Origin of the sequence: Dyadobacter sp. SG02 (genome assembly GCF_900109045.1) — a bacterium.
Taxonomy (GTDB): domain Bacteria; phylum Bacteroidota; class Bacteroidia; order Cytophagales; family Spirosomataceae; genus Dyadobacter.
This window is the reverse complement of record NZ_FNYL01000015.1, coordinates 1-57,671: the sequence shown is the minus strand read 5'-3', so window position 1 is coordinate 57,671 and position 57,671 is coordinate 1. Positions and strand designations below refer to the sequence as shown.

46 protein-coding genes (1 of these 46 running past the window's edge) are annotated in these 57,671 nt (G+C 52.9%); 33 read left to right on the top strand and 13 right to left on the bottom strand.

Going from position 1 to position 57,671, the window contains the following annotated elements:
* The 4 genes from BMW93_RS28385 to BMW93_RS28370 all read left to right on the top strand — a co-directional run.
* Nucleotides 1-170: the end of a phage tail protein gene (locus tag BMW93_RS28385; protein WP_090384501.1), read on the top strand. Its footprint begins 850 nt before the window's first position; only the last 170 of its 1,020 coding nucleotides appear in the window; the start codon falls outside the window, past its left edge; it ends in the stop codon at nucleotides 168-170.
* Nucleotides 171-237: 67 nt separating this feature from the next.
* A complete protein-coding gene (locus BMW93_RS28380; RefSeq protein WP_090384498.1) occupies nucleotides 238-759 on the top strand; it encodes a phage tail protein in 522 nt (173 codons plus the stop codon).
* 24 nt (nucleotides 760-783) lie between these two features.
* Complete coding sequence (locus tag BMW93_RS28375; protein WP_090384496.1) at nucleotides 784-1,803, top strand: phage tail protein; 1,020 nt, start codon at nucleotides 784-786, stop codon at nucleotides 1,801-1,803.
* 84 nt (nucleotides 1,804-1,887) lie between these two features.
* Nucleotides 1,888-5,694: a right-handed parallel beta-helix repeat-containing protein gene (locus BMW93_RS28370; protein WP_177194229.1), complete on the top strand. Its 3,807-nt coding sequence runs from the start codon at nucleotides 1,888-1,890 to the stop codon at nucleotides 5,692-5,694.
* 1 nt (nucleotide 5,695) lies between these two features.
* Here BMW93_RS28370 and BMW93_RS28365 read toward each other — a convergent pair whose 3' ends face one another.
* The gene (locus BMW93_RS28365) at nucleotides 5,696-7,408 is read right to left on the bottom strand and encodes a tetratricopeptide repeat protein (RefSeq protein WP_090384490.1); all 1,713 of its coding nucleotides are present in this window, start codon (nucleotides 7,406-7,408) and stop codon (nucleotides 5,696-5,698) included.
* 249 nt (nucleotides 7,409-7,657) lie between these two features.
* On the opposite strand from BMW93_RS28365, the gene BMW93_RS28360 reads away from it, so the two are divergent.
* The 6 genes from BMW93_RS28360 to BMW93_RS28335 all read left to right on the top strand — a co-directional run bounded on the left by BMW93_RS28360 (nucleotide 7,658) and on the right by BMW93_RS28335 (nucleotide 12,486).
* Entirely contained in the window at nucleotides 7,658-8,062 is a 405-nt protein-coding gene (locus tag BMW93_RS28360) for a hypothetical protein (RefSeq protein ID WP_090384486.1), read from the top strand.
* An 87-nt stretch (nucleotides 8,063-8,149) separates the two neighbouring features.
* Entirely contained in the window at nucleotides 8,150-9,211 is a 1,062-nt protein-coding gene (locus BMW93_RS28355) for a cobalamin-independent methionine synthase II family protein (protein WP_090384483.1), read from the top strand.
* A gap of 168 nt (nucleotides 9,212-9,379) precedes the next feature.
* Nucleotides 9,380-9,931 (top strand): carboxymuconolactone decarboxylase family protein, encoded by a 552-nt coding sequence (locus BMW93_RS28350; protein ID WP_090384480.1) that lies wholly within the window; start codon nucleotides 9,380-9,382, stop codon nucleotides 9,929-9,931.
* Nucleotides 9,932-10,001: 70 nt separating this feature from the next.
* Entirely contained in the window at nucleotides 10,002-10,907 is a 906-nt protein-coding gene (locus tag BMW93_RS28345) for an AraC family transcriptional regulator (RefSeq protein ID WP_090384477.1), read from the top strand.
* Nucleotides 10,908-10,986: 79 nt separating this feature from the next.
* Nucleotides 10,987-11,943, top strand: a complete 957-nt coding sequence (locus BMW93_RS28340; protein ID WP_090384474.1) for an oxidoreductase — start codon at nucleotides 10,987-10,989, stop codon at nucleotides 11,941-11,943.
* Between the two features lie 75 nt (nucleotides 11,944-12,018).
* Nucleotides 12,019-12,486, top strand: a complete 468-nt coding sequence (locus tag BMW93_RS28335) for a hypothetical protein (RefSeq protein WP_090384471.1) — start codon at nucleotides 12,019-12,021, stop codon at nucleotides 12,484-12,486.
* A gap of 68 nt (nucleotides 12,487-12,554) precedes the next feature.
* On the opposite strand, the gene BMW93_RS28330 is transcribed toward BMW93_RS28335, so the two are convergent.
* Nucleotides 12,555-12,926, bottom strand: coding sequence for a hypothetical protein (locus BMW93_RS28330; RefSeq protein WP_090384468.1), 372 nt, complete (start codon nucleotides 12,924-12,926; stop codon nucleotides 12,555-12,557).
* A gap of 214 nt (nucleotides 12,927-13,140) precedes the next feature.
* Here BMW93_RS28330 and BMW93_RS28325 point away from each other — a divergent pair, with 214 nt between their 5' ends.
* The 3 genes from BMW93_RS28325 (at nucleotide 13,141) to BMW93_RS28315 (ending at nucleotide 19,148) form a co-directional block, all read left to right on the top strand.
* Nucleotides 13,141-13,485 (top strand): DUF6660 family protein, encoded by a 345-nt coding sequence (locus tag BMW93_RS28325; protein WP_090384465.1) that lies wholly within the window; start codon nucleotides 13,141-13,143, stop codon nucleotides 13,483-13,485.
* 82 nt (nucleotides 13,486-13,567) lie between these two features.
* A complete protein-coding gene (locus BMW93_RS28320; protein ID WP_090384463.1) occupies nucleotides 13,568-17,977 on the top strand; it encodes a CusA/CzcA family heavy metal efflux RND transporter in 4,410 nt (1,469 codons plus the stop codon).
* A gap of 13 nt (nucleotides 17,978-17,990) precedes the next feature.
* A complete protein-coding gene (locus tag BMW93_RS28315; protein ID WP_229240909.1) occupies nucleotides 17,991-19,148 on the top strand; it encodes an efflux RND transporter periplasmic adaptor subunit in 1,158 nt (385 codons plus the stop codon).
* A 41-nt stretch (nucleotides 19,149-19,189) separates the two neighbouring features.
* On the opposite strand, the gene BMW93_RS28310 is transcribed toward BMW93_RS28315, so the two are convergent.
* The 5 genes from BMW93_RS28310 to BMW93_RS28290 form a co-directional block, all read right to left on the bottom strand.
* Nucleotides 19,190-19,792, bottom strand: coding sequence for a TetR/AcrR family transcriptional regulator (locus BMW93_RS28310; RefSeq protein WP_090384458.1), 603 nt, complete (start codon nucleotides 19,790-19,792; stop codon nucleotides 19,190-19,192).
* A gap of 74 nt (nucleotides 19,793-19,866) precedes the next feature.
* Nucleotides 19,867-21,102 (bottom strand): fumarylacetoacetase, encoded by a 1,236-nt coding sequence (fahA, locus tag BMW93_RS28305; RefSeq protein ID WP_090384456.1) that lies wholly within the window; start codon nucleotides 21,100-21,102, stop codon nucleotides 19,867-19,869.
* Nucleotides 21,103-21,117: 15 nt separating this feature from the next.
* A complete protein-coding gene (locus BMW93_RS28300; protein WP_090384454.1) occupies nucleotides 21,118-21,846 on the bottom strand; it encodes a phenylalanine 4-monooxygenase in 729 nt (242 codons plus the stop codon).
* Between the two features lie 18 nt (nucleotides 21,847-21,864).
* Nucleotides 21,865-22,992 carry a 4-hydroxyphenylpyruvate dioxygenase gene (gene hppD, locus BMW93_RS28295; protein WP_090384451.1) on the bottom strand — a complete coding sequence of 376 codons (1,128 nt, stop codon included), beginning with the start codon at nucleotides 22,990-22,992 and terminating at the stop codon, nucleotides 21,865-21,867.
* A 40-nt stretch (nucleotides 22,993-23,032) separates the two neighbouring features.
* On the bottom strand, nucleotides 23,033-24,193 hold the full coding sequence (locus BMW93_RS28290) for a homogentisate 1,2-dioxygenase (RefSeq protein ID WP_090384449.1): 1,161 nt from the start codon (nucleotides 24,191-24,193) through the stop codon (nucleotides 23,033-23,035).
* A 298-nt stretch (nucleotides 24,194-24,491) separates the two neighbouring features.
* Here BMW93_RS28290 and BMW93_RS28285 point away from each other — a divergent pair, with 298 nt between their 5' ends.
* Nucleotides 24,492-26,903, top strand: a complete 2,412-nt coding sequence (locus BMW93_RS28285; protein ID WP_090384446.1) for a glycoside hydrolase family 9 protein — start codon at nucleotides 24,492-24,494, stop codon at nucleotides 26,901-26,903.
* 53 nt (nucleotides 26,904-26,956) lie between these two features.
* On the opposite strand, the gene BMW93_RS28280 is transcribed toward BMW93_RS28285, so the two are convergent.
* Nucleotides 26,957-27,469 carry a heme-binding domain-containing protein gene (locus tag BMW93_RS28280; protein WP_090384444.1) on the bottom strand — a complete coding sequence of 171 codons (513 nt, stop codon included), beginning with the start codon at nucleotides 27,467-27,469 and terminating at the stop codon, nucleotides 26,957-26,959.
* Between the two features lie 58 nt (nucleotides 27,470-27,527).
* Nucleotides 27,528-28,424 (bottom strand): AraC family transcriptional regulator, encoded by an 897-nt coding sequence (locus tag BMW93_RS28275; RefSeq protein ID WP_090384441.1) that lies wholly within the window; start codon nucleotides 28,422-28,424, stop codon nucleotides 27,528-27,530.
* A gap of 137 nt (nucleotides 28,425-28,561) precedes the next feature.
* Here BMW93_RS28275 and BMW93_RS28270 point away from each other — a divergent pair, with 137 nt between their 5' ends.
* The 14 genes from BMW93_RS28270 (at nucleotide 28,562) to BMW93_RS28205 (ending at nucleotide 46,870) form a co-directional block, all read left to right on the top strand.
* Nucleotides 28,562-29,413, top strand: coding sequence for a phytanoyl-CoA dioxygenase family protein (locus BMW93_RS28270; protein WP_090384438.1), 852 nt, complete (start codon nucleotides 28,562-28,564; stop codon nucleotides 29,411-29,413).
* 8 nt (nucleotides 29,414-29,421) lie between these two features.
* On the top strand, nucleotides 29,422-30,813 hold the full coding sequence (locus tag BMW93_RS28265; RefSeq protein WP_090384436.1) for a sugar porter family MFS transporter: 1,392 nt from the start codon (nucleotides 29,422-29,424) through the stop codon (nucleotides 30,811-30,813).
* An 11-nt stretch (nucleotides 30,814-30,824) separates the two neighbouring features.
* Nucleotides 30,825-31,637: a sugar phosphate isomerase/epimerase gene (locus tag BMW93_RS28260; RefSeq protein WP_090384433.1), complete on the top strand. Its 813-nt coding sequence runs from the start codon at nucleotides 30,825-30,827 to the stop codon at nucleotides 31,635-31,637.
* A gap of 224 nt (nucleotides 31,638-31,861) precedes the next feature.
* Entirely contained in the window at nucleotides 31,862-32,215 is a 354-nt protein-coding gene (locus BMW93_RS28255; protein ID WP_090384431.1) for a response regulator, read from the top strand.
* A gap of 427 nt (nucleotides 32,216-32,642) precedes the next feature.
* Nucleotides 32,643-34,286: a TldD/PmbA family protein gene (locus BMW93_RS28250; RefSeq protein WP_090384429.1), complete on the top strand. Its 1,644-nt coding sequence runs from the start codon at nucleotides 32,643-32,645 to the stop codon at nucleotides 34,284-34,286.
* Nucleotides 34,287-34,391: 105 nt separating this feature from the next.
* Nucleotides 34,392-35,708, top strand: a complete 1,317-nt coding sequence (locus tag BMW93_RS28245) for a TldD/PmbA family protein (protein WP_090384426.1) — start codon at nucleotides 34,392-34,394, stop codon at nucleotides 35,706-35,708.
* A gap of 136 nt (nucleotides 35,709-35,844) precedes the next feature.
* Nucleotides 35,845-37,482, top strand: coding sequence for a TldD/PmbA family protein (locus BMW93_RS28240; protein ID WP_090384424.1), 1,638 nt, complete (start codon nucleotides 35,845-35,847; stop codon nucleotides 37,480-37,482).
* A 199-nt stretch (nucleotides 37,483-37,681) separates the two neighbouring features.
* Nucleotides 37,682-39,019 carry a TldD/PmbA family protein gene (locus BMW93_RS28235; protein ID WP_090384422.1) on the top strand — a complete coding sequence of 446 codons (1,338 nt, stop codon included), beginning with the start codon at nucleotides 37,682-37,684 and terminating at the stop codon, nucleotides 39,017-39,019.
* A gap of 2 nt (nucleotides 39,020-39,021) precedes the next feature.
* Nucleotides 39,022-39,639, top strand: a complete 618-nt coding sequence (locus BMW93_RS28230) for a DUF4159 domain-containing protein (RefSeq protein ID WP_090384419.1) — start codon at nucleotides 39,022-39,024, stop codon at nucleotides 39,637-39,639.
* A gap of 75 nt (nucleotides 39,640-39,714) precedes the next feature.
* Nucleotides 39,715-40,692: a MoxR family ATPase gene (locus BMW93_RS28225; RefSeq protein WP_090384416.1), complete on the top strand. Its 978-nt coding sequence runs from the start codon at nucleotides 39,715-39,717 to the stop codon at nucleotides 40,690-40,692.
* A 216-nt stretch (nucleotides 40,693-40,908) separates the two neighbouring features.
* Nucleotides 40,909-41,802 (top strand): DUF58 domain-containing protein, encoded by an 894-nt coding sequence (locus BMW93_RS28220; RefSeq protein ID WP_090384414.1) that lies wholly within the window; start codon nucleotides 40,909-40,911, stop codon nucleotides 41,800-41,802.
* Nucleotides 41,802-42,920, top strand: a complete 1,119-nt coding sequence (locus tag BMW93_RS28215; protein WP_090384411.1) for a BatA domain-containing protein — start codon at nucleotides 41,802-41,804, stop codon at nucleotides 42,918-42,920. Before BMW93_RS28220 ends, BMW93_RS28215 begins: the two co-directional genes overlap by 1 nt.
* Complete coding sequence (locus BMW93_RS28210) at nucleotides 42,913-45,129, top strand: hypothetical protein (protein WP_090384410.1); 2,217 nt, start codon at nucleotides 42,913-42,915, stop codon at nucleotides 45,127-45,129. The genes BMW93_RS28215 and BMW93_RS28210 overlap by 8 nt, the downstream gene beginning before the upstream one ends.
* Before the next feature lie 25 nt (nucleotides 45,130-45,154).
* On the top strand, nucleotides 45,155-46,870 hold the full coding sequence (locus tag BMW93_RS28205; protein WP_090384407.1) for a hypothetical protein: 1,716 nt from the start codon (nucleotides 45,155-45,157) through the stop codon (nucleotides 46,868-46,870).
* Between the two features lie 14 nt (nucleotides 46,871-46,884).
* On the opposite strand, the gene BMW93_RS28200 is transcribed toward BMW93_RS28205, so the two are convergent.
* Genes BMW93_RS28200 through BMW93_RS28185 form a run of 4 tightly spaced genes read right to left on the bottom strand, consistent with a single transcriptional unit; the run spans nucleotide 46,885 to nucleotide 53,377 of the window.
* Nucleotides 46,885-47,694: a tetratricopeptide repeat protein gene (locus BMW93_RS28200; RefSeq protein WP_090384405.1), complete on the bottom strand. Its 810-nt coding sequence runs from the start codon at nucleotides 47,692-47,694 to the stop codon at nucleotides 46,885-46,887.
* Between the two features lie 27 nt (nucleotides 47,695-47,721).
* Nucleotides 47,722-50,352, bottom strand: a complete 2,631-nt coding sequence (locus BMW93_RS28195) for an ABC transporter permease (RefSeq protein ID WP_090384401.1) — start codon at nucleotides 50,350-50,352, stop codon at nucleotides 47,722-47,724.
* Between the two features lie 45 nt (nucleotides 50,353-50,397).
* Complete coding sequence (locus tag BMW93_RS28190; RefSeq protein WP_090384399.1) at nucleotides 50,398-53,031, bottom strand: ABC transporter permease; 2,634 nt, start codon at nucleotides 53,029-53,031, stop codon at nucleotides 50,398-50,400.
* Nucleotide 53,032: 1 nt separating this feature from the next.
* Complete coding sequence (locus BMW93_RS28185; RefSeq protein WP_090384396.1) at nucleotides 53,033-53,377, bottom strand: PadR family transcriptional regulator; 345 nt, start codon at nucleotides 53,375-53,377, stop codon at nucleotides 53,033-53,035.
* Nucleotides 53,378-53,579: 202 nt separating this feature from the next.
* Between BMW93_RS28185 and BMW93_RS28180 the strand changes: the two genes are divergently transcribed.
* From BMW93_RS28180 to BMW93_RS28160, 5 genes are all read left to right on the top strand, one after another.
* On the top strand, nucleotides 53,580-54,098 hold the full coding sequence (locus tag BMW93_RS28180) for an RNA polymerase sigma factor (protein WP_090384799.1): 519 nt from the start codon (nucleotides 53,580-53,582) through the stop codon (nucleotides 54,096-54,098).
* Entirely contained in the window at nucleotides 54,082-54,858 is a 777-nt protein-coding gene (locus BMW93_RS28175) for a HEAT repeat domain-containing protein (RefSeq protein WP_090384394.1), read from the top strand. The genes BMW93_RS28180 and BMW93_RS28175 overlap by 17 nt, the downstream gene beginning before the upstream one ends.
* A 185-nt stretch (nucleotides 54,859-55,043) precedes the next feature.
* On the top strand, nucleotides 55,044-55,832 hold the full coding sequence (locus BMW93_RS28170; RefSeq protein ID WP_090384391.1) for a DUF4097 family beta strand repeat-containing protein: 789 nt from the start codon (nucleotides 55,044-55,046) through the stop codon (nucleotides 55,830-55,832).
* Between the two features lie 23 nt (nucleotides 55,833-55,855).
* Nucleotides 55,856-56,554, top strand: coding sequence for a hypothetical protein (locus BMW93_RS28165; RefSeq protein ID WP_090384389.1), 699 nt, complete (start codon nucleotides 55,856-55,858; stop codon nucleotides 56,552-56,554).
* Nucleotides 56,555-56,814: 260 nt separating this feature from the next.
* Nucleotides 56,815-57,405, top strand: coding sequence for an RNA polymerase sigma factor (locus tag BMW93_RS28160; RefSeq protein ID WP_090384386.1), 591 nt, complete (start codon nucleotides 56,815-56,817; stop codon nucleotides 57,403-57,405).
* Nucleotides 57,406-57,671 lie beyond the last annotated feature (266 nt).

Sequence of the window (57,671 nt, the reverse complement as noted above, 5' to 3'; positions counted from 1 at the left end):
ACGGCCGTCCGCCTGTCAACTGTTTTGCCAGCCAGAAAGGCCAAGGCGCGATAATGAACCCGTTGGCTATTGGCGAATCGGGCGGGGACGAGCCGCACAATAATATGATGCCTTACCAAACAATGGAATACAGGATCTCCGCTGGCGGGGAAATGCCCTTGAAGAGCTGAACCGCAATTTCTGCCGCTTTGATGACAATACCTTTTATACTAAACACCACATTCAATAGCAAGCATTATGTATGAAGATCAATTTATAGGTGAAATCAGGCTGTTTGGCGGCACTTATGTGCCGCCAGGGGACTGGGCGTTTTGTGATGGTTCGCTTCTGCGATGCGAGGATTATGTCCCGTTATTTCATTTGATAGGCACCCGCTACGGTGGCGACGGTGTTACGAATTTTGCATTGCCGGATCTACGGTCGCGTGTTCCGCTGGGACAAAGCCAGCGCAATCCGGTAGGGCATAAAGGAGGCTCCGAGTTTGTGGAGTTACCATTGGACGGCCTGCCAGCGCACAGGCACATCCCGGCTTGCAGCACTGCGGACAAAACCAATACTCAAGGCGCGGGCAATGCATTTTGGTCGGCTGCTGCAGAGGGGGGCCGCCGGTATGCTCCGAACGACGTTATCATTTCTCAAATGGGGATAGATAGTATTCGGGCCGAAGGGGAAGGTCAGCCGCATGAGAATCGCATACCGGTCCTTGCTGTTAGCTACTTCATCTGTACTATGGCTGTGTTTCCTGATTTAGAGAAATAATATTCAACCCTTAACCGATATTTTATGGCCAGCCTTATTTCCGAAATCAAAATGTTTGCTTTTCCCGATACCATGCGGAAATGGATTCCATGTGATGGCAGAACACTGAATGCAAGCAAGTATCCTGGTTTATTTCAAATGATTGGTGTGACATTCGGTGGTGATGCCAACAATTTTAAAGTGCCTGACCTGCGTGACCGGGTGCTGATCGGCAATGGCCCGGCACGTCCCGAATTTGCCAGTGGCGGTGAAGAGAAGCACGGACTTACGCTGGATGAAATGCCCGGGCACCGCCATCAGGCCGTTGCGAGTACGAATGTTGCAAATAGTCCCACACCAGCAGGTCACTATTGGCCTGCCAACGCCGGATATGTCACGCAAAGCAACGACTCCATGGGCGATCAGGCGGTTCAAAGTGTGGGCTTTGGTATTCCACACGATAATATGTCGCCATACCTGGCAGTCAACTATGCCATTTGCGCGGAGGGTGTACTGAGGGGCGCTGAAGCATATATAGGAGACATCAAGGCCTTTGCGAGCAATAAGGGCATAGATCCGGGAGATTGGTTTCCCTGCGACGGGCGCCTGTTAGATATCAATCAATACGCCCTGTTGTATAATGTAATCGGCACGATTTACGGCGGCGATGGCACCACGCATTTCGCGATACCTGATTTGCGCGGACGAGCGCCTGTCTGTTGGGTCGGCAACCGGGAGCCTGCTCAAGGTCTTCATAGTTATAAGCCCGGTGAAACGGCGGGAGAAGAAAATGTAAAACTGACCACTGCACAGATGCCCAGACATTACCATCCGGCTCAGGCCAGTCTCAGAGGCAATTCGCTGCGTCCGGATAAAAATGTCTGGGCTAATGAAGACGGCCGGCCGGCTGTTAACGGTTTTGCGAGTGAATTGGGGACGGGTGTGAATATGAACCCCGCCGCCCTCGGAGAATCAGGCAAGGGGAAGCCGCATAATAACATGATGCCATTCCAGGCAATCGGATACTGGATCTGTTCCCACGGCCTCTATCCCACAAGGACCTAAACGTGACACCGGGCTATATCTGTTCCCTCCGGACAGGAGCAGCCCCGGTGCTTTCGATGGCTTTAAATACAAAAAATGTATGCTATGACTAAAATATCTACCGGCTTTTTCACAAGTAAGCTTCTGGCGTTTTCAATGCTGTTCGCCAGCCTGATGACGGATGCTTTTGCGAATACTTTTAATGTAACCCAGACCTCCGATGGCAGCGCTCCCTCGCAGCTTCGCGGGGCTATACTGGCCGCCAACGCACTTGGCGGTGGGCCGCACACGATCAATGTGCCCGCCGGAACGTACAACCTTACACTCGGGACGATTGAGTTTGGTACGCAGGCGGTCAACATCTCGATCGTAGGCGCAGGGGCCGGTCTGACGGTGATCAACATGACGAACACGCTGCGGGACCGCATATTCCTTATCAATCCGCCTGGGACGGTGCCGGACGTTACGGTTTCGATAGCAGGGATCAAATTTACGAACGGAAAGGATTCAGACGATAACTACGGAGGCGGCGCCATCCTTTGCGGAGGGCCCAATAACGTTATTTCCATTACCAACTCGGCATTCGAGGGCAACGTAGCCCAAGCCACGGGCGGCGGCGCGGTGGCGGTGGGCGGAGGCGGGACGTTTACGGTAGATAACTGCACATTTACGAACAACCAGGCTGCTTCATTGGTTGACAATAGCAGCGGCGGGGCGATCCAGATCGCCTATCTTAACGGAAGCATTCAGGTAACGGGGAGCGCAACGATCACCAATTCCACATTTACGGGCAACTCGGTCACATCGACGCTTTTTACTTCGGGTGGCGCTATTGGCCTGAGGATCATTCAGTCCGCTTCAAGTCCTTCTTTTTACACCAAAATTGAAAAGAACAAATTCGTCAACAACAACACCGGGGCGGTTGCGAGCAGTGAAGGCGGCGCTATTTCCGTCATCAGCGACTTTGCGGTCGATATCAATTACAATGCCTTCTCAGGGAACACGCTGGGCGGCACGGTGAAGGAGGCCCTATCGATACGAAAATCGGTAGACGGCGCTATTAATGCCACCAACAACTGGTGGGGATGCAATACCGATCCGCAGGCTGCCGGTACGTGCAGCGAGGGCGCGAGGGTCATCGGTGAGTTAGGCACGGGTACACTCACGACCGTTCCCTTCCTGGTATTGAAACCGACTGTAAGCAATGCTGCGCTTTGTTTCCCGTCGACGAGCCAGGCTACCGTGACTGCGAGCTTCCTGAATAATTCTGCGGGCACGGCCATGTCATTAAGCAATCTCAGCCAGGTGATCGGCTTGCCTGTGAGTTTCAGCGCTGAGAACGGGAATATTTCGGGCGCGCAAAGCGCCATACAAGCCGACGGCAAGGCCACTGCAACCTACACCGCAACCGGTTTTGGGCCGGGAAGCGTCAATGTGATGGCGGGGTATCTGACAAACTCCGATCCGACGGCGCGTGCTGTCCTCGCAACAGGTGTGAGTCCAACGATCGGCACACATCCGGGCAAGGTCACAACGTGTGCCGGTGCTTCTTCGGCTGTGTTTTCGGTTACGGGTGACAATCCCGCCACATTGGCGTATCAATGGTACCTGGGGAACACGCCATTGGCAAATGACGGTAAATATAGTGGCGTCAACACGGCCATGCTGACGGTCCACAACATCGGTGCCGGTGATAGCGGCGGTCAATTCAAGGTCAAAATCAGCAACAGTTGTGGCGACGCTTTCTCGAACAGCGCGCTGTTGACTGTCGTTGCAAACCGTTTGTACGTCGCGGAAGGGGCGTCCGGAGGAGGTTCGGGTTGGGAAGATGCCCTGGGCGACCTGAGTACCGCGCTGAATGTGGCCTACGGGTGCACGGGTATCACCGAAATATGGGTGAGAGCAGGTACCTACAAGCCTTCCGGATTTCCCTATAATGCAAGTCTGACGGGCTCGCGGAACAATGCTTTTTACTTAATCGACAACGTTGCCATCTACGGAGGTTTCAAAGGGGACGAGATAACGCTCGGTCAGCGGGATGCGGGTGCGAACCAGACGATCCTTTCCGGCGATATCGGTGCACCTTCCAATGCCTCGGATAACACCTATCATACCGTTGTTTCGGTACTCAATAACACTACGGCCCGGCTCGACGGCTTCATCGTCCGGGGTGGTAACTCGGACGGGGCAGGTATTGAGCAAAATATCCTGGGCTCAAATGTGATTGCTTTCGGAGGAGGGGGGCTTGTGTTGTATACCGCATCGCCGGTAGTTGCGAACTGCGTTTTTACAGGAAATGCCGGTTTCGACGGAGCGGGCATTTATGTTTTCGGAGTATCGGCTAACCCGTTGATCACCAATTGTATCATTGCCGGTAATTCTGCTGCGAACGGCGGTGGAGGTATTTTCAATGGCTATAATAGCGGTGCTACCATTCAGAACTGTACCATTGCGGGGAATTCGGGCGCTATCCAGGGCGCGGGAATGCATAATTACCTGCTGGCGCACCCGACTGTTTCCAACACGCTGATCTGGGGAAATAGTGGCCCGGCACCGGCCGGCATTTACGACAACTCGGCCACACCCAATGTATTGTTTTCTCTTGTGCAGGACGGTCATGCCGGAACTTCTATTCTGACCCAGGACCCATTTTTTGCAAACCAGCCGACTCCCGCCGGTGCCGACGGGAAATGGATGACAGCCGACGACGGACTAAAACCGCTTCCCTGCAGCCCGGCCATCAATAAGGGAGTGAATGTTTTTGTGACCGCCCCGTCGGATATTCTCCGGCAGGTGAGAATTTTTGATACAATGGTCGATATCGGTGCTTTCGAGCTTCAATCTTACCGTGACGGGACGAGTTTGTCGCAGGACGGCGATGTGGCGACAAACAATGTCATTGGTGGTACAACCTCTGGTTTTATAGCCACCGGATGCCGTGTTTTGGCACAGGTAACGCCTATGGGCGCGGCGCCCGTCATCGGGAGCGTGCAGGCGAAGACGTTCGTGGAGGGAGGTATCATTAATGGAGCGGTGAATTTTGTACAAAGACATTACGAAATCCTCCCGGCGGCTAATGCGGAAAATGCGACCGCCCGGATCAAACTCTTTTTTCTTCAATCCGAATTCGATGCATTCAATGTCGCCGCAGGTGCCGCAAAACTTCCGGCATCTCCTTCGGATGGCACGGGTAAGACCCATCTGCTTGTGGTTCAATATCACGGCACATCGGCCACAGGGCAGCCTGGCTCGTACAGCGGCGATACAACCACTATTGATCCCGATGATACCGATATCGTCTGGAACGGCGACCTCAACCGGTGGGAAATCAGTTTTAATGTGACCGGTTTCAGCGGGTTCTTTGTCAGCAATGCCGATCCGCTGCCTTTGAAACTCGTCAGTTTTACAGCCAAAGCGGTTGAAAAAAACACATTACTCGAATGGCTCACAGCCGAGGAGGTTAATACCAGCCATTTTGAAATACACCGCAGCGCCGACGCACGGCATTGGGAGGTGTTGCCCGAACAACCTGCGGCTTTGGGTAGCGGGGGGCATCGTTACTCGGCGCGCGACGCCGAGCCTCTGGCCGGATTGAATTATTACCGCTTGAAAATGATAGATATAGACGGATCATTTGCATATAGTCAGATTGTCACGGCAGAGCACCGTCATACATTTCAAATGCAGGTATTCCCTAACCCGGCAACGACATTGCTGCAATTGGAATTGACGGCGGGAGGTACGGTTTCGGGGAACGTCGAGCTGCTCGATACGAAAGGTGTAGCGGTGATGCGTAACGAACTGAAAAACGGGAAAGTGACATTCTCCGTAGACCATTTGCCCAAAGGCATTTACCTCCTGCGCGTACGAACGGGCGCGGTGGTACAGACGCGGAAAGTGGCGATCGAATAAGTCAGATTTGCATCACGACTTCTTCCAGGCTCTGGTCGTCGGGCACATCGATTTTTTTCAGCAACCGGTATTTGGTCGTACGCACGGCATGGCTGCTGATGCCTAATGTGACCGACATTTCCTGGTAGCCCAGGCCCAGTTTGGCGAGGGCAATAAACCGGATTTCCGCCTGTGTGAGATCGGGGAATTTCTCGCGGAGGCGATGGAGATAGTCGCCATGCGCCTTGCCGAAGAGCTTTTTAAAATAATCCCAATCCTCCTGCGTGAGGATGGTACTTTGACGCAATTGCATCAGGGCCTCGGCATCGGGGCTCTGTTTGCTTTCCAATGCTTCGATCTGCTTGGTTTTTTCGGAAATATTGCGGGCAAACTCGTTCAATTGCAAGGTCGCGTTTTCCAGTTCCTGTTCCTTTTGCCCGATTTTGAGCTCCTTTAAAAGCTGGGCCTGCTTGTGCCGTTTGCGTTGGGTTCGATAAACGTAGACGGCCACGGCGGCCACAAGCAGCACGAGGATTAATGAGAGATTGCGCTCAGTTATTTTCAGTTTCTGGTCGGATTCTGCCTTTTCCATCTTGCCCCTGAGCTCCTGTAATTCCATTTTCTGATGTGCCCGCAGCATCAGTTTTTCATTGTATTTGCGGTTCATGCTGTCTTTGGCGAACATAGCGGAGTCCAGATATGCCTCCGCCAGTTTCGGGTTGCCCCGCGCGGCAGATAACTTTACCAGAACGGTGTACACGTCCTGGAAATGCCTGTATCGTTCGGGATGCGTAACATCCAGATAATGCCTTGCCGTATGGATAAGCTGCCCGGCCTTGTCGAAAGCATTGTTTTTTAAATATATATCCGACTGAGAGATCAGCGACTGGGCAGCCAAACCATAATCTTTTTGTAGAATGGCTTCATCGATATTGGCTTGCAGCAAAGGCATCGCTTCGGCATAATTTCCCCGCAAATAAGCATTTTCGCCAAGTCCGCCCTTCGCAATGGCCGCCCAAACCTTGTAGTTCCCCGGAGATTCTTTGCGAAGTACCCTTCGGAAATAATGATCGGACGAATCAAGATTGCCGAGCTTACGGTAAATCACGGCAGTCGAAACGAGCGACGAGTTGTGTCCCGCGTACATGTCCGGGTTGAATTTTAAAGTCAGGATTTGCTGAAACAGGGATAATGCCTTTTTGTAATCCGAAAAATTGTAGTAGGCGTGGGCGATGTTGCTCAGCGCATAGCTTTTGTCGGGAAATTCGTCTGTACCTATTTCATTCAGAATGCTTTCCATCTGAATGAAGGTTTCAAATGCCAATTCGTAATTTCTGCCATCGGACCAATAATAATCCCCCAGCACTTTAAGTGACCGCGCGATGAGTTGTTTGTAGTGCTGGTCGGTCGCTTTTACGACGAGTTCATGGAGCATCGAGGCGATGCGGGAAGTCTGGTTTTTGTACCGTATGGTTAGGTAATAGGCTTTCAACAGGTCCGATTCCAGTTCGAGTTCGTTGTCCTGGTGCGTTTTTGCCCAACTTTTCAAGGAGGCGATCTCACGGAATACCGATGTAGAATCAAAGTTGTCGATCAGCCGGAGGTAGATTTTACCTAAATCCTTATAGCGCTGCGGATAGTTTTTGTGTAGTAAATGGTCCCATTGTGCCGGCGCGCTGCCAGCGTTCGACGCGAAGAGTAGGGTAACAAGAAAAGCAACGAAGGAGCGGTTCATGGGTCAGCGCGGTCATACCGCGGATTATCAATAACAGAGACTAAGGGTTTGGGGAGGCCAATTTAATGCCAACGATCGGTGATCAGGCGGCAATTGCAAACCGAATTACTTTGCGGTTTTTGAGGTAACCAGCTGGAAAGTTGACCCGGAATCTGTAAAAGAACACTTTTTAATGATTTGTTTGAATAAAATGAATAATTACTACAAAAAATGGAGCCGCATTCTTTGTAGATTTAGGAAACTCTAAGCATGAAAAGTGTTGTAAGCCTTGGTTTGCTGGTACTGCTGCTTTCCCACACGCTGGGATTGTCGCTGGCGAAGTTATGCCTGGGGAACACGCTCAGGCACACCAGTGAAGCAATGCAGAAAAGTGAGATGCCCCGGGCAGGCGCTTCCGCATGGCATACGTTTGCAGAACTGTCGGAACGGATGTTGGAAACCGATTTGGCGAAAACACCGCCCACGCCTTTGGGAACAGTCCTCAAAATGATGAACGACTTTGCGAAATGCTATCTGCCTGTCTGCCGCATGACCAGGGAATGGGTAAAAGAGGACGAATTGCTGACTACGATAGCCTGTTTCGCCGAAGCGTTCTACATGCCTGGTAAAGGGATATTGAACCGGACCACACCACCCCCGGAAATGATTGGATGACTTTCCCAAGTACGCGAATGCCGGAGTAAACTTCGGATAGTATTTCGCGTGCCGTTCATTCTCAATCATTTATAATTCCCAAAGAACATGCCACTTATACCTACCGAACCAATAGGGAGCATTCCGCGGCCCGCTTATTTGCAGCAGGCGATGCATGCATATACCCAAGCTGAAATTTCTTCCGATGACCTCGCCCGGCTGTTTTCGCAGGCCACCCGGGAAACCATCATATCACTCGAAGGTACCGGCTCGCCCGTGATCTCCGACGGCGAGCAGAGCAAACCCAGTTTTGCCACATACCCGATTCACGGCGCATTGAACCTCGACGGCGGCGGCGTGGTGATCCCGTTCGAGGATGGACATACGCGCCAATTGCCGGTATTGACGTCCGGGCCGTTCCGTTACCGCAATTTCGCCGTGGATTATCTCCGGGAAGCGCGCAAGCATACCGCATTGCCCGTAAAACAAGCCGTTATTTCGGCGTCGGCGATGAGTTTGCTGTATCCGGCGGCTGGTATCGACGGTTACCCGCAAAGCCAGTTTATCGCCGACCTCCTCGACCAGGCGGAGGCCGATATACGCAAATGCCTGAACGATCACGCGTACAACGTCCAGATCGACTTCACCGAAGCCCGGCTGGCCCTGAAACTCGACCCCAGCCGGGGGCTTTTGCAGCAATTCATTTCGCTCAACAACCAGGTACTCGATCGTTTCACGGCCGAAGAGCGCAGCCGCATCGGCATTCACACCTGCCCCGGTGGCGATCATGACTCCACCCACAGTGCCGATGTGCCGTATCCTGACCTGTTGCCCCTGTTTTTCCAATTGAATGCAGGTAATTTTTATTTGGAATATGCAGGAGAAAAAGACAAGGTATCCGTCCTGCAATCGATCAGGGAGAACATCCGGCCCGGGCAACGCGTCTTTCTCGGCGTAACAGACGTCCTGAACCCAAGAATCGAATCGCCACAGGAAATCCGCGACCTGCTCGTGCAAGCCGCCGAATACATCCCGCTCAACCAGCTCGGCTCGACCGACGACTGCGGCTTCTCGCCATTCGCCGACGACGTTTCAACCGCCCGCGAAATCGCATTCGAAAAAATCCGAGCCCGCGTGGAAGGCACGAAGCTGGCCAGTGCTGTGCTTTAATTTTGAATGATCCGCCGTGGAAAGGGGAATGATCCGCCGTTTCAAGGCAGTACATTCCCCGTTCCACGGCGGATCATTCACTCATTCACTCATTCACTCATTCACTCATTCACTCATTCACTCATTCACTCATTCAATCATTCAATCATTCAATCATTAAAACTCCCAATGCCACATATAGAATTTGAAAAAGGTTTCCCGGGCATACTTGGCCCGATGCGGTTCAGCCCTCACACCGCCGCGCCCATGAATGCATTGGCCAATGCGCTGATGTGTTCCGACGAAGGCCTGACCCGCGGAGAACGCGAGTTGATAGGCACGTACGTTTCTTCGCAGAACGACTGCTTTTTCTGCCAGACGATCCACGGCGCCATTGCCAGCGCCTACCTGGAAGATGAAGACTGGTCGTTTGTGAAAAGTGTGAAAGAAAACTTCACGGAAACAGAACTGTCCGACCGGATGAAAGCGCTGCTGTCGATCGCCGGCAGCGTAGCGCGGGGCGGCAAGCACGTCACGCCCGAGCAAATCGCCCGCGCCCGCGAACACGGCGCCGACGACCGCCAGATCCACGATACCGTCCTCATCGCCGCCGCGTTCTGCATGTTCAACCGGTACGTAGATGGTCTCGCAACGACTGCGCCGACCGACCCGGATGTGTACCGGGCCAGGGCGGTGAATGTGATTGCGAACGGGTATTCGGCGGTTAAGGGGTATGAATAGTCGCTAAGTTGCGTACGGAACGTGACTCAATGTGACGTTTCGTATGCTTTGATTTTCGTACCTTTACCCCATGTCCTCATTCCTCGAACTTAAATCATTCTACAAACACATCAATCGCGCGCCGGAAAGCGGGGAGAGCGGGGTGGGGCATTTCAATATTTTTAAGGTCGAGGACCTGATTATTTCGCGGGACAAGCCTGTGACGTACAGCAGACGGAATTTTTTCAAAGTGAGCCTGGTGAATGGGCATAGCAAGATCCATTATGCCGATCAATGCATCGAGGTGACAGGTTCGGCACTGGTTTTTACGAATCCGATGATTCCTTACCATTGGGAAAGATGCGATGAGCAGCAGAGCGGGTATGTTTGTATTTTTACCGAGGCGTTTTTCAGCCGGTTCGGGGGGATCAGGGATTATCCGGTTTTCCAATCGGCGGGGGCGGCGGTGATTAACCTGGCGGCGGAGGATGTCGGGTTTTGTAAGGGGCTGTTTGAGAAGATGTTGGATGAGTTGGACGGAGATTATACATTTAAATACGATTTCCTGCGGACGATGCTCCTGGAACTCGTGCATAACGCACAGAAACTCGTACCTGCCGCCGGTCAGCCGCAAACCGGATCCAATGCGGCTGAACGCATTACCGGATTCTTCGCGGAGTTGCTGGAAAGGCAGTTTCCGATCGAGCTCAGCAACCAGGTGATCCAGTTGAATTCCCCTTCGGCATTTGCGAAGCAACTCAATATTCATGTAAATCACCTCAATAAGGCCTTAAAGGAAGTCACCGGGCAAACTACTTCACAGCTTATCAGCGAGCGCATTGCACAGGAGGCCAGAATCCTCCTGAAAAGTACCAACTGGACGATCAACGAGATCGCCTGGGGGCTTGGTTTCGAGGAGCCCAACCATTTTTCCAGCTTTTTCAGGAACGCCGCCGGAATGACACCCCGCCAGTTCAGGCAAGCTGATATGGATTGATTTTTGTAGTTTTTAACTTCGAATCGGTATAGGCCAGGGCGCCGTTTTCCGGAATTTTGTCCCATTAACATTTTAGCTTATGTGGACAAAAAAGAATATCGGCGATCAGACCGGCAAGACGGTGATCGTTACCGGAGCAAATACCGGCATTGGTTATGAAACAGCATTGGCACTTTTCGAAGCGGGCGCACACGTGGTGCTCGCGTGCAGGAGCGAGCGTAATGCGCAGGACGCGGAAGCACGCCTGCGTACACAGGGTGGCAAAGGCACACTCGAAACTGCCATCCTGAATCTCGCTAATCTCAGCGCGGTAAGCGAATTTGCCCATGCATTTATCCAAAAACACGACAAACTCGACATCCTGATCAACAATGCTGGCGTGATGACGCCGCCAGCTTCCAAAACCGACGATGGCTACGAGCTGCAATTCGGGGTGAATTTCCTGGGGCATTACGCATTGACGGGCCATTTGTACCCGCTTCTGAACTCGACGCCCGGCGCGGCGACGCCCGGCGCGGCGACGCCCGGCGTGGCGACGCCCGGTTCGCGGATCGTGACGGTGAGCAGCATGGCCTATTTGCGGGGCGCGATCGATTTTGATAACCTGCGATCGGAGCATTCGTACGACGCATTCCGCGAGTATGCACAAAGTAAGCTGGCCGATGTCCTGTTTTCGGTGGAGCTGCAACGCCGTATCGAAGCGGCCGGCGATCAGGTAATTTCGGTCGCCGCGCAGCCCGGAGCTAACAAGACGGACCTTTCCCGCTTTATGAGCGAAGCCGAATACAATGCGGCGATCGACCGTATCGGCGAACTGATGGACCCGTGGCAGGGCGCTTTGCCGTCGCTGTACGCAGCCGTAGCCGAGGATGTGCAAGGCGGCGACTTTTACAGTCCCGACGAGCCGGGCGGCTACCGGGGGTACCCGGCCAAACTGGCAATAGAGCCGCACGGGTTGGATGAAGCTGTGGCAAGCCGGTTGTGGGAATGGGCAGAGAAGGTGACCAGGGTTGCTTATCCGCGGGCCGATTCATGAATGTTATGAAAATAGCGGGTTTTTGTACATTTTGGCTGACCATTAATTCAAAAACCCAGCCATTTCAAATATTTTATGAAAACACATTTTCCCGCAATGCTGCTCGCCGTATCGATGGTAACAGCCTGTGGCCGCCCCGAAACGGCACAAACTCCCGCAAAAGCATCCAACGAGCTCGAAGGCACCTGGAAACTCCTGAACGGCACCTTGATCGAGAAAGGCGATACCACCGTGACGGACTACACGCAGAAAGTTTCCTTTATTAAAGTCATCAACGGCAGTCATTTCGCTTTTTTACAGCATGATCTGACCAAAGGCAAGGATTCCACGGCAAGCTTTTCTGCCGGTGGCGGTGGCTACATATTGAAAGACAGCGCTTATACCGAAAAGCTGGAATATTGCACGGCCCGCGATTGGGAGGGAAATGAGTTCCATTTCACGATCTCCATCCGGAACGACACGCTCGTTCAGCGCGGCGTGGAGAAGGTGGAAGCGGCAGGCGTGGAGCGGTTGAATATCGAAAAGTATGTGCGGGTGAAGTGATATTTCAGCATTCAAATAAAAAGCCGGAAGCATTAATGCCTCCGGCTTTTGCATTTTTTAACAACTCCCTATTTCGCGGGCTCTTTGGTAGCCGTGATCGGGAACTCGCCGTCCTGCGAAACGATCGTTCCGGTGAGTTTGTCGCCATCCTTTGTCATGGTAACGGTGAGGATGCCGCCCTGGAAATCCAGTTTGAAAGTTACTTTACCCTGGTCGATGGTCAGCTCCTTCATTTCCATGCGCTCCTGTTGGCCGAGGTAACCCGAGGTTTTGTCGTCCTTCTGCTCGAATGTCATGAAGCCGGTTTCATACTCGGGCGGCACGTTGGAAACGGTGTATTTCCAGGTTCCGACAAGGTCGTTGGCTATGTTGATGTTTTTGGCGGTTACCGCGAAGATCGTAACGGCCAGGATCATGGTAAGTAAGTACTTTACTTTCATTGTGTTACTGGTTTTTGCTTGAAAGATTGATTATGGATAGTATTAGACCCACAATTTAGAAAAAAGCACAAAGGTTGTGATCCCGGCAATGTTATATTTTCGGTAACTAAATTACCATCGGTGTTAACGGCTGATTAACGGCAATGCGTTAGTTGTCCGCCGCGAATTTGTTTTTGCCTACCTGTTGCATCCGCATTTCCCCTACTTTTGAGACATGAAGATCTTCGTTGCATATCTTTTGGCGTTTTACGTGCTCGCGCTCTCCTGCATTCCATGCCAGGACGAGGCTGTGCCGTTGCCGAATAGCAGCGTTAAGGCTTACGTTGCCGCAGGAGCCGCCGTGGCCAATGCGGAAGAAGCCCATCAGGAAATGATCGACCTTTGCTCGCCCTTCTGCATATGCGCATGCTGCGCGAGCGTGACCATCAATCCGGCCATTGCGGCCCTGCCCGAAAACGCTGTTTCACAGCTGATACCACCGGCAGATTTCTCCTATCTTCAAATTCTCTACACCGGCGATAGGGCCGGGATCTGGCAACCGCCTCAGGAAAGGGTATAATTTCCCTATTTATCGGACAAGTCGTTACCGGCAGCATTCAGCACCGGCGTAACGCGGTATATCCATTCTTTTTAATTCAGAAATGTTAGATAAAATCATTCATTTTTCGATCCGCAACAAGCTGGTGATCGGAATGTTCACACTTGCCCTGGTGGCCTGGGGGACCTACTCGCTCACCCGGCTGCCCATCGATGCCGTGCCTGATATTACCAATAACCAGGTGCAGATCATCACTACCAGCCCGTCGCTGGCTGCCCAGGAGGTGGAGCGGCTGGTCACATTCCCGGTGGAAACCGTCATGGCGACCATCCCGCATACCGAAGAAATCCGCTCGATCTCCCGTTTCGGATTGTCGGTGGTAACCATTGTTTTTGAAGACGACGTCGACGTTTACTGGGCGCGTGCGCAGGTTTCCGAGCGGTTGCATAGCGCTGTGGAGCAGATCCCGCCCGGTACCGGCACACCGAGCCTGGCACCGGTGACGACAGGTTTGGGAGAAATTTACCAATATGTGCTGCACACCAAACCCGGTTTTGAAACCCAATACTCGCCCATGGAGTTGCGCAGTATCCAGGACTGGATTGTGCGGCGGCAGCTGCTCGGGACGGCGGGCGTAGCGGATGTGAGCAGTTTCGGTGGTTTTTTAAAACAATATGAAATCGCTGTCGATCCGCTGAGAATCAGAAGTGCGGGAATCTCGATCGCCCGCATTTTCGAAGCATTGGAACAAAACAACCAGAATACCGGCGGCGCCTACATCGATAAGAAACCCAATGCCTATTTCATCCGGAGCGAAGGGTTGATCGGCTCGCTGGATGATATTCGTAAAATCCAGGTAGGAGAAACCGAAACCGGCCTGCCGGTACTGATCCGTGACATTGCCAATGTGGGCTTCGGCAGCGCGGTGCGATACGGCGCCATGACGCGCAACGACGACGGGGAAGTGGTAGGAGGGCTGGTACTGATGCTGAAAGGCGCCAATTCCTCGGAAGTGATCGGCAATGTGAAAGAGCGCATCGCCCAGATCCGCAAGAGCCTGCCCGATGGTGTGGTGATCGAGCCGTTTCTGGACCGTACCAAGCTGGTCAACAATGCGATAGGCACTGTTTCTAAAAACCTGGTCGAGGGTGCATTGATCGTCATATTCGTGCTGATCCTGTTACTCGGGAATATGCGGGCGGGGCTCGTGGTGGCGTCGGTGATCCCGCTCGCTATGCTGTTTGCGGTGAGTATGATGAACCTTTTCGGCGTTTCGGGCAACCTGATGAGCCTCGGCGCGATCGATTTCGGGCTGATCGTCGACGGCGCGGTCATTATCGTGGAAGCTACTTTGCACCATATCGTTTCCAAACGCTACACGCACCGCCTCTCGCAGGATGAAATGGACCGGGAAGTGTACGAATCGGCATCCAGGATTCGTAATTCGGCGGCGTTCGGGGAAATCATTATCCTGATCGTGTACCTGCCGATCCTCGCGCTGGTAGGCATAGAGGGCAAGATGTTCAGGCCGATGGCGCAGACGGTGAGCTTTGCGATCCTCGGTGCATTTATCCTTTCCTTAACCTATGTTCCCATGATGTCGGCCCTGTTTTTAAGCAAGAAAAATGAATACAAGCCGGGCATATCCGAACGGATCGTCGGCTTTTTCCGCCGCATTTACGTTCCGGCGCTGGATTTTTCCTTACGCAAAAAATGGCTCGTTTCGCTGCTCGCATTCGTCCTGCTCGGCGGGAGCTTCTGGCTCTTTTCGCGCATGGGCGGCGAGTTTATCCCGCAGCTGGATGAAGGCGATTTCGCGGTAGAACTGCGCGTACTCACGGGAAGTTCGCTTTCCGAAACCGTCGACGCCACGCGGAAAGCCGCGGCGGTGCTGCAAAAGAATTTCCCCGATGAAGTAGTGGAAGTGGTAGGTAAGATCGGCTCCTCCGAAATCCCCACCGATCCGATGCCCGTGGAGGCCGCGGATATGATGGTGATTTTGAAAGAAAAATCGCTTTGGAAAAAGGCTGAAAACCGGGAGGAATTGGCGGAGAAAATGCACGAGGTGCTCACGGAATCCATTGCGGGGGTCACATTTGGTTTCCAGCAGCCCATTCAAATGCGTTTCAATGAGTTGATGACAGGCGTGAAGCAGGATGTAGCGATCAAGATCTTCGGGGAAGATCTCGACGTGCTCGCACGCCAGGCCGCGCGGATAGGTAAGCTTGCGGGCGCGGTGCGCGGGGCGGAAGATATTTACGTGGAGGCCGTAACGGGCCTGCCGCAAATCGTAGTCCGCTTTGATCGCGATAAACTGGCGCAATTCCATATTCCGGTGGCCGACGCCAACCGCACATTGAATGCGGCATTCGCAGGCGCGGGCGCGGGCCTGGTTTTCGAAGGGGAAAAACGTTTCGACCTCGTCGTACGCCTGCAAAAGGCCGACCGCCAGAGCATCGACGACGTTCGCGGCCTGTTCGTTACCAATGCGGAAGGCCGGCAGGTACCGCTTGGCCAGATTGCCACTGTTGAAATGCTGGCCGGAGCCAACCAGATCCAGCGTGAGGATGCCAAACGCCGCATTACCGTCGCATTCAATGTGCGCGGCCGGGATGTGGAAAGCATTGTGAACGAGCTGCGTGCGCGCATCGATCGGGAGGTCAAGTTGCCGCCGGGTTATTTTGTGACTTATGGCGGGCAGTTCCAGAATTTGCAGGAAGCCAACAGCCGCCTGGCCGTGGCGGTGCCTGTCGCCCTGCTGCTGATTTTTATATTACTCTATTTCACATTCCACTCGCTCAGGCAGAGTTTGCTGGTACTTACGGCCATTCCGTTTTCGGCCATCGGCGGCGTGCTGGCGCTTTGGGTGCGGGATATGCCGTTCAGTATTTCGGCCGGGATCGGCTTTATTGCCTTATTCGGTGTGGCGGTACTGAACGGAATCGTGCTGATCGCGGAGTTTAACCTGCTGCGCAAATCGGGCGAGACGGATTTGCGCAAAGTGATTTTCGAAGGTACCGACACGCGCCTGAGGCCGGTTTTGATGACGGCCCTTGTGGCATCGCTGGGGTTTTTGCCGATGGCGCTGTCGTCGAGCGCGGGGGCAGAGGTGCAACGCCCGCTCGCGACGGTGGTGATCGGCGGGTTGGTATCGGCAACTTTGCTCACGTTGCTGGTGCTGCCGGTCTGGTACGGGATCGTCGAAAGGCGGTGGGGATCGGGGCGCGGAGGTAAGATGGCTGTTGCCGGGGCAGTAGTCATGCTCGTAATGTTGCTGCCCCGTCGCGTGAATGCCCAGCTGAATGCTACGCAGGATATTCTAAAAGAACCGCACTCGCAGAGAATCTCTCTCCGGCAGGCCATCGACGAGGCATTAGAGCGTAATCCGGTGATCAAACGAGATTTGTACCGGGTTGGTTATCAGCAGGCGCTGATGAAAACTGCCGTCGACCCGGGCAAGACCGATCTGGTCTGGATGGGCGGACAGTACAACAGCATCAAGTTCGATAACCATTTTCTTTTATCTCAAAACCTCCCCAACCCTGCGGCGGTAGCAAAGCGAAAATCGCTTTTGTCCGAGGAAGTGAATGGAGTAAAAGCAGAAATGGAGGTTACCAAAGCGGAACTGGTCAAGGAAGTGAAGGTTAATTATCAACAACAAATCCTCCTGAAATCGAGGCAAAAACTGCTTGCCGCCGAGCTGCTGCGTGCGGAACGATTTGTAAAAGCGGCCGAAATGCGTTTCAAAACCGGGGAGACGAACCAGCTGGAATATGCCACGGCACAAAGTCAATACGGCGACGTCCGCGCGCAGTTGATCCGGAACGAGGGCGATCTGAGCAACCTGCAACGCGCATTGCAAACTTTGGTGAACGGCAACACCCTCACCGAAGCCGAAACCGACTCGCTCATGCGCAGGAGCATTGCGGTGCCCGCACCCGACACCACGGCATTGAACGCCAATCCCTACCTGCGTTACCTCGCACAGCAGGCGGCGATCGGAAGCAGGCAGACCGCCTTACAAAAGGCTGCGATGCTGCCTGAGTTTAATGTCGGCTATTTCAACCAGTCGCTCACGGGTTTTCAGAATACGGGAAACGGCGAAGTCTTCTACGGTGCTGGCAAGCGCTTTCAGGGCGTGCAGGTAGGTGTGCAGCTACCGATTTTCAACGGGGCTTCCAAAGCCAGGGTAAAAGCTTCGCAAATAGGGGAGCAGGTGGCCCGGAACGCGATCGAGACGGCCCGGCTGCAATTGGGAAGCGATCTCCAGCAAGCGGTGCGGGGCCTGGAAACGGCTCGGCAAAACCTTGATCTGTACGAAACGAGCGCGCTCGTACTGGCCGGTACCATTCAAAGTAATGCCACCAAAGCTTATGAATCGGGTGAGATCGGGTATATCGAATACGGGCAGGCGTGGAACCGCGCACTGAGCATTCGTCTGAACTGGCTCGATCTGCTATATGCTTACAATCAGTCGGTTATCCAAATAGAATATCTTTTAAATGAGCAGTAATCCGAATATATCGATGAAAAATATAATGTTGGGGCTGGCACTTTTCCTGGGAATTGCAGCCTGTAAACCGGGTAAAGAGAAGGAGGCCGCTGAGGCTGGCGCACATGCTGAGGAGGAAACCAGTCACGTGGAATTGACCGCAGCACAATACCAGACCGCCGGGATCGAGACGGGCGGGTTTGCTGTCCGGAAGCTGAGCGGGACGGTCGCTGCAAATGGCGTAATCGATATTCCGCCGCAAAACCTGGTCAGTATTTCGGCCCCGCTGGGCGGCTTTGTACGCAAATCGGAGCTTTTGCAGGGGATGAAAGTCCAAAAGGGCGAGGTGCTCGCGGTGATCGAAAACCCCGATTTTATTCCTATCCAGCAGGATTACCTCGAAACCCGCAGCAAGCTGGAATATGCAGAGCAGGAATACCAGCGCCAGAGCGATCTTGCCAAAGAGAATGTCAATGCGCAGAAAACATTGCAGCAGTCGACTTCGGAGTTGAAAGTGCTGCGTGCGCGGCTGGCGGGCTTGAAAGAGCGTGTCCGAACGGCGGGCGTTGACTTGGCCGGGTTGGAAAAGGGCAGTATCACGAGCACCGCGTCCATTCGCTCGCCTATTTCCGGCTCGGTGACGGTCGTGAATGTGAACCTGGGCAAGTACGTCAACCCTACCGACGTGATGTTCGAGATCGTGGATACCGACCATTTGCATGTGGAACTGTCTGTTTTTGAGCAGGATATTCCAAAAGTGAAGCTGGGACAGCTGGTACGGTTCCGGGTGAGCAACAATCCGGGGCGGGAAGATCTGGCCAAAGTTTACCTGATTAACCAGAAAATTAACGACGACCGTACAGTGCGCGTGCATTGCCATCTGGAAAACGAGGAACATGGCCTGCTACCGCAGAATTTTGTAAAAGCCGTTATCGAAACCGGTGCTAACCCGGTGAATGCATTGCCGGATGAGGCCGTCGTCGATTTTGAAGGGAAATCCTATGTTTTTGTAAAAGACCCGAAAGGCGAAAGGAGCTTTGAAATGGTGGAGATCACAAAAGGTATCTCGGAGAATGGTTTTACGGAAGTGAAAATGCCCGCCAGTAGCGGCCAGAGCCCGCAATTCGTTTTGAAAGGGGCTTATGCGTTGTTGTCCAAATTGAAGAATTCGGAGGAAGGAGAAGGGCATTAGTGTATCGATAGGCGGGCAGTCGTGGTTCGGCTGTCCGCCTGTCATGCCTTGATACCCTTCACAAGCAGCTGCACCGTGGCCAGCACGTGTTCCATATTCGTATAATCGTTCGTCACTTTCGAAAACATCACCCCGCCTTCAATCAATGCGATAATCGAAGTGGCTATTTCCTCCGCATTGACTCCTTCCCGGAATTCACCGGCTTCGGTACCTTTCTTGATGATGCCGATCAGGCTCTTTTTCCAACTAAAAAGTGCTTTGGCGGCGCTTAGTTGCAGCGGTACATTCGTGTCGTCGGCTTCCACCGCCGTATTCAGGATCGGGCAGCCGCCGCGATTGCCTACGTTCGCGATCACCTCTTTGTATACACGGCCGTAAACCATCAGTTTATCATAATACGTTGGGGCTTTTTCCAGCTGCGCCTGCACGGTACTGAATACGAGCGAGCGGTTGTACTCGAATACCGCAAGGGCGACTTCCTCCTTGTTTTCGAAATTCCCGTAAATGGCGCCTTTCGTGAGACCGGTCGCTTCGGTGATGTCCGACATGGAGGTACCCGCATATCCCTTCCGGTTGAAAATCTCCGCGGTTTTCTCGATGATGAAATTCCTGGTGCGCTCGGCTTTGGTTGTTCCTGTGTTCATATTACAAATATACCAATCGGTATTTATTTTTGCAAGTACTGGACGAGGACGTTTTTTAACAAAAAATGACTGGATTATCGCACCGCGGGAAGGACTTTTCCCCGTAACTCCCCGAAACCGACCCGGATATCGCCCTTTTGCCCGAAGCCATGCATGATCACTTCATCATGATCTTCCAGAAAACGCCGCCCGACTCCATTGTGCAGCGTTATGGGTTGTGTTCCATTGAGTGTGGCTTCAAGCAGGCAGCCTTTTTGGGAAATTTCTTTACCACTGATGGTCCCCGTTGCCAGCAGGTCACCGGTTTGGAGGTTGCAGCCCGTAACGGTATGGTGGGCGATTTGCTGCGCGATGGTCCAGTAAATGCCGCTGGCGTTGTTATTACATACTAAAACCTCCTGTCCATCGTGAGGCTTGACGCTTACGGAAAGACAAAGATCGAAATTCTGACGGGGCTGATGTACCAGATAGGGGAGTGGTTCGGGCTCCTGCGGGGGCGCGGGTACGCGGAAATGCTGCAATGCCTCCCAGGTAACGACCCAAGGTGAAATGCCGGAAGCGAAGTTTTTGCTGGTAAACGGTCCCAGCGGCTGGTACTCCCACCGCTGAATGTCCCGCGCCGACCAGTCATTGAACAGGACCATTCCAAAAATGTAATCCTCCGCTTCCGCAATGGAAACCGGCCGGCCTATCGCGGAATCCTTTCCGATTACAAATGCCAGTTCCAGCTCGTAATCGAGTGCATTCGTGGGTTTAAAGGCAGGTATGCCGCTGGTTTGGCCTATTTGACCCCAGGGCCTCGGTACCGGTGTGCCCGACACGACAATGGACGACGCCCGGCCGTGATAAGCCACGGGCAGGTGTTTCCAGTTGGGGAAAAGCGGGTTTTCGGGCCGGAACAGCTGTCCGACGCTGAATGCATGCTCCTCGCTCGAATAGAAATCCGTGTAGTTGCCCACTTTGAGCGGCATATGCATTTGTACTTTTTTTTGCGGGATCAGCAGATGGTTGGAAAACTGTTTCAAGTCCGAATGGCTATCGCACAATGCGGTTTGAACGGTATTTCGCACGTAATCGGAAAAGCCACGACCGAGCGCCACAAGCTCGTTCAATACCGGTTTTCGGAACGCACTTCCGGCCTCGGGATAATGCGGGAACATATTCAATGCGTAGGCGGCGGCCAGGTCCACAACCCAGTCGCCAATGGCCAGCCCCGCGCGGGCCGGGCGCTCGTCGCTGAATATGCCGAAAGGCAGGTTATGGATCGAGAAATCGGAGTCGGGCGGGATGGGAAGCCAGGATTGCAGCATTTCGTTCGAATGTTTTCAGGCCTGCTGGGCCAGATAGGCTTCCAGCAATGGCTCGATACCCGTTACTGACTCATAAAGCTGGTCGTAGGATTGGATCACAAAATAATGGTCCTGATAACGATCGATATGGTAAGGGCTATCGAGCACCAGGGCGAGGTCGAAATCGATTTTTGGTACATTATCAGTAAGGCAGTAGCGACTTTCGCCCGAAGAGGAAATGATGCCACCGCCGTAGATTTTCAGTACACCATTTTCGCGGATCAGCCCGAATTCGACGGTATACCAATACAGCCGCGAAATGCGTTGCAGGATTTCCTCCTGGTCGATATACTTCAATGCCACCTCGCTCAAATGCGCCATGAAGTCGCAGAATGCCTGGTTGCTCAGCAGCGGCACGTGGCCGAACGTATCGTGGAACATGTCGGGTTCTTCGAGGTAATCGATCTGTTCCGGTTTGCGCAGCCAGCTTGTTGCCGGGAATTGCCGGTTGTACAAATGCGTGTAAAATTCGCGGTGCGGGATCAGGCCCGGTACCACGTATACCTCCCAGCCGGTGAATGCACGAAGCGCCGGGTTGGTTTCGTGTTCGAAATGCGGGATATGATCGGGCACAAACTTCACTTTATCAATGCCGTCGAGGTAAGCCCGGCTCGCGATGCGCGGCAACTGCTCCATTTGCCGCTCGAAAAGCTGTTTCCACATCCGGTGGTCAGCTTTGGTGTATTGTTCATACTCCTGGTTCATGGTTAAAGAGGGTTTTCATTAAAGTGTGCCCCGGAGCATTTGCTCGCGCTCGATCGCTTCGAACAATGCTTTGAAATTGCCTTTCCCGAACGATTGCGCCCCTTTTCGTTGGATTATCTCAAAAAACAGGGTGGGGCGCGGCATGACGGGTTTGGTAAAAATCTGCAACAGGTAACCTTCCTCGTCGCGGTCGACAAGGATGCCGAGCTCGCGGAGACTGGGAATGTCTTCGTCGATATGCCCGACGCGGCTGAGCAACTCGTCGTAATAGGCCGTGGGTACGCGCAAAAACTCCACGCCGCGGTCGCGCAATGCACGTACGGTGTCTACGATGTGGTCTGTCGCCACGGCAATATGCTGCACGCCCGGGCCGCCGTAAAAGTCGAGATACTCTTCAATTTGTGATTTTTTCTTCCCTTCGGCCGGCTCGTTGATCGGGAACTTGATCCGTCCGTTGCCATTGCTCATGACTTTGCTCATCAGCGCCGAGTATTCGGTTGAAATGTCCTTGTCATCAAAGGAAACCATCATTTTAAACCCCATTACCTCTTCATAAAACTTGACCCAGCGGTTCATTTCGTTCCAGCCCACATTCCCGACCATATGATCGATGTACCGCAGCCCGACCGGTTCCGGCGAATGCTCCGGCTGCCATGCGACAAAGCCGGGGAGGAAAATTCCGTAGTAATGCTTCCTTTCAACGAAAACATGTACGGTATCGCCGTAAGTACAGATACCCGATCGCACCGTTTCACCGTGATGGTCTTTTTCGGTAACAGGTTCCAAAAATGGCTTCGCGCCCCTGCTCACGGTTTCGCGGTAGGCCTTTCTCGCGTCGTCTACCCACAATGCAATGGCCTTCACACCATCGCCATGGCGATCAATATGCGCGCCGATGGCCGTACCGCCATGCAGCGGCGAAGTGAAAACGAGCCGGATCTTATCCTGTACCACCACGTAGGATTCGCGGTCGGTAAGGCCTGTTTCGAGCCCTGCCATCGCAAGCGGCTGAAACCCGAATGCATTCCGGAAATAATGCGCCGATTGCAAAGCATTGCCGACGTAGAGCTCTACGTAATCCGTACCGTTAATGGGTAGGAAATCGGTTTGCGTGACAGGGGCAGTGGCGGCGGCTTGTGTGGACATTGTAAAATGGTTTTTAGTCGGTTGATAATTAATCGGGTGCTTATGATTCTGCCCAGCTGCCAAAATACTTCCCGTCGTCGATCCCTATCGCCTGCTCGGTGAGCATCAGCGGGCGGAAGGTGTCTACCATGACGGCCAGTTCCTGGGTTTCTTTTTTGCCGATGCTTCGCTCGTATGCGCCCGGGTGCGGGCCGTGCGGGATGCCGCCCGGGTGTAATGTAATGTGCCCCTGCGCGATGTCGTTGCGGCTCATGAAGTCGCCATCGACGTAGTACAGGACTTCGTCGGAGTCGATATTGCTGTGGTTATAGGGCGCCGGGATGGCCAGCGGGTGGTAGTCGTAAAGCCTCGGGCAAAACGAACATACAACGAATGCGTCGGTCTGGAATGTCTGGTGCACGGGCGGCGGCTGGTGAATGCGGCCGGTAATGGGTTCGAAATTATGGATTGAAAACGCCCAGGGGTAATTGTACCCGTCCCAGCCGATGACGTCGAACGGATGGGTTTCGTAAGTTACCGGGTGTATGTGACCCTGTTTCTTGATCTTCACGAGGAAATCACCGTGCTCGTCGCGGGTTTCGAGGTCGCGCGGGAGAATGTAGTCGCGCTCGCAGTACGGCGAATGCTCGGTGAGTTGCCCGAAATGGTTGCGGTACCGCTTGGGCGTGTAAATGGGCGAATGAGATTCGAGGTAGAGCAGGCGGTTGTCGGGCCCGTCGAATTCGATCTGATAAATGGTGCCCCTGGGAATCAGTACATAATCGCCATAAGTGAATGGTACCTGCCCAAACGGCGTGCGGAGCTTTCCAGAGCCACGGTGGATGAACAGCAGTTCGTCGGCATCGGCATTTTTGTAAAAATACTCCATGGATGTACCAGTGGGAGCGGCCAGACCGAGAATGAGATCGCGGTTGACGAGCAACGGCGTGCGGCTGTCGAGGTAATCGGCGGCGGGTTTCACATCGAAGCCGATCAGCTTCCGCATCGTCATATTGTTGGTCACGGCAATGCGCGGCGCGACGTCGACGGGCTCGCCGAGCGATTTTACCTGCGTGGGCCGCCAAGTGTGATAGAGGAGGGAAGACATGCCTTCGAAACCGATTGTCCCGAAGAGTTCTTCATAATAAAGCCCGCCGTCCGTTTTGCGAAACTGCGTGTGCCGCTTGGGCGGGATGGTTCCTAGTTGCTGATAGATCGGCATGTGCTTCGCGATTGTAAGTTAGCCAATAGTTGTCTATGCAATTATAAGAAAAACAAATCAATATTTAAATAAATTTTTGGATTATTTTTAAAATAAGAAAACTGCTTCCGGTTAATAAATTCTACGTACCGCGCCTATTTGTTCTGTAAAAAATTAAGAATAAATTTGAATGCATTTCAGCCCGGCAAGCCCGGAACAAGCTGAAAACGACTCCCATCCTAGCTGAAAAAGGCATTTTGCCGACTCTGTTGTTGACTCCGGACATACAGTTTTTCCATTCAACTCAAACCATTTAGCCATGAGGAAGCATTACCTCCATTTGCCCTGGAAGGGTATTCTCACATTTTTACTGATTCTGATATTGTCGGTGCGGGGAGTCGCGCAGGTGAGCCAGTTTATTCACGTCGATCAGTTTGGTTACGCGCCCGCGGCCGAAAAGGTAGCGGTACTTAGCAATCCAATCGTGGGGTATAACGCTGCATTAAGCTACACACCACCAGCAACGATGGAAGTGCGCAACAGTGTGACCAATGCGGTAGCGTTCACAGGTCCGGTCACAGTTTGGAATAGCGGGAATACCCAGGCCAACTCCGGCGATCAGGGCTGGTGGTTCGATTTTTCGGCGCTGACGGCCACGGGCAGCTATTATGTGTTCGATCCGATCGGCAACCAGCGTTCCGCGGTTTTTGACATTACGGCCAATCCATACGGCAATGTGATGCTGGCAGCTGTGAAAATGTTCTATTATAACCGTTGCAACATGGCGAAAATCGCTCCGTACGCGCAAAGCAAATGGACGGACGGCAATAATTTCATGAACCCGTTGCAGGACCAGCAATGCCGGTACGTGTACGACCAGGGCAACGCGGCGCTGGAAAAAAACCTGACCGGCGGCTGGTTCGATGCAGGCGATTACAACAAATATGTATCCTTCACGCATAGCCCATTGCACGACCTGTTGTACGCGTACGAAGAAAACCCGACCGTTTTTACCGATAACTTCAACATTCCCGAAAGCCAGAACGGTGTTTCCGACCTGCTCGACGAGGTGAAATGGGAGCTCGACTGGCTGTTCAAAATGACCAACGCCGACGGCAGCACGCACAACAAAATGGGCAGCCGGAATTACAGCGAGAACATTTCATCGCCCCCGAGCGTGAATGTGGATGGCCGCTATTACGGCCCCACGTGTACTTCGGCGTCGGCAACCATTGCTTCGGTGTTCTCGCACGCGGCACTCGTGTATGCGGGCGTACCCGCGCTCGCTGCGTACGCGGGCCAGCTGGAAGCCAAAGCGGCGAGTTGCTTCAATTATGTACTTCCATTTTTCAATACCAATACCCTGCAAACCAATTGCGATGACGGCAGCATCGTGTCGGGCGATGCCGATGTGGCGGTGGGGCCGCAGCGGAGCATGATGGTGATCGCGGCAATTTACCTGTTCGAACGGACGGGTAATGCGGTTTATAACCAGTTTGTGGTCAATAATTATGCGGGTACGGATGTCATGAGTTCCGGCTACTGGGGCGTAGACGCGACCGAGTTGCAGGATGCATTGCTACGCTATGCGAAGCTCCCGGGCGCCAACCCGACCGTCGCGACGGCGATCCTGAACTCGGCGGGAACAGCGGTGAATGGCAACTGGAACGACTTTTTCGGCTGGACAACATCGGATTTGTACCGCGCATTCATGCCTGACTGGTCGTACCACTGGGGCAGCAACATGCCCAAAGCCGACTATGCCAATGTGAACCGCACGATGCTCAAAGCCGGGCTTGGTAATGCGGCGAGTCTCAGGCGCAAGGCCGCGGAGCAGATCCATTATTTCCACGGGGTTAATCCGCAGGGGCTGGTGTATTTATCGAATATGTACGCCGTGGGCGGTGATCGTTGCGCCAACGAGATTTACCACACCTGGTTTAACGACGGTACTATTTACGACAATGCACTGACGTCGCCGAACGGCCCGGCGCCGGGTTACGTGGTGGGCGGCCCCAATGCCGATTACACGATCGGTGGCCAGTCGCCGCCGTTTGGTCAGCCGCGCCAGAAAAGCTACCTCGATTTCAACACCGGCTGGCCGACGAACAGCTGGGAAATCACCGAGCCGGCCATTTACTACCAGGCCGCCTACATCCGTTTGCTCGCGCATTCGACATTGCCGATCGAAGACCCGCTGCCGGTAGAACTGGCCGATTTCTATTTAAAAGAATTGGATAAAGGCCAGGCGCAGCTTTATTGGAAAACCGTTTCGGAAACCGATAACGAACGCTTCGAAATCGAGCGCTCTACCGACGGGGCGGATTTTCGCACAATCGGCGAGGTGAAAGGCAATGCAACTTCCGCACAGGTACATTATTATACCTTCACCGACACCGAGGCGCCAGCCGTTACAGCATATTACCGGCTAAAACAGGTGGATTTCGACGGGCAGTTTGAGTATTCCAAAATCATCGCGTTGTACCGCAACGGCGAGGTCGCATTCCGCATCGGACCTAATCCGCTGAGCGATTACGTAGATCTGCAAATGCCCCCGCACACCGGCACGGCTACTGTGAAACTGATGAATATGGCCGGCGTGGAGGTAATGCGCCGCGATATGAACGGGAGCGGCAGATTGGCTATTCCGAATGTGGCCAAGGGTATTTACCTCCTGAATGTGGAAAAGGGAAGTGAGCGGCTATTTACCCAAAGGATCTTCAAAAACTAAAATGGTAACGGGCAGCTGCAAACGAATGTAGCTGCCCGTTATGTTTGCGCGGCTTAGTGTTGGCCGGGCGCCGGATTTCTTTTAGGCATAACCAGGCTGTCGGCCGGATATTTGGCTTTCAGCGTGTCCATTTGTGCTTTGGCCCATTGGATCAGGCGTTCGCGCTGGGCCGTGGTGAGCTTTGCGTCCCCGTGCATACCCAATGCAGTATACGATTCGAGCGGCATGGCATTATCTTCCACCATTTCCACCGTTTCTTCCAGCTTGTGGTTCTGCCGGGCTATGGACAGGCCCGTGAATGTCGAAAAGTTTAGGTGCCGCTTGCCGTCGACAATGTGGTTGTTCATCCACCATGCCACAGGCTGGATATTGTAGTACCATGGATAAACGGTTTTGTTACTGTGACAATCGTTACAGGCTACTTCGAGGATATTCTTTACATCGGCGGGGACGTCATATTTCGTCGCGATGTTCATCGACTGGTCGTCGGAAAGATTTTTCTCGGGTCGGATAAACTGAATGATGATGAAAACGGCGAGCAGGCCGAGCAGGATTTTTCTGAACATGTCCGATGGTGATTAGATTAGGTCTTAATATGCATAATAATTCAGGCAACCGCGCTTTTTACTGCCGTTCTATGCCCTTATTTTTTCGGTAGTGTGCCGGCGACAGGCCCATTTGCTGTTTAAACAGCCTCGAAAAGTAAAACGGATCGTCGATCCCGATGGCGGAGGCTACCTCGTTGATCCGCCAGGTACTGAAATGCAACAGCTGGCATGCCTTCTGGATACGGAGGTAGTTGAAATACTCGATCGGTGCGTAGCCGGTATCTTTTTTGAATTTCCTTGAAAAAAACGAGACCGATAAATTTACCGAACGGGCAATATTATCCAGCGAAAGGGAATTGGAAAGGTTGTCCTGCATATAGAGGATCGCTTTTTCGGTCGGGCTCGCGTCCGATGCCGACTGCTTCTGCGAACTGAAATGCTCGGGCGCGATGAACGACGACAGGTAATGCGGCAATACGAGGTTGGCTTGCAGCAGGTTAGAGGCGCTGTATCCTTTGAGTAACGTGCTGGCCATGTGCGTAAAAAGTGCATTTCGTTCGTCGGAAAACCCTACCTGCACGGCCCTGAACGGGTCGCCGTCGCGTTCCATTACCGCCGCCGCGGCTGCACCGCACTGGGTACCGGCCAGATGCAGCCAGTAAATGCTCCACGGATTGTTCATATCCGCGCCATACGAATGCGGCACGTCGGTAGGCAGAATGAATATCTCGCCGGGGTGTACCTGCGTGATGTTTCCGGCCAATTCGATCCAGCCCTGACCATCAGTGCAATACAGCAGGATCGCCTGCGAAATGCCGTTGGGCCGCTGGTAATAATGGTGTAATGCTTTGGGATAATAACCCATTCTTGAAATGAACAACTGGCCGATCAGCGGCAGCTGTTCGCAATGGGTAGTTGCCACTTTGGGTATTTCGATGATAAGCTCGCCTTCGAAGCCTCTGCTTTTGCGCATAATGTGTGTTTTAACCGTAAGGTAGTGAATGCGATAAAGGTAAAATAATCCATGTTTTGGACAAAATCGTTCATTCGTTTATTTCCTGGAATAGCTGAATTTTGGAATGTTAAAGTACTATTCCTAATCCCATTCTCATGACCAAACAACTTTTGACACACACACAGATTCAACAGTACCATACCGACGGTTACCTGATCGTCCCGGGGTTTTACGACCAGGAAGAAGTTTCGAGGCTGTACCACATCGCGCTCGACGACGCTACCATCAGCAAGCATGCGATTAATGTGAACGACAGTACCGGCAAGCGGAGCAAACTTTCCCTGTGGTACAAGCCCGGCAACGATGTGTACGGATTGCTTACCAGGGGTAAAACGCTTGTGGGGGCGGTTGATCAGTTATTGGAACGGCAGCCTGGTGATGCCGGGCATTCAGTTTGCCATTATCATTCCAAACTCATGCAAAAGGAGCCTCGCGTGGGCGGGGCATGGGAATGGCACCAGGATTACGGATATTGGTATAAAAACGAATTTCTCTATCCCGAACAACTGATGTCGGTCATGATCGCCATAACGGATGCCAATGTTCAGAATGGTTGCCTGCAAGTGATCAAAGGCTCTCATAAAATGGGTCGGGTGGAGCATGGTTTCTCGGGCGAGCAGGTGGGCGCGTCGCAGCGGTATGTAGACCTGGCGCTGAGAACGATGGAGCACGTTTTCGTGGAACTGAATGCGGGCGACGCCCTTTTCTTTCATAGCAATATCCTGCACCGGTCAGAAGCGAACCTTTCGGATCACGCGCGCTGGTCGCTGATTTCATGTTACAACAGGTCTACCAACATCGGTTACAATGAATCGTCATCGTCGGCTTCCAGCATCACGCCGATCGACATCGTCCCGGACGAAGCCCTGCTTACCTGGGATACCGCCGGCCTGGCGGAGTCGGAGGCTGATTTTTTGAGTAAAGAGGCTGACGTATCACTCAAATAATATACACTATGGCACACACACCGGGAACGTTTTCGAGGCTGGATCAGTCAGGGCTGAATGAACCCGTATTTACCCGGATCAACAAAGGGTACGTTTACCTGCTCAGCGCCATCGCGGCGCTGGGCGGTATTTTGTTTGGCTTTGACCTGGTCATTATTTCCGGGACGGTCGGGTTCTTTCAGGCGCATTTCGCGCTGAACGAGCTGGAAACGGGCTGGGCCGTGGGGTGTATCAATCTCGGCGCGGCCATGGGCGCTATCCTGGGAGGCTGGCTATGCGAGCGCCTGGGGCGTAAAAAGCTTCTGATGATCTGTGCGGTACTTTTTGCCTTTACCGGTGTCGGCACCGGCTGGGCCGAGAACTTTACGATGTTCATCACTTTCCGCATGCTTAGCGGCGTGGCCGTAGGGGCCGCGGCGCTTGTCTGCCCGATTTACCTGGCCGAAATCTCTCCCGCGCCCATGCGGGGCACAACTGTCTCGTTTTACCAGCTTTCCATTGTGGTGGGTATACTGCTGGCCTATTTTTCAAATTATCTTTTGCTGGATGTCGAGGATAACTGGCGGTGGATGTTTTCATCCCAGTCTATCCCGGCATTACTCTTTTATTTCAGTCTTTTCATGGCGTCGGAAAGCCCGCGATGGCTCATTCGCGCCGGTCGGCAGTACGAAGCGCACATTGTGCTCGAACGTGTGGGTGGGCTCGATTATGCGTTGGCTGAGCAGGAGCAGATCGAACAGAGCTTTGCCGACAAAACCGAATATAAAGTGGCCGACCTTTTTCGCAAAGACGTCGGGCATATTGTGTTTATCGGCGTAATGATCGCTATCTTTTCGCAGATCGTCGGGCAGAACTCGATCTTCTCGTACGCGCCGGAGCTGTTTAAAAAGGCAGGTATGGCGCAAAATTCGGCGTTTTTGCAGTCGATCATCATTGGTGTTACCAATTTTGCGTTCACATTCATAGCCATCGGGACTATCGATAAAGTAGGTCGTAAGAAGCTTTTGCAATACGGCTCCTTTCTGCTGTTTGCGGATGCGCTGGCATTGTCGGCGGCGTTTTATATGCAATGGTCGGGGCTTTGGGTGCTGATTTTCGTGCTGGCATTCGTCGCCATTTACGCGGCGACGCTCGGCCCGGTCACCTGGGTAGCGCTTTCCGAAATCTTTCCGAACCGCATCCGCGGGAATGCCATGGCGGTAGCGACGCTGACATTATGGATCGCCAATTTCTTCACCACAGCCCTGTTTCCTGTCATGAACCAGTATTTCGGCATGCCGGTTACCTTTTTGATCCATGCGGCGATATGCCTGGTCTACTTCTTTTTTATCCGGACCAGCGTGCCCGAGACCAAAGGCAAGTCTTTGGAAGAAATTGAAAAACTATTGCAAAAAAGCTGATTACCCATTCAATGACTATTCAATTTTACGCACCGGAGTGGGGGAACACCCTTCCGTTCGATACGTTTTGCAAAAATGTAAAAGCCGTCGGCTACGATGGCATCGAAATGGCCTTGCCGTTCGATCCCGCAGAAAAACAAGCCATTCTCGACACACTGGCCGCTCATGATCTCCGGCTGATCGGGCAGTATTGGCAGTCGTTTGAGAAAAACATTGACGAGCATGCCGCCAACTATGAAAAGTATCTCCGGAACCTGATCGACGCGAGGCCGGTATTCATCAATTGCCAGACGGGTAAGGACTACTTCAATACCGCACAAAACCAGCGGCTTTTTGCATTGGCAGCAAAACTTTCCGCCGAATCCGGCATTCATATTATCCACGAAACGCACCGTGGAAAATGCCTTTTCGCAGCGCATATCACCACGGGCTACCTGCAAGCAGACCCCAATCTCCGCATTGCGCTCGACATTTCGCACTGGTGCAGCGTACACGAGTCGCTTCTGGCCGACCTCCCCGACGAGGTATCCCTCGCCATCTCCCGCACCGATCATATCCACAGCCGCGTTGGTCATCCCGAAGGCCCGCAGGTGAACGACCCGCGCGCCCCTGAATGGGAAGAGGTACTGAATGCACACCTCGGCTGGTGGGACCGCATTGCAGCCCTGCACGCCCAAAATGGCACTACGCTCACCATTACCACCGAGTTCGGGCCGGCACCGTATATGCCTGCAATGCCCTACACGCAAATGCCCCTGGTGAGCCAGTGGGACGTTAATGTGCATATGATGCACTTGCTCAAAGGCCGTTACCAGCGTATTTAGCCAGCGGCTCTAATTATTTTTTAACAACTGAATTTACCGTTAAATAAAATATTTGCCATTAAGATACTGGCAATGAGTGTGTTTCGGTTGCTCCCCTACGAAATGTGATACCTTTGGGAATTTGAGTGGGCTTTCGGTTGTTTTACGCCATTCGGGATTTTGTTCCGGGTAATGAGTTAATTCATAAATTTGCTTTGTAGTAACCCCCGATCGATCTAATAACTATGAGCATCCTTTATGTTGACCATGAAATTAATAATCTGAATTCCTTTAAGGCGACTTTCCGGAGAGATGCCCAGATTTACCTGGCCAATTCAACCGAAGAAGGGTTGAAAATCCTCGACGAACACAAAATCGACGTTATTTTCGCCGACCACCAGATGCCCGATATGACAGGGCTTGAATTTCTCAAACTGGCTTCCGATCAATACCCTTCCAGCATGCGTGTGCTGCTCACGGGCAATGCGTATACGGACGAGTTTCGGTGGGCTGCCGGAAAAGGATATTTTCACAGCTATGTCAACAAGCCCTGGGACGAACAACAACTCCGGACGTTGATTATATCGCGTTTGTATTAGTTTAGGTTGCGGTAGTTTAGTCATTTGGTGCCGGTCGGAGACCGGCGCTCGCTCCGCCGTAGTCCCAGACTACGCCGAACACATTTTTTGTGTTCACTGTCTGAAAAAGTTGGGCGTAGCAACAAGTTTAGGTTGCGGTAGTTTAGTCATTTGGTGCCGGTCGGAGACCGGCGCACGCTCCGCCGTAGTCCCAGGCTACGCCGAACACTTTTTTGTAATCACTGTCTGAAAAGTTGGCGTAGCAACAAGTTGGGCGTAGTCTCCGACTACGTCCGAGCGCCCCACGGTCTCCGACCGAAAAACAGCGCGCCGAAAGCTGAAAATAGCTCCCGGCGCGCTCTGTTTGCCACAAAAAAAATTGCCACACGAATATTTGTTGAGGATATATTGACTACATTGGAGATTCAATATCCGACCTTTTAACCAAATGAAAAGAAGACACTTCATGCAGATGTCGGGCCTTGGCTTGGGCGCTATGATGCTCCCCGAGGTCCCGGTCATCGGAAGCGCCGTGCCGGAAGCGCATCTGCTCGCCCCCTGGCTCGACGCGACAACCAAGAAAAAGCTTGCAGAAACCGCGCTGAACGCCGCCCGCGACAAGGGTGCTACGTACACAGATGTCCGTATCGGCCGGTATTTGCAGCAATACCTGTTTACCCGTGAAAAACAGGTTCAGAACATCGTCAATGCCGAATCTTACGGCATCGGTATCCGGGTGATCGCCAACGGGACCTGGGGCTTTTCGGCCACGAGCGATGTGACGCCGGACGGTATCGCCAAATGTGCCGCTACGGCCGTCGCGATCGCCAAAGCCAATTCGAAATTCCAGAAAGAACCCGTTGTGCTTGCAGCCCAAACTGGTGTAGGCGATAAATCGTGGAAGACGCCGCTCACCAAGAATGCATTCGAAATCCCGGTGCAGGAAAAAATCGACCTCCTGATGAAGGTCAACGGAGCCGCCCTGGACAATGGGGCCAACTTCGTGACTTCCAACCTGTTTTTTGTCAACGAACAAAAATATTTCGCTTCCACCGACGGCTCTTTCATCGATCAGGATGTGCACCGGATCTGGCCCACATTTACTGTAACGGTGACCGATAAGGCCTCCGGCAAGTTCAAAACCCGCGACGCCATCAGCTCGCCGATGGGTATGGGCTACGAATACCTCGACGGACTTGCCAGCGAAAAAATCGCAGGCCCGAACGGCATGGTGGGCTACCGCAACTCCTACGATATGGTGGAGGACGCGATTATGGCAGCGAAACAGGCGAAAGAGAAAGTAACCGCCAAATCGGTAGAGCCGGGGAAATACGACCTTGTTTTAGACCCGAACCACCTCGGACTTACCATTCACGAATCGGTAGGACACCCAACGGAGCTGGATCGCGTCTTGGGGTATGAAGCCAACTATGCCGGTACCAGTTTTGCGACGTTGGATAAATGGAAAACCAAAAACTTCAACTACGGTAGCAAGCTCGTCAACATCGTGGCCGACAAAACACAGCCGCACACGCTCGGTGCGGTAGGTTATGACGACGAGGGCGTGCCATGCAGGGAGTGGGATATTATCAAAGACGGCATCTTGGTGAACTACCAGGCCATCCGCGACCAGGTACAGATCCTGGGCGAAAAAGAATCGCACGGCTGCTGTTATGCCGACGATTGGAGCTCCGTTCAGTTCCAGCGCATGCCGAACATCAGCCTCAAACCGGGCACCGAGAAACGCAGCGTGCTGGATATGATCAAGGGGGTTGAAAAAGGTATTTACATCGTCGGAAGAGGGTCTTACTCGATCGACCAGCAACGTTATAACTTCCAGTTCGGCGGGCAGGTGTTTTACGAGATCAAAAACGGTGAAATCGCCGGGATGCTCGAAGATGTGGCCTACCAGGCGAATACCCAGGAGTTCTGGAACTCGTGCGTGGAGCTTTGCGACAAGGACGATTACCGCACGTTCGGATCGTTTTTCGACGGCAAAGGCCAGCCCTCGCAAATCAGCGCCGTCTCGCACGGATGTTCGACGACGAGGTTTAACGGGGTTAACGTAATTAATACGGGGAGGAAGATTTAATGAGTGAATGAGTCAATGAGTGAATGAATGAATATTTTTAAACTAACCTATTCACTCATTCGCTCATTCAAAATTAGATTGCACGACGATCAAAAAAACTGACCAATGGCCATACTATCAAAAGAACAAGCTAAAAAAATCATAGATAAAGTCCTTGCGTTTTCGAAGGCTGATGAGATTAGCGCGTCGCTTTCGGGGAGTCGGACGGGGAATATCCGCTATGCGCGCAACTCGGTGTCGACCAGCGGAGAAACCAACGATCTGTCGCTTTCCGTCACGGCCGTTTTCGGCAAAAAATCGGGAACGGCTACGATCAACGAATTCGATGACGCCTCGCTCGAAAAGACCGTGCGCCGGGCGGAAGAAATCGCGAAACTGGCGCCCGATAATCCCGAATACGTATCCATGCTCGGGGCCCAGCAATATGTGGATACCCATGCATTTGCGGACACCACAGCGGGTATCGATCCCGAATACCGCGCCAAAGCGGCTTTTGGCAGCATCGAGCCTTGTTCCAAAAAGAACCTGACCGCCGCGGGTTACATGGAAGACACGAGTGGATTTACGGCATTAGGCAATAATAAAGGCCTTTTTGGTTATAACAAATCCACTTCCGTCGGCTTCTCCGTGACCGTGAGGACCGCAGACGGTACCGGCTCTGGCTTCGTACAGCGGGATTACAACGATTCCTCCAAATTGAATTCCCAAACCGCGACGGAAATTGCCATGCAAAAGGCATTGGCATCCGTGAATGCGAAGGCATTGGAGCCGGGTAAATACACGGTGATTCTCGAACCTACGGCCGCGCACGACCTCATTATTAATATGATACGGAGTATGGATGGCCGCAGTGCCGACGAAGGCCGGAGTTTCCTGGGCAAGAAGGGCGGACAGACGCGCCTGGGCGAAAAGCTTCTCGACGAACGCGTTACCATCTACTCCGACCCGGCAAACACCGAAATACCCGGTTCGCCATTCGCTTTCGACGGGCGGCCGCAGGAGAAGGTGGCCTGGTTTGAAAAAGGCGTGGTCAAAAACATGTATTACTCACGTTTCTGGGCCGAGAAAAAGGGAGTGAAGGCAATTCCGCCGCCGGGCGGTATCATTTTCCAGGGTGGCAACGAGTCGCTGGCGGACCTGATCAAAGGTACCGAGAAGGGCATTCTCGTTACGCGCTTCTGGTACATCCGCGCCGTCGACCCGCAAACGTTACTCTACACCGGCCTCACGCGCGACGGTACTTTTTACATCGAAAACGGCCAGATCAAATATCCCGTGAAGAACTTCCGGTTTAACGAGAGTCCGGTAATCATGCTCAACAATGTGGAGGCAATCGGGAAAGCCGTGCGTACCGCCGGCAGCCTGATACCGCCGCTGAAAATCCGCGATTTTACGTTTACGAGCCTTTCGGACGCTGTTTAGCGGAAAACGTAATCCATTTAAACTGCTATCCTGCCATCCATAACAGGTGAGTTGAAACAAGTGCAGCCATTCATTAACTTATGAATTGCACTTTTTTGACTCACCCATTCAATTCTATTAGCTAAACATCTACATTTTGAGACGACGAGATTTTATCCAAATGGCCGGGCTCGGAACGGGAGCGTTCATGTTGCCGGGCCTTGCAATGGGCCGGCCGGTGTCACCTGAGGCATTGCTGATGCCGGGCGACGATGTGGCCATGAAAAAGCGGCTTGCTGATGCTGCCCTCAATGCGGCCAAATCCAAAGGTGCGTCCTATGCCGACGTGCGCATCGGCCGCTACCTCAACCAATATGTGACGACCCGGGAAGACAAGGTCGAAAATATCGTCAATACCGAATCCTACGGCGTTGGCGTGCGCGTCATTGCCAATGGTTGCTGGGGGTTCGCGGCGGTGGTAGATGCCAAAAGCGAAGCGCAACTGGCGAAAGCCGCGGAAGAAGCGGTGGCCATTGCGAAAGCCAATTCGAAGCTCATGAAAGAGCCTGTGCAGCTTGCCCCGCAAAAAGGTTTTGGAGAAGTAAGCTGGAAAGCGCCGTTCAAAAAGAATGCATTTGAAGTACCGATCAGGGAAAAGGCGGATCTGCTGCTTTCGGTGAATGACGCCGCCATGAAAAACGGCGCCAATTACGTGAATTCGATCCTTTTCCAGGTCAATGAGCAGAAGTATTTCGCTTCTACCGACGGCTCCTACATCGACCAGGACATTCACCGGATATGGCCGCTTTTCAATGTAACGGCCATTGATCCCAAATCGGGCAAATTTGAAACGCGCCGTTCGCTGAGCGCGCCGATGGGAATGGGCTACGACTATTTGCAATCGAACCCGGCAGATAAAATTACCGGCATTACGACTCGCTATAACAAGGGCTACGACATGCTGGAAGACGCCACCGCCGCTTCCATACAGGCCAAAGAAAAACTCACAGCCAAATCGGTGGAAGCGGGTAAATACGATCTCATCCTCGATCCTTCGCATTTGTGGTTGACCATTCACGAATCCGTCGGCCACCCGCTGGAACTCGACCGAGTGCTGGGTTATGAAGCCAATTTTGCCGGGACATCTTTCGCGACGCTCGATAAATGGCAGTCGAAAAACTTCCAGTACGGCAGCAAACAGGTGAACCTTATTGCGGATAAAACGCAGGTAGGCTCGCTGGGAGCGGTAGGTTGGGATGATGAAGGAGTGAATACCAAACAATGGGACCTCGTGAAAGACGGCGTGCTGGTGAACTACCAGGCAATCCGCGACCAGGCGCATATCATCGGCGCAGAGGAGTCGCATGGCTGTTGCTATGCCGACAGTTGGAGCTCGGTACAGTTCCAGCGCATGCCGAACGTGTCGCTGGCGGCGGGCAAAACCCCTTTGTCGGTGGAGGAAATGATCAAGGATGTTAAAAAAGGCATTTACATCATCGGCGACGGCTCTTTCTCGATCGACCAGCAGCGCTATAACTTCCAGTTTGGCGGCCAGTTGTATTACGAAATCAAAGACGGGAAGATCGCCGGAATGCTAAAAGACGTAGCCTACCAGTCGAATACGCAGGAATTCTGGAACTCGTGCGTGCAGGTATGCGACGAGCGCGACTACCGCCTCGGCGGCTCGTTCTTCGACGGCAAAGGGCAACCCATGCAATCCAGCGCCGTATCGCACGGGAGTTCGACGGCGCGGTTTAACGGGGTGAATGTTATCAATACGGCGCGGAAGATATAATGAATTTTGAATGATTGAATAAATTTTGAATGAGTGAATGAGTGAATACTGCGCATTTGCTTACGAGTAATTATCATTCAACCATCTCTCATTAAATATTCAATCGTTCAATCATTCGGTCATTCAATCATTCGGTCATTCAATCATTCACTCATTGAGTCATTCACTCATTCAAATTGAAACTTCATTCAAAATCAACATGGCCATCATACTAACAGAAGCAGAAGCAAAAGCGCTGTGCCAAAAAGTGCTGAGCTATTCCAAAGCCGATGAATGCGAGGTGAATATCCTGGGCGAGGAGCGGGGGAACCTGCGCTATGCCCGCAACGAAGTGTCGACGAGCGGTTCGCTGATCAACCAGAATTTGCAGGTTCAATCCGCATTCGGGAAGAAAGTAGGCGTTGCTACGATCGATGAATTCAGCGAAGATTCCATTGAAAAAGTAGTAAGGAGATCTGAAGAACTGGCCCGGCTGGCGCCCGAAAACCCCGAGTATGTGAGCGTGCTGGAACCGCAGACTTATCTGAAATCCAATGGCTTCTTCGAATCTACTGCCGGAATTAACCCGGCTTATCGTGCCGATGCCGTCGCTAAAAGCCTCGACCTGACGCGTACCCAGAACATGACCGCCGCCGGTTTTCTCGAAAATCAGAAAGGCTACTCGGCCATGATGAACTCCAAAGGACTTTTTGCATACTATCCCAGCACGAGCGTGAATTTCTCGCTTACCGTGCGCACGCCCGACGGCAAGGGATCGGGTTACGTGGCGAAGGGGTATAGCGACGTCACGAAGCTCGATACGGCCGCCGCAACCAAAATAGCGATCCAAAAATCCAAAGGATCTGTCGATGCGAAGGCATTGGAACCCGGCAAATACACGGTAATCCTCGAACCGACTGCCGCGGCGGTGCTTTTGGAAAATATATTCTTCAATTTCGATGCGAGAAGCGCCGATGAAGGCCGTTCGTTTCTGAGCAAAGCGGGCGGAAAAAGCAAGCTGAACGAGAAGATCGTCGACGAACGTGTTAACATTTATTCAGATCCAACGCATCCAGACCTGCCGGCATCGCCCTGGGCCGGGGACGGGCAAGCGGCTAACAAAATGAGCTGGATCGAGAAAGGGGTCGTCAAAAACCTCGTGTATTCGCGCTATTGGGCACAAAAGAACAATGTAAAACCGGTGCCATTCCCGACGAACATCATCATGGCCGGCGGTACTTCGAGCATGGAAGAACTGATCAAATCTACCCAGCGGGGGATATTGGTTACCAAGCTGTGGTACATCCGCGAGGTCGACCCGCAGACGCTCCTGCTCACGGGCCTCACGCGCGACGGCACTTTCTACATCGAAAACGGGGTAATCAAGCATCCGATCAAGAACTTCCGTTTTAATGAAAGCCCGGTAATCATGCTCAACAACCTCGAAACGCTGGGCAAGCCCGAGCGCGTGGTAAGTACCGAAAGCAACAGTAATTACCTGATCCCGCCGATGAAAATCCGGGAATTCACATTCTCATCGTTATCTGACGCAGTTTAGTATTGAAACCTTTTTTCTTCACCAGAATCCAATACACATCCGGTAACTGGGATACCGACCAGCGAATGCCTTCCAATCTGTTGCATTCGCTGGTTGAGTATACCACGATACCAGTCGACGAGAAGGAAAAAGTAGTACAGCTGAGCAGCAACGAAATATTCAAAAGCCCGTTCTGTTACCTGAGCGGGCACAAACTGGTGGAGTTTTCGGCCCAGGAACGCGACCATTTCAAAAGGTACGTGCAGAATGGCGGCTTCGTGTTCGTCGACGACTGCAACCACGACATCGACGGGCTTTTCGCCAAATCGTTCGAGCAGGAAATGGCCCGCACATTCGGGCCGAAAGCCTTGCAGAAAATCCCGAACAACCATCCTATCTACCACAGTTTTTTCAAATTCGACGACGGCCCGCCGACCACCTCCTTCGAGCTGAACGGCTGGGGCGACGACCTCGTCCACGACTACCTCAAAGCCATCACCATCAACGGCAGGATCGGCGTCTTGTACAGCAATAAGGACTACGGCTGCGAATGGGACTACGATTTCCGGAACAAAAGGTTCCTTGCGGTTGATAATACGCGGTTTGGGGTGAATATTGTCGTGTATGCGTTGACGGGTTAGAAGGAGAAAGTGTTCCTATTTTTCCCTCCTCCCATATTCAATCATTCGGTCATTCAATCATTCAATCATTCAAAATTGGAAAGCTCAACAACCCATTACCGGGCATTAGTAGCAAAACTGCCATTACTTAAAGCCGAAATCGCCAAGGTGATCGTCGGCCAGCAGGATGCTATTGAAGAAATATTGATCGCCTTACTGGCATCGGGTCATTGCTTGCTTGAAGGGGTGCCGGGTCTGGCTAAAACATTGATGGTCAAAACGATATCGGAAGCCTTGCATATGAGTTTCCGGCGCATCCAGTTCACGCCTGATCTGATGCCGGGCGATATTGTCGGTACCGAAATATTGGAGGAAGACCATGAAACCGGCCGGAAGTTTTTCAAATTCAACCGGGGGCCGCTGTTTGCGAACGTGGTACTGGCTGACGAGATCAACCGGACGCCGCCCAAAACGCAGGCCGCATTGCTCGAAGCGATGCAGGAAAAGAGCGTGACCTACGGCGGCGAGAATTACGCGTTACCCAACCCGTTCCTGATCATCGCCACGCAAAACCCGATCGAGCAGGCGGGAACTTACCCGCTCCCGGAAGCGCAGCTCGACCGCTTTTTGTTGTATATCAAACTCAATTATCCCAGCGAACAGGAAGAACTGGACGTCCTGCGGACCACCACCGGTACCGCGAGGCCGGAAATCGGGCGGGTATTGTCGGATACGGAAATGGCCGATTTGCAGAAACTGACGCGCCAGGTACATATTGCGGATGAACTATTGGTACAAATCAACAATCTGGTGCGCTCCACGCGGCCTGAAAGCACGAACTCCGAATACATTCGCGAATGGTGCGACTGGGGCGCAGGCCCGCGCGCGGGACAAGCGCTTGTGTTATGCGCGAAGGCGCGCGCGGTGCTGCACGAGCGCTTCTCGGTGGTGCCGGAAGACATCCGCTTGCTGGCATTTCCGGTATTACGGCACCGTATCGCCATGAATTTTCGTGCCGAAGCGGAAGGCATTACCAGCGATCACGCCATTCAGGAATTGTTGAACGGGCTGTAAACCGTGGCGATCGGGCAGCCGATTGGTTGTATCATCGCCGACGGGATTTTGGCGCCGGTCGCGATTGCATTGCTGCCAGTATTACATCGCCAACTCGGTGGCATTGCTAATATCCATTAATCCATGTCGTCAGGCATGCAACAACAAAACAAATGACGGACAACGTCACGTGTCTGACAAAACACTATTAGACTTCAATTATTCATTAACAGACCAATGCAAAAAACAACCGGCCTGCTGGCGTCCAGCCTCATCAAACTCAAAAACCTGCAACTGACCGGGAAACTGGTGAGCGAGGAGCTGATGCTGGGTATCCATTCCAGCAAACGGTCGGGAATAGGCATTGAATTCGAGCAGTACCGGCATTACGAGCCCGGCGACGACCCGAAACGTATTGATTGGAAGCTATTCGCGCGGACCGACAAACACCTTGTCCGTGAGTCATCTACAGAAAGCGACCGGCAGATCCGGTTTGTACTCGATTTGTCCGGGTCGATGAATTATACCGAAAACGGCGTGAGCCGGCTGCAATATGCGCAAATTCTGCTGGCGTCGCTGGCCTATCTGTGCTACATTCAGAATGATCAGATGAGTTTGTATGGATTGAAGGGGGGACGGGTGGAAACGATCAGCGGAACGGGTTCGGCGGCATCGGCGCGGCAGGCATTTCAGAAAATCCTGGTAGGGTTGGAAAAAACTGCTGCGGCAGGTGCCTGGGAAACGTCCGGGCTACGCCATTCGGAGTTTCAGTCGAAAAAGAAAGAGCAGCTCATTTTTGTGAGCGACTTGTTGCAAACCAATGACGAATGGTTATCGTGGATTCGCTCTCTGGCAGGGCCTTACCGCGAAATCGTTATTTTTCAGATTCTGGGCGACCAGGAGATGGACTTTGATTTAAAAGGTTTTTTCAGATTCAAGGACCTGGAAACCGACCGGGAGATGGAACTGGATGCAGAAGCCGTCGGCACACAGTTCAGGGCGTCGATGCAAACCTATTTGTCGGAGCTGAAAGCCGCATTGCAAATCCCGCATGTACGTTTCGTACGAGCGCGCATGAGCGAGCCCATAGGAATGGTATTGAAGGCATTTTTAACGAGAAGAAAAGGCTGATGGCGCTTTTGCAACCAAATATGCTCTGGGGAATGCTGGCTGTTGCGGTACCGGTGGCGATCCATTTCTGGTATCAGAAACGGGGCAAAACCATCGAATGGGCGGCCATGCGCTGGCTAGGCGAGCAAACCACCCTGCAACATCGCGGCCTCCGGCTGAATGAGGTGTGGCTGATGATCCTGCGGTGCTTTTTAGTGATCCTTTTAGCTTTGATATTGAGCAAGCCTGTGATCGACCGGTTGGGGAATGTGGGCAAACGGGAAGTGATCCATCTGGTACAGGCAGACCGGCTCGTTACCGAAACCTACCGTTTCGAACTCGAAAAAGCAGGGCGCAATGGCGAACCCATTTACCGGCTCGGTGCTATGCCCGAGAAGGTTGATGATCTTGCCAAAACGGCGGATAATGCTGGTCAATCGAAATATTTGCAACAGAATATCAATGCATTGGCAGACGGTAATGCAAAGGATTTCAGACTGTATTTCAGGAATGACGGCAGTTTGAATGCCCGGATATATGTTCCTGGGGAATACCAGCTTTTTCCTGCCGCGGATTCGTCGCGCAGGAAGCCGATCGATATTTTGAAAAACAAGCCGGTTTACAAAGGAATTATCAAAGTGCTCCTCGATTACCGTGAGGCAGGGGAAAGGCAAACAGTGCAGGCAGCACTTTCGGCATTGACGGAGGTTTATGGTTTTAATTTTGAAATAACAAACAAAAAAGGCCCTGCAAGTCACTACGACTGGGTTTTTACCGACGAGCGTTGGACGGATTTCCAGCCCGGAACGACCTACGTTATTTCGGGCAACGCCCCGCAATGGGATGTTCCGGCGCAGGTGATTCAGTTGCGCGATACTTTGCGGATGGCGGATTCGGAGCTGGTGGAAAGCGGTCGGCTGCCCGAATGGCTGGGCGATTTGCTGGTGCAACATTTGGGTTTGCAAACAGATAACCCGCCGTTGAGCAGAAGCCAGCTGAATGCGTTGTTTGAAAAAGTACCCGTGTCGCGTGCGCAGGAATATTCGGCGATGCGCTCCTGGTTGTTGTTGGTTTTGATATTGTTAATGGCCGCGGAACGCTGGTTGGCGCTGCGCAAAACGGGGACGAGCCATGGCTGATCTGAAAAAACTGGTGCAATCGGTGAATACGCACTTGCAATGGCTGGCCATTCTCAAATGGCTGTTGGTAAACCTGACCGTGAGCTTGCTTGCCGATGCATTTTTATCCGACAATTTCTGGCTAAGCTGGGCGGTTGACCCGATTGCCTGGTTCATAGGAATATGGATCACAAAGGCCTTCACGGATAAGCGAGGCATGGCTATTTCCCTCATCCACGTTCATAACCCGGATGTAGAATACAGCCTGGCACTGCTCGACCGGGACGACCTCAATATTGCCGAGCAAATGCAGCTCGAACGCATCGGGGCACGGAACATCACTTTCCCCCGGCGCATTTTGTACCGCGGCATGTGGAAATACTTTGCGGCAGTGGTACTCGCCGCCTGCATTTTTCGCGTGTGGCCGTCGATGCGCGACAGGGATGCATCTGCCCGCAAGCCGGTACCGTTGGCTACCACGGGAAAAAAAGCTCCCGCGCCGGTTGTGCCAAAGTTTGCGTCTTCGGCGGTGAAAATAGTGCCGCCGGGCTATACCGGCTTGCCGGAGCGGAAATCGGGGGATATGAATATCAGTGCAATCGTCGGTTCATCGATTGAATGGTCGGTGTGGTTTGATCACGCGGCACAGCTTTCCGTGCGGATTGCCAACAGCCGGGGCGAGGAGGTGAGTTTGCGTGAAATTAATGGGGCATTCGTGCATCGGGATCGCCTTGCCGGGTCAGGTTTGTATTCCATTAAAGGCTATTGGAAGGATTCGCTCGTCTATCAATCCGATTTTTACAAACTGGAAGCATTGCCCGACCTCGCGCCGCGCATCGAGCCTGCTTCGAAGGAGCTGTACCGTTACCACTTCCTGAAAAACCCGAAGACCATCAGTATCTCGGCCAAAATATCGGACGATTTTCGGGTTAAGCAGGCATTCATCGTGGCCACGGTGGCGCGTGGTTCCGGGGAAAATGTCAAGTTTCGTGAAGTGCACATGCCGCTCAGCCCGTCCGATTTCAAGGAGGCCCACATTCGGAAAACCATTGATTTGAATGCATTGAATTTCACACCGGGCGATGAACTATACTACTACTGGGCGGCGACCGACAACCGGCAGCCCGAAGCGAATTTCAGTAAGTCGGATACGTATTTCATTGTCTATAAGGATACTGCCAAAATAGAGGAGGCCGAACTTGCGACGATGGCCGTGAATGTGATGCCCGAATATTTCCGTAGCCAGCGGCAGATCATTATCGACACCGAAAAGCTGATTGCCAGACGGAAAAGGCTCATTACCAAAGACTTTAATGCAACATCCAACGAAATCGGTTTCGACCAGAAAGTGCTCCGGCTGCGTTACGGACAATACCTGGGCGAGGAGTTTGAAACCAGCATCGGCGGCGGAGATAGTCCGGCGGCCGATAACGGCAATGTCATTGACGCATTCACGCACCATTCGGATGGACAGGGCGAAGGGGCCGAGTCCCGGACGGCTGAGTCGCGGCCCGCACATGAGGAGCATGCGCATGAGCACAAGCAGGAGCCTGCGGGCGAAAAAGACCCGCTTGCGGCACTGATGGAACAGTATACACACGCGCATGACGATGCGGAAACGAATACATTTTACGAACAATCCACACGCAGCCTTTTGAAAATGGCATTGGAGCAAATGTGGCAATCGGAGCTGCATTTGCGACTTTACGAGCCTGAAAAGGCACTGCCGTTTGAAAATAAGGCATTGGAATACCTTAAAACCGCGCAGCAAAAGGCGCGGACTTACGTGAAGAAAAGCGGCTACGACCCGCCGCCGATCAAGGAAAAGGAGAAGCGGCTGACGGGTGAGCTGAAAGACCTGGCGACGAAGTGGTCGTTTGAAAGGGAGTTTAACCAAAAGCAAACCAGCACACTGGCCGCTGCATTGCTCGGCTACCTCGAAAAACAATCGTTACCCAAAGGCGAGCAGACAAAACTCGCCGCGTTAAGCGCGGAAATGGCGCAGCGGCTGACGGAAAGCGGCCCGTTCAATGGCGGTCTGCAAAACTGGAACATGCTTGCGGCATTGCAAAAACTTGCGGGAGGCAGGGCGTTGAACGACGCGGAAATGGCCGGTTTGAAGCGGGATTTGTACAGGCGTACAACACCTGCGCTACAAAGCCGCCCGTCGTGGTCGGGTGAGAAAAAGTTGGAGGCCGCATTCCAAAAGGCATTGCGCCAGCCTCTTTAAGATTTTAGCAAGAACCAAACACGGAATGATCCATACCGATTTTAACTGGACGGAACCCCTGAACATATTGTTGCTGACGGCGGCATTGGCATTGCTCGTGCTGCAAATCGCGTTACTCTACACCCGCCACAGGCAGTCCGGTGGCCGGCAGTCCGGTGGCCGGCAATCCGGTGGCCGGCAGCCCGGTGGCCGGCATTCCGGTGGCCGGCACCCCGGTGGCCGGATGGGTATCCGCTTGTTTTTGAATGTGTTACTCTGGTCGAGTGTGGTCGCGTGGATATTGGACCCGTATTTCAAATCAAATGCCGGGTCGAATACGGGATTGCTGATCGCTGAAAACGTGCCTTCACCGGTTGTCAGGCACATTCGGGATAGCCTGGCGGGGGCGGAAGTAATCAAGGCGGATGAAGTCTCCAACAGGCCGATGGATACGCTGGTAATAGTTGGGCAGGAGTTGGATGAAACGGTTTTAGCCTCGATCCGGCAGTTGCGAAATATGCCTGTTTTGCATTGGAAACCCTGGTTTAAGCAGGGCAGGCTTCATGATCTTCATTGGAAAGGCATATTGCGCAAAGGCGAAATGCAGCGGATCGAAGGCAGTATTCAACGCTCCGGTAAAAAGACATTGCAGGTTCGGTACGCCGACAAAACGCTCGATAGCGTAGCGCTGAATGCGGGTGACCGTAATTTTAGCCTGGCATTCCCCACATTCAGCGAAGGCCGGACCACCGTAACCCTCGCCCTGGACGGACAAACTATCGATACGCTTCGCTATTTCACGCAACCTGAGCAGAAACTGACTATCCGCTTTCTACTCGACAACCCCGATTTTGAAACGCGGAACCTGGCTACCTGGCTGGGAAAGCAAGGCCACGCCGTGCTGTACGGCGCCACGTTGTCCAAAAACATCCGTAGTGAACTGAATATCAACCGCGCCACGGAGCCCGATCTCATTGTAACGGGCGCTGCGAATGCCGCTGATGCAAATGTGAAGAAGGCGTTGAATGCGGGCAAAAGCATGCTTTTTATGCAACTGAACGACCCGGCCATGGAAATCCGGTCGATCAACCATGCATTGGGTACAAGTTTTCAACCGGTAAAAATTTCCAACGAAGAATCCGTGCCGATTTCGCCTTCACTAAGGGCGCTACCCTTCCGTTTTGAGCCGCATAGTTTTCAAATGCGGGTGCCGCATTATCCGGTGGCAATGGAAAGGGCGACCGGGAAAATCGCGGTATGTCTGCTGAACGAGACGTTTCCGATGCAACTATCGGGGGATAGCATTGCCTATGGTAAAGTCTGGAACGAAATCCTCGCCTATACGCGCCCCGCACAGAAGTCCGTGATCGCGTGGGAAGCTCCGGTATTTGTAAATGTGCCGGTTACCATGCATTTAAACAACTTTCAGGGAGTTCCGTGGTCTTTGACGCTGGGGCAGGATACTATTTTGACCACAGTGTCCGCATTGAATGATCGTTCGGCTGCTGCTACTTTTTTACCGAATAAGAGCGGATGGTTAACCCTGCATGATTCGCTGGAAGCAGAACTTTATGTGCAGGATTATTCGCCGCTGCGATATGCTGCGCGCATGCAGCATTTTATTCAATCTACACAAAAAACAAACCCGGCCGCCAATCCGGACTACGACGCGATTTCGACTCGAAAACTTCCCGTCTGGGCCTGGTTTACGTGGTTAATGCTCTGCCTGGCCGCGCTCTGGATCGAGCCGAAGCTGGGATAATCGGCGTGTGATGTTCAGCGCTTTTCGATGTCTTCTATTGTAATCTGCCGCGGGAATTTCGCGAATCGCATATTGGGCTCGTTGAGCGCGTAACCGTCCTGCATGGCCTGCCGCGCCTTTTCGAAATAGGTATTCTGACGCTGGTTTCCCGTGATTTTCATCGTCATAGCCATGTAGTAATTAGCCAGCGGATGCATTTCGTACAGTTGCAGGCATTGGTTCAGCCTAAGCTCCGCCTGGTCGAATTCGTTCATCAGATAATACAAAATGCCAAAATAGAGCAGGCTGTTGAAATGAATGTCGTTGCGCCCCTCGCCGCGTTTTTGCTGGGCAATGTCTTTGAGAAAATACCTTTCCGCCTCCGGGTAATTGCGGGATTCCATGTAGCTCAATGCGATGAAAAATGAGAAGGTATGGTCCATCGTAAACGCGTTGGGCGTGAGTTGCTCGGCTGCAAGAAGGTCGGTGATGGCCTTTGGATAATCCTGCACGAGCATGCAATGCAAATACCCCCGGTAGGCCAGCCAGCGTTTAGGGTCGAGCACGACGGCGGTGTCGTTGTATGCGATCATTTTAGGCAGATTGCCCAGTACCATCTGCCGGATACCCTTTTCCTGATAGGCCTCCGAAATGTTGGGGCAAATGGCCAGGAGCGTATCGAGCGTGGCGTCCCAGCCTGGGTTTTCCGCTCCGAATGTGTGCGCTTTGCGTGCATAGGCGTGGAAAAGGCTGTCCTGCACGCCGCGCGACGAGCAATCGGGTTGCGCAAGCGTGGTCGCGAGTGTGAGTATCCATAAAGCCGGTGAAAGGAGTATGCGGCGCATAATTCGTGTTTGAATAAAACCTTTAAATCACTCCGATTTCAATGACTGTGTCGGGTTGGTCAATGCCGCGCGGACGGACTGGAAACTAATGGTAGCCAATGTGATGATGATCGTGGCCAGGCCCGCCGCCACATATATACCTGCCCCGATGGTGGCGCGGTAAGCGAAATGGTCGAGCCAGCGCTGTGTGAGCCACCACGCCAGCGGGCAGCCAATGGCGATGGCGATCATCACGAGTGCGAGGAATTCACGCGAGAGCATCGCTACCACACTGCCGGTGGTGGCACCCAGCACTTTCCGCACACCGATTTCTTTCCGGCGGCGCTCGGCCGTGAATGCGGCCAGGCCGAAAAGACCCAGGCAGGAGATCAATATCGCCAGAACGGCAAAGTACCTGGCCAGTTGCGCCACAAGCTGCTCGGAAGCATACTGAATTTGATAATCGCGGTCAAGAAACTCGTAGTCGAATGCGTAGCCGGGATTGAAGCTCGCGTAAAATGCCTGCATGCGTGCGATGGTGGCAGGTACCTGGCCGGGCTGGATTTTCACGGTCGCCAGCATCGTTTCCTGTGGTGATAGTCTGAAAATGAATGGCTTGATGGCCTCGTGCAGAGAATTGAAATGGAAGTCCTGCGCCACGCCGACGATGTTGACCTTGAAACCATCGATCGTGATCTGCTTCCCTATCGGGTCGGCGATATCCATTTGCCGGACGGCCGTCTCGTTCAATATCACTGCGGTGCTATCCGATCCGAAATCCTTCGAGAAGCTCCGTCCGGCGGTCATGCGGATGCCCAGCGTTTCGGTAAGGCCGTAATTGACCGGCATTTTGTAGAAGCGAACCTCGTCTTTCTCGTTTTTGCCGTCCCAGCGCACGCCTGCCGACGGCATGAATGTGGGCAGGATGATTTTTTGCTGGATACTCGATGCGTTTTCGACGCCGGGCAATGCTTTCAGTCTGGCCAGAAAGGCTTCGGTTTGCGAAGCGGCACGCCCCTCCATTTCGAAATACACGATATTATCCTTCTCGTAGCCCTGATTTTTGGTTTGCACATAATCGATCTGCCGGTAAACCACCACGACCGAAATGATGAAAATCACCGATACCGCGAACTGGAACACGACAAGGCCTTTCCGGACCCAGAGCTCACCCATGCCGTGCAACAGTTTGCCTTTCAGCGTAAGCGCGGGATTGAACCGGGACAGGTACAATGCGGGATAGCTGCCGGCAATCAGGCCGGTGAGCAACAGGATCGCGGCCAATGCTGCTACGAACTGACCGCTGAAATGCAAGGTCAGTTGCTTGTTGGTAATTGCATTAAAATAAGGTAATGTAAGCCAAACGACACCCAGCGCGAGTAGTAATGTCAGAAAACTCATCAGGATCGATTCGCCGAGGAATTGAAACACGAGTGTAGTGCGGCCAGCGCCCAATGCCTTCTTGACTCCCACTTCCTTGACCCTTACCGATGCTTTGGCCGTCGAAAGGTTCATGAAATTAATACACGCGATGAGGAGGATGAATACGGCAATCGCGCCGAACAACCGCACATATTCGATCCGCCCGCCGGATTGTATGCCGTTTTCATAGTTGCCGTAAAGGTAGCCGTCGGAGTATTTTCGGATGAATAGGGTCGCGTTGGGATCGTTGAAGCGCTTTTTGGCATAGTCCGCCAATTTGGCTTCCAATAACTGTGCATCGGCACCTGGCCTCAGCACGAGGTAGTTATGAAACGGGCCGGTAGTGGTGTTGGGCATGCTGCCCTGGGGCAAGATGTCGTCCCAGGCGCTCAGCGGTATCAGCAGTTCGGATTGTTCGCTAGAATGATGTGGCTGGTCCTGAAACACGCCCGTAACCAGGCATTTACGTGAAAACGCCTGCCATTTCCATTCCACCAGCTGGTTCATGGCCTTTTCGGGCGATCCGAAGAGCCGGGTAGCCATTTGCGCTGAAATCGCTACCGTATTTTTGCCTGCAAGCGCCGATTGGGCGTTGCCTTGTATTAATGGAAAAGAAAATGCCTTGAAATAATCAGAGCTGACAAAATTCCCCGCCGCACTCACTGTCCGGCCTTCGTTTGCAATGCCGGGCCGCGTCAGGCTGAATTTCTGGAACCACACAGGCGGCGTGGTGCAAACCGCCATTTCGACTTCCGGCATATCCCTGGGCAACAATGCTCTGAGAATTCCACCCGTACCCTCGGAGGTTACCAGCTTGCCACCGCCTTTCTCGTGGACCATTACCTGGTAAAGACGTGCGTCTTTTTCGTGAAATTGATCGAAAAGCATCTCGTCGTTTATCCAGAGGTAAATGAAGAGGGTACAAATGAGGCCGGTCGTCAGGCCGACGGCGTTCAGGAATGTGAACTGCCGGTTTTTGGCAAAATGCCGCCAGGCGTAGGTAAGGTATTGGTTCAGCATTGCAGGGCTCAGGTTGGAAACGGTAGGATATTGGCTGGGACTTTTCTTTGTAAAATAGGGCGTGAGATGCCGCACGGCCGCCCACGCATACGCGCGCCGTGCCCGCGCAACGCCCACCTCACGTACGCGGCGCTTAAAGATTTCTTCCAGGTTGCCTTGAATGTCTTCCAGAAAGCGCGGGTTCACAAACTTTTCGAGCAGGTAATCTGCCCAGCGGGGCGGACGGTGTTCAGGCATTTTGTTGGTTTTTGAAATGATTCAACGGCTAATGGCGGTCATGCATCACTCCGACCTCAGGCTGCGGATGGGGTTGGTCGTGGCGGCTTTAATGGCCTGGAAACTGACGGTCAGCAAGGTGATCAGCAGGGTCCCCATGCCGGTGAGTGCGAATATCCACCAGGAGATCGTGGTATGGTAGTCGTATTTCAGCAACCAGCCATTCAGGAAATAATACGCGCCGGGCGTGGCGATGAGAAATGCAATGGCGACCAGGATCACAAAATCGCGGGATAGGAGGCCCCAAACACTCATTACCGAGGCGCCAAGCACCTTTCTGACGCCGATTTCTTTCGTTCGCTGCTCGGCGATGAACGACGCCACACCGAACAGCCCGAGGCAGCTGATCAATATGGCCAGTATCGAAAAGAAGGTCGTCAGCTTGCCGATACGCACTTCGTCGAAGAATTTCTGGGCATATCTTTCGTCCACAAATTCATATTCAAATGGCGAGCCCGGGTCGTGTTTTTCAAAAACGGTTTTGATCTTTTCAAGAGAGGCCGATGAGCCGAGGGCTGGGTTGAGCCGGATGTTGATCACATTGCCCTGGCCCGGTGAGAGACAAAAAAACTGCGGCCTGTGAGGCGCGTATGGAGAGTTTACCACAATATCTTTGATCACGCCGACGATCTTGTAAGGCTTTTTGAACCAGGTCAGCGGCTCGTCGACAGGATTGGGCAGGCCCATGAACTTCACCGCCGTTTCATTCACCACCAATGCCACCGAATCCGTCGCAAACTCGCGCGAGAAATCGCGGCCTTGTGTGAATTGCCAGCCGACGGTTTTGCCATAATCGTAAGAAACCTCGTCGAACCAGAAATCGACCGACTGCTCCGGATCTTTGCCTTTCCATTCAAAGCCGCTGGTCGACGACCAGGTTTCGGTGGTAGGGCTGCCTGACTCGGCCATTTCCATAATCGCGCCATTGCTTTTCAGATCCTGGCGCACGGCGTCGAAATGCTTGTGGATATCGGCCGTCGAAGTGAAGATAGAAATAAGCCCGTCGCGGCTGTAACCTACCGGGCGGTTTTTAGCAAACTGGATCTGCCGGAACACGACGGCCGTTCCGATAATGAGGATGATCGACACCGCAAACTGCACTACCACCAGCACCTTCCGCGGTACCGCGGCGAAACGCCCGGCGCGGAAAGTGCCTTTCAATACCTTCACAGGCTGAAATGAAGAGAGGTACAATGCAGGATAACTGCCCGCGATAATGGCCGTGATAATGCTGAAACCAATGCCCGCGAGCCAGAATTGAGGCATTCCCCACGGCATGGAGATCTTCTTATCGGCCACTTCGTTGAAAAACGGCAGACAGAGCACCACGAGCAGGATCGAAAGCACGAATGCGAAGCCGACTACTAGAAATGATTCGGAGAAAAACTGCGTGATCAACTGGTTGCGTACCGAGCCGACTGCCTTGCGGATACCCACTTCTTTGGCCCGCTTTTCGGAACGCGCGGTGCTCAGGTTCATGAAATTGATACAAGCCAGCAGCAATACAAATACGCCTATCGTACCAAACAACCACACGAACTCGACGCGCCCGCCCACACGGTGGCCCTGTTTAAATTCCGAGTAGAGGTGCCATTCGCTCATCGGGTTCAGGAATACGTCGGGTTTGTATTTCAGCTGCTCTTTATTGATGTTCCTCTTTTTAATGTCCTTTATGCGCGCCGAGGCCTGGTCGATGTCGGCATTATCGATCAGTTGCACGAATGTCATGTAAGCATTCGGCCGCCACGGGTCTTCCATGGTTTTGAGCCAGGGATTGGCGATGATCATCAGTTGCCAGGGCATCAGGAACGACACATCCCGAAAGGTGGTATTGTTGGGGAAATCTTCATAAACCCCTGTTACTTTCACATTCAGGTTGTTATCGATCTTCATCGTTTTGTCGGTCGGGTCGGTATCGCCGAAATAGGCCTTCGCAACCGATTCGGAGAGCATCACCGAGTAAGGGTCTTTCAACCCCGCGCGGGTTCCGTGGATCATGCGCAAGCTGAGCATTTCCGTTGCGTCTGGCTCGATATAGGTACCGTTTTTGTTGAATTTCCGGTCGCCGGCGGCCAGGATATGCTTGCCGTTCCAGGAAGCCATGACCACATATTTGAAATCCGCCCCATATTTGCGCCGGATCTCGTCGCCGATCGGAAAGGGTAGGGAAGTCTGGGTGCCGATCTCCCCGTTGAATGTCTGGTGCTGCCATACCTGGGCAATGCGGCCGTGGTTTTTGAAATACCGGTCGAACGACAGCTCGTCGTAAATCCAGAGGCCGATCAGCATCGCCACGGCCATTCCCATAGCCAGGCCGGTGATGTTGATGAAGCTGTAAGCCTTGTTTTTGCCCAGCGTCCGGAGCGAGATTTTGAGATAGTTTCTGATCATGGCAGGACTGAAAATATAGGTGGGGGAATAAGTGCGGGGTTTACGTTTCATGAAGTACGGGCGTATGTAACGCAGGGACGCGAGCAGGTAGCGGATGCGCGCCGCGCGGACGCCGCCCTGGCGCGTGCGTAATGCGTATACCTCGTGCAGATCGCCCAGGATATCTTCCAGGAAATGCGGCGCGATGATGATCGTCAGCAGCCGGTCGACCCAGCGGGGCGGGCTGTCGTGTTGCGGTTTTTTTTCCATATTATGAAAAGCTGAGTTTGGGTTGCAGCTTTTCGGCCGGAATGGCCTGCCAGAGTTGCTGACGGATCTCGTTGATTTCCTGCAAAGCGCGGTTACCGTAGTTGGTAATGCTGAAAAAGCGCTTCCGCCGCCCGCCACGCTCGGCAGTAGCGCCGCCCATTTCGGAAGTAAGAAACCCTTTTTCTTCAAGACGGTATAAAGTGGCGTGCACTGCGCTCAGGGAAACCGACCGGCCCGTGTATTCCTGCACGCGTTCCCAGATCGTCACACCATAGGCTTCTTCGGCGCAACCGGCCACCACCAGCAGGACGATTTCTTCAAATTCCCCTAGAAAAGTTCTTTTCATAACCAGACAGCATATTAGTTATAATAATGCAAAACAAATACTTTGCCAAAATAGAGAAATGCGCTCCTGGGCTAATGCTGGCGGTTTTTGCGGGAACACGCTTGTCCGAAAGCGAACAGTTTTGTTCGGGGCTGGACGCGGATGAAAAAATTTTCGTAAATCCTGTAACGTTTCGACCGGCCGGTCGTCTATGTCCTTGAATATGGATTTACAAGCCTTCAACCAACGCATTCTGCCCGTTCAGGGGCGCCTGTTCCGACTGGCGCAGATGTTTCTTCGCAACCGCGAGGAGGCAGAGGATGCCATTCAGGATGTGTTCCTGAGGCTTTGGACCAACCGGCAGCAGCTGGAAAGTTACCAGAGCGTGGAGGCGCTGGCGGTGCAGATGACGAAAAACCTTTGTCTGGACCGGCTGAAATCCCATCATAAACAGAAAACGAGTCACGAAACGGATATGGTAGCATTGCAGGCAGCGGATGTGTCACCTTACCGGCAAGTCGAGAACAGCGACAGCGCCGGCCTGATGCACCGGCTCATCGGCGAACTGCCCGAGCAACAGAAACTGGTACTGCACCTGCGCGACGTGGAGGAGTATACTTTGGAAGAGATCGAGGAGGTAACCGGGCTGAGCAACGCGAATATCCGTACGATCCTGTCGAGGGCGAGGCAGAAGTTGCGTGAGAATTATTTAAAAGCAGAGAATTATGGCACAGGATATTGAAAAGCTATTAGAGAAATATTACGACGGTGAAACGTCGCTGGAAGAGGAGCGAGCATTGAAGCAGTTTTTCCAAAGCAGCGACGTGCCGGAGCATTTGCAAAGCCACGCGGCGCAGTTCGGCTATTTTGCCAATGCACGGAAAGAGCAGCCTTCATTGAGTTTTAATCATGAACTCGCATTAATGCTGGACCCGCCGAAGCAGGGGCCTGTGCGGAGGCTGGGTACGTGGTTGCTGCGCATTGCAGCCGGGTTCACCTTACTGATCGTCGGTTTCGGCGCGGGATGGCTGTTTCAGGCTAAATCCGAAAATGGTGCTGCAATGGCGGTCTTCGAAGGAAAAGACGCCGGGCAGGTTGAGGAAATGAAAAAGGTGCTGGCATTTGAACAAATGAATAACACCTCGGCGAGCGAGCGCATTCAGGCCGTGAACCATAGTTATGAAATTCCCGATGCCGATCGCGACATTACGCAGTTATTAATCAATACCCTCAATTTTGATCCGAATGTGAATGTACGGCTGGCGGCTTGCCAGGCTTTGACGCACTTTGCACGTGAAACGGAAGTGAAGGAAGCGCTGATCCAGTCGCTGGCGATACAGACGGACCCGAATATCCAGATCTCGCTGATCGAATCGCTGGTGGCGATTAAGGAAAAACGGGCGGTGGAGCAATTTCAGCAGTTGGCTCGCAACCAGGAAGTACTCGACGTGGTGCGACTCAAAGCTACGGAAGGCATGAACAAGCTGAATACCGACGTCTAACAAAGCCCCTTTTCCAGGGAATTAATTCCCTGGCGAACTTTGGGTCGGGCCGCTGGCCCTTTGTACGACGCGGGCAGGTTGTTCGCTTATTATTGAAAGTTTAAGGGCCAGGGGGCCGCTATTTTTCCACCAGGGGTTTCCAGTTCCTGGGCCCAAACAAGCAAATAAATCCTAATAATAAAACCATGAAAAAAGTACTATTGATCAGTGCGGGCCTCCTTTGGGGCCTTAGCAATGCGTGCGCCCAAAATCTCGAATACAAGGCCAAACTGGCCAATTCGAAAGACAAAAAGGTGGTGTTCGAGCTTTCGGCCAGTTCGGTGAAAATAGAGGGGTACAACGGCGACGAGGTCGTTATTCAGGCCTCTTCCGGGTTCGAAGCGCCGCCTGACCGGGCAAAGGGACTGAAACCGTTGTATTACACGGCGGTCGATAACTCCGGGATCGGTCTGTCGGTGACGCCGGACGCTTCTGGGCTGAAAATCGAGAAGGCGACCCGTAAATCGGTCAAATACACGGTCAAACTGCCGCGGCAGGTGGCGGTGAAGTTCGTGGAAACCAACTGGCAGGGAGGCTCGGCCCTGTCGATCTCGAACATGGACGGCGATATCGAAATCAAGACGAACAATACCAATATCGTCCTTAACAACATTACCGGGCCCGTGGTAGCCAATACCACCAGCGGCGAGGTGACCGCCACTTTCTCGAACCTCGCACAAGGCAAGCCGACGGCCATTTCGTCAATCAGCGGGGATGTCGACATAACCCTGCCTGCGACGGCGAAGTCGAACCTTAAATTGCGGTCGATCAACGGGGAGATGTACACGGATTTCGACCTGGGCGTGAAAAACAGCAAGGACGGAATGTCCAAAGTCGGCGGCATGGCGAATGTCGACGGGTCGATCAATGGCGGGGGCGTCGAAATGACCCTCAACACGATCAGCAGCAACATTTATATCCGCAAGCAGAAATAACACCTAAACCTGCATCTGTTACCATGAAAAAGATATTGTTATCGGCCATCTTCTGCGCCGTACTCGGGCCTGCTTTTGCCCAGAAAATCATCGACAAGAAGCTGCCGTACGAATCCGGCAAGACCGTGAACCTCAACCTGCGCTTCGGCGACAGCATTCAGGTCCGTTACTGGGACAAGCCCGAAGTGTCCGTGCATATGTCAGTGAAAATCAATCAGAACAAGCTGAACGACGCCTTCGAAGTCACCAGCAGTACTACTTCCGACGAAATCATCCTCAAAACCGATATCGACAAGGAAAAGATAAAGGAGGGGAAAGGCGAGGACTGCCCGGGCAAGACAAGCACATGGAGCAACGACGACGGCAAGAACCGCTATTACGTATGCAGCGAAATCAACTACCAGGTAACCCTGCCCCGCCAGGCCAAGCTGAAACTCGAAACCATCAACGGGAATATCGATATTCAGGGCGCTACTGCCGCTGTGGCTGCCAAAACGATTAGCGGATACGTGGACATGACCTGGCCGAAATCCAAAGGCGCGAATGTAGCGGTGAAAACCATCACGGGCGAAGTGTATTCCGATCTTGACATCGATTTCGGCAATAAAAAGGAGAAAAACCCGATCGTGGGCTACCTGCTCGAAGGGAAAATCAACGGCGGCGGGCCGGACGTGAAGCTGGAATCGATCAGCAACAACGTGTACCTGCGTAAGAAAGATTAGTCAGGCTTTGGAATATTACCATATAGAGGGCGCTGCCGGAATTCTGGCGGCGCCCCTTTGTTTTGGGAAGCTCTGTTTTTAATGAGTAAGAGTGGTTAAGAATATTATTTCAACTATTTAATAAAAATCATAATTATACTAATCTATTTAAAGAAATGACGAAATTAATGACATATTAAATTTTGAAACCTTGAAATTTTAATGAACATGTGCCTAAATTAGGGAAACGATATTTGGTGGTATAAAAGACAACCTCAACCATGGACGCGCCCGAAGAAACTGTTCTGCTGAAAGACCTCGCTCTGGGAGACAGCAAGGCTTTCGACGAGGTGTACCGTCATTACCACGGGGAAATCAACCGCTACGTTTACAAATTCGTCAAATCGACCGAGCACACCGAAGACCTCTGCCAGGAGATTTTCCTGAAAGTATGGGAAAAACGGGAGACGCTCGCCAGCCTGCAATCTTTCAGGGCTTACCTGTTCACGGTTTCCAAAAACCGCGTGCTCGATTTCCTGCGCCACGCGGCCACGGAGCGCTCGGTGCGGGAGGAGGTCATCCACGCTTCGCTGCGACATGCCAGCCATGTGGAAGAGGCACTGCAATCGGAAGAATATCAGCATTATCTGCAAAAAATAATCCACCAGCTTTCCCCCCGCGACCAGGATGTATTCCGCCTCTGCCGCGAAATGGAACATTCCTACGACGAAGCCGCCGAAGTGCTCGGCGTTTCGCGCAATGCCATCAAAAAGCACATGGTAAAAGCGATCAAGTTCATCAAATATTCCGCGCACAAGAGTTTCGGATTGTCGTTCAACTCGTTGGTTATCTGTGGGATGCTGGTTTGGTAAACGTAGGTTGGTTTTGGTTGGGTGGGGTCAAGCGTTGTCATTTGTATGTTGGTTTGGCCGGTCAGAGACCGGCGTCCGCTCGGACGCAGTTGGAAACTACGCCCAACTTGTTTAGTGCAAGTTGTATTAAAGAATAAGAATAAGTTGGTTAAGTCGGTCAGAGACCGGCGTCCGCTCGGACGTAGTTGGAAACTACGCCCAACTTGTTTAGTGCAAGTTGTATTAAAGAATAAGAATAAGTTGGTTAAGTCGGTCAGAGACCGGCG

Coding starts and splice junctions, on each gene's coding strand:
- BMW93_RS28380 (WP_090384498.1), top strand. CDS start 238: ATGTATGAAGATCAATTTATAGGTGAAATCAGGCTGTTTGGCGGCACT.
- BMW93_RS28375 (WP_090384496.1), top strand. CDS start 784: ATGGCCAGCCTTATTTCCGAAATCAAAATGTTTGCTTTTCCCGATACC.
- BMW93_RS28370 (WP_177194229.1), top strand. CDS start 1,888: ATGACTAAAATATCTACCGGCTTTTTCACAAGTAAGCTTCTGGCGTTT.
- BMW93_RS28365 (WP_090384490.1), bottom strand. CDS start 7,408: ATGAACCGCTCCTTCGTTGCTTTTCTTGTTACCCTACTCTTCGCGTCG.
- BMW93_RS28360 (WP_090384486.1), top strand. CDS start 7,658: ATGAAAAGTGTTGTAAGCCTTGGTTTGCTGGTACTGCTGCTTTCCCAC.
- BMW93_RS28355 (WP_090384483.1), top strand. CDS start 8,150: ATGCCACTTATACCTACCGAACCAATAGGGAGCATTCCGCGGCCCGCT.
- BMW93_RS28350 (WP_090384480.1), top strand. CDS start 9,380: ATGCCACATATAGAATTTGAAAAAGGTTTCCCGGGCATACTTGGCCCG.
- BMW93_RS28345 (WP_090384477.1), top strand. CDS start 10,002: ATGTCCTCATTCCTCGAACTTAAATCATTCTACAAACACATCAATCGC.
- BMW93_RS28340 (WP_090384474.1), top strand. CDS start 10,987: ATGTGGACAAAAAAGAATATCGGCGATCAGACCGGCAAGACGGTGATC.
- BMW93_RS28335 (WP_090384471.1), top strand. CDS start 12,019: ATGAAAACACATTTTCCCGCAATGCTGCTCGCCGTATCGATGGTAACA.
- BMW93_RS28330 (WP_090384468.1), bottom strand. CDS start 12,926: ATGAAAGTAAAGTACTTACTTACCATGATCCTGGCCGTTACGATCTTC.
- BMW93_RS28325 (WP_090384465.1), top strand. CDS start 13,141: ATGAAGATCTTCGTTGCATATCTTTTGGCGTTTTACGTGCTCGCGCTC.
- BMW93_RS28320 (WP_090384463.1), top strand. CDS start 13,568: ATGTTAGATAAAATCATTCATTTTTCGATCCGCAACAAGCTGGTGATC.
- BMW93_RS28315 (WP_229240909.1), top strand. CDS start 17,991: ATGAAAAATATAATGTTGGGGCTGGCACTTTTCCTGGGAATTGCAGCC.
- BMW93_RS28310 (WP_090384458.1), bottom strand. CDS start 19,792: ATGAACACAGGAACAACCAAAGCCGAGCGCACCAGGAATTTCATCATC.
- fahA (WP_090384456.1), bottom strand. CDS start 21,102: ATGCTGCAATCCTGGCTTCCCATCCCGCCCGACTCCGATTTCTCGATC.
- BMW93_RS28300 (WP_090384454.1), bottom strand. CDS start 21,846: ATGAACCAGGAGTATGAACAATACACCAAAGCTGACCACCGGATGTGG.
- hppD (WP_090384451.1), bottom strand. CDS start 22,992: ATGTCCACACAAGCCGCCGCCACTGCCCCTGTCACGCAAACCGATTTC.
- BMW93_RS28290 (WP_090384449.1), bottom strand. CDS start 24,193: ATGCCGATCTATCAGCAACTAGGAACCATCCCGCCCAAGCGGCACACG.
- BMW93_RS28285 (WP_090384446.1), top strand. CDS start 24,492: ATGAGGAAGCATTACCTCCATTTGCCCTGGAAGGGTATTCTCACATTT.
- BMW93_RS28280 (WP_090384444.1), bottom strand. CDS start 27,469: ATGTTCAGAAAAATCCTGCTCGGCCTGCTCGCCGTTTTCATCATCATT.
- BMW93_RS28275 (WP_090384441.1), bottom strand. CDS start 28,424: ATGCGCAAAAGCAGAGGCTTCGAAGGCGAGCTTATCATCGAAATACCC.
- BMW93_RS28270 (WP_090384438.1), top strand. CDS start 28,562: ATGACCAAACAACTTTTGACACACACACAGATTCAACAGTACCATACC.
- BMW93_RS28265 (WP_090384436.1), top strand. CDS start 29,422: ATGGCACACACACCGGGAACGTTTTCGAGGCTGGATCAGTCAGGGCTG.
- BMW93_RS28260 (WP_090384433.1), top strand. CDS start 30,825: ATGACTATTCAATTTTACGCACCGGAGTGGGGGAACACCCTTCCGTTC.
- BMW93_RS28255 (WP_090384431.1), top strand. CDS start 31,862: ATGAGCATCCTTTATGTTGACCATGAAATTAATAATCTGAATTCCTTT.
- BMW93_RS28250 (WP_090384429.1), top strand. CDS start 32,643: ATGAAAAGAAGACACTTCATGCAGATGTCGGGCCTTGGCTTGGGCGCT.
- BMW93_RS28245 (WP_090384426.1), top strand. CDS start 34,392: ATGGCCATACTATCAAAAGAACAAGCTAAAAAAATCATAGATAAAGTC.
- BMW93_RS28235 (WP_090384422.1), top strand. CDS start 37,682: ATGGCCATCATACTAACAGAAGCAGAAGCAAAAGCGCTGTGCCAAAAA.
- BMW93_RS28220 (WP_090384414.1), top strand. CDS start 40,909: ATGCAAAAAACAACCGGCCTGCTGGCGTCCAGCCTCATCAAACTCAAA.
- BMW93_RS28215 (WP_090384411.1), top strand. CDS start 41,802: ATGGCGCTTTTGCAACCAAATATGCTCTGGGGAATGCTGGCTGTTGCG.
- BMW93_RS28210 (WP_090384410.1), top strand. CDS start 42,913: ATGGCTGATCTGAAAAAACTGGTGCAATCGGTGAATACGCACTTGCAA.
- BMW93_RS28205 (WP_090384407.1), top strand. CDS start 45,155: ATGATCCATACCGATTTTAACTGGACGGAACCCCTGAACATATTGTTG.
- BMW93_RS28200 (WP_090384405.1), bottom strand. CDS start 47,694: ATGCGCCGCATACTCCTTTCACCGGCTTTATGGATACTCACACTCGCG.
- BMW93_RS28195 (WP_090384401.1), bottom strand. CDS start 50,352: ATGCCTGAACACCGTCCGCCCCGCTGGGCAGATTACCTGCTCGAAAAG.
- BMW93_RS28190 (WP_090384399.1), bottom strand. CDS start 53,031: ATGGAAAAAAAACCGCAACACGACAGCCCGCCCCGCTGGGTCGACCGG.
- BMW93_RS28185 (WP_090384396.1), bottom strand. CDS start 53,377: ATGAAAAGAACTTTTCTAGGGGAATTTGAAGAAATCGTCCTGCTGGTG.
- BMW93_RS28180 (WP_090384799.1), top strand. CDS start 53,580: ATGGATTTACAAGCCTTCAACCAACGCATTCTGCCCGTTCAGGGGCGC.
- BMW93_RS28175 (WP_090384394.1), top strand. CDS start 54,082: ATGGCACAGGATATTGAAAAGCTATTAGAGAAATATTACGACGGTGAA.
- BMW93_RS28170 (WP_090384391.1), top strand. CDS start 55,044: ATGAAAAAAGTACTATTGATCAGTGCGGGCCTCCTTTGGGGCCTTAGC.
- BMW93_RS28165 (WP_090384389.1), top strand. CDS start 55,856: ATGAAAAAGATATTGTTATCGGCCATCTTCTGCGCCGTACTCGGGCCT.
- BMW93_RS28160 (WP_090384386.1), top strand. CDS start 56,815: ATGGACGCGCCCGAAGAAACTGTTCTGCTGAAAGACCTCGCTCTGGGA.